Genomic DNA, 57,671 nt, shown 5'->3' with positions numbered 1-57,671 from the left:
TGCTATAGCCTCGTCGATTTCCGGGTCGGCACGCCTAGCCGAGTTTGCTCAAGTGTCATTCCGACAGGGGCGCGTGTGGAGTCAGCGGCCGTGCGCTGCGTCAGCCAGTTGCCCGGTATCGACCCGCACGAACACCGAATCGCCCACCGCCGTCAGCACCTCCTCGGCATATACCTCGCAAATCACCCGCGTCTTACGCCCGACCTCGCCCTCGACCCTGGCGCGCAAGGTCAGGGTGACGCCCATCGGCGTGGGTTTGATGAATTTGATGCCGAGGTTGCCGGTCACGCAGTCGATGCGCGGCAGGCTGCCTGGTTCGCGTTGTTCGTGGCGGTAGTGCCAGGCCATCGCGGTCCAGTTGGAGTGGCAGTCGACCAGCATTGCCAGCAGGCCGCCGTATACCAGGTCTGGCCAGCCGCAGTATTTGTCGTCCGGCAGGTGTTCGGCCATGACGTGCACGCCGTCCTCGTGCCAGTAGCTTTTGACGTGCAGGCCATGGGGGTTGCGGCTGCCGCAGCCGTAGCAGACGCCTTCGGGGGCGGCGAGGTCTTGCAGGGGCGTCTCGGAACGGGTCATGGGTCTGGTCATCCTGAAGTGGTAAGCCCGGTCAGGCGCAGTCGGTTGCGGCCGCCGCGCTTGGATTCGTAGAGCGCGGCGTCGCCTTGCTCGATCAGTGCCGCGAGGCTGGCCGGCGGCTGGTTGAACAGGGTGGCGCCGATGCTCAGTGTCACCGGTTCGGCGGTGGGGAAGGTCTGGGCGGCGTTGCGCTGGAACTGATCGCGCAGGGCGTCGCCCAGTCTGACGATGTGATCACTGGGCGCGTTGCTCAGCAAAATCACGAACTCGTCACCGCCCAAACGGGCGGCCAGCGCCTCATCGGTGGTCTCGGCGCGGATCATTTCGCTCAGGGCCACCAGCAAACGGTCGCCGGCGCTGTGGCCGTACTGATCGTTGACCGATTTGAAGTTGTCGATATCGATCAATAGCAGGGCGCCGGGATGCGCCGCAGACACGCCCCGCAGCAGGCCCGGCGCGCGCATGTCGAGGGCGCGGCGGTTGTAGAGCGCGGTCAGTGGATCGCGGGCGGCCAGTCGGGCGATCTGCTCCTCGCGCCGGTAGCGTTCGGTGCCGGTCATCGACAGTGCAATGAGCATGATCGCCATCGCGCCCTCGACCAGCGAGATCTGGATGATGACGCCACGGAATGCAGCCAGGTCGATCAGCGTGCCGGGGATCACCACGGTCAGGGCCTTGGCCACATAGAAGATGCCGTGACCGAGCAGCACATAGCGCAATTGCACCGCACCGACGCTCAGCGATTTGCCATGCGGGCGCAGCAGCAAACTGGCCTTGAGCGTCGAGGCGGCAACCAGCAGCGAGTTGGCAGCCAGCATGACTTTCGACCACAACGGCCCGTCCGGCAGCAACAGCAAAACCAGCCAGGTGACGAAAATCAGGTACCAGGCGCGTGACAGGCGGATCTGCGTAAAGCGCGCCACTCCCAGCAGAAACAGGAAGTGCGCGGTCACCAGCAAGCCGTTGGCGAACCAGATGCCGATCAGCAAAAAGCCGTTGCTACGCAGCAGAGCCAGGGTGGAACCGACGGTGATGGTGGCGAAACCGGCGCTCCAGAACAGCAGCGAAGGCTCACGAATGCTGCGCCACTCGACCGCCAGATACAGCGCGGCAGCGGCTGCGAGAGCGATCGAGATGGTCAGCATCGTTGGTGGGTCGAGCGGCATTTCCGGGGGAGCCTGTCAGAAGGTCGGTAAGGCCGCCGATTGTAAGCGTTCGGGGCCGTTTTGGCAGGCGCCGCATACGATCGTCACCGACCGGCGTCCACGCTCATTCGTGAGGCGTGAGCCAAGTGTCGACGACCCGCCGATCCAGTTCTTCCCAGTACGCCATGCCCAGCACGCGGGTGGTGTTCAACCCGCGCAAATAGCCACGCAACTGATTGGCGGTATCGCGCTTGAGCTGCGCATCGGTGATGTCCTTGTCCAGCAACACCTTTTCGTACTGCACCAGGTATTCCGCCACCCGCTCGCGAAAGTCGGGCAGAACCGCGTCGCGGATCAGGTCAAAGGTTCTCAAATCGGCTTCCTCACTGTTGTTTTAGTCATTGGGGATGAGTGTGTACCCGTCTTTATCGTGCGCAACTATCGCTAGAAGTAATAGTGACCATCACGAAACGCAAGTTCAGCTTTGCTGGCAATAGGCGGAAAATTGCCCTCATTGAAAACGCAGCTCAAGGAAATTGCGCGATGAAGACACTGACCCGACTGGCGCTGACCGCTCTGCTGATGAGCGGCATGGTAGCCACGGCACCGTCTTACGCCGACGACGCCTGTGCGTGTCATCTTCAGCCAATCGCCGGCAGCAGCGCGACTTTGCAGCATTCACAGACCGTGGGTGTGTTGTACAGCGAAAACACCCGGGAAAACCTGCAATACCTGACGCGCTACCACGATATGGCGCTGCACGGGGCCAAGGATGCACTGGATCCGCGAATTCGCGCAGCCTTTGTCAGCAGCTCCGACCCGGAACTGGCGATCGACTGGTTGCTCAGCTCGTTGCAACGCCAGTTTCTGTCGGTGACCGTTTACGACAACCTCGATGCACTGATTCTGGCGCATCCGGATATCGTGGTGAAACTCGACACCTTCAACCGCTTGCTGACTCAGCAGAACAGCCTGTACGAGGCGCATTTCATCGCGCGTTTCTACGATGCCGACCTGCAGTACATCGGCAAAGCCGAGGGCTCGGTGGAAAAACAGATTTCGTCGGTCTGGGTACACGACAAAGCGGCGCACGAGATTGCCGCGCAGATCGAGCAGCAACGTGACCTGCAACTCAATGCCTTGAAGCAGTTCGATGCCTCGCTCAAGGCGCTGGTGGCTTCCAGCTGAACACTCAAAACCAAAAGGGCAGCGGCGGCGCCGTGACGCTGAATCGCTGCCAAATGAACCGAACCTTTATTTTCAGGATGACCCCGATGCGTGCTTTGTTTGCCCCGACCCTGGCCGTTGCTTCCTTGCTGCTCGCCGGTTGCGCCTCCGCACCGAACGACCCGACGCTGACCTTGCAGACCAACAAGACTCCGGCGCAATACGCCGATTGCGTGGTGCCGAAGCTGCAGGGCAGTGCGCTGAACCCGACCGTTTCGCAGACCCAGCGCAGCTACCGGATCGTGGTGCCAAGCAAGGTGTCGGCAGACAACGTGCTGGAAGCCTATAAGGCCGGCAACGGTGGCAAGGTGTTCATCTACGAGCGCCACTTGCTGGCTTCGAACTTCCTGCCTTCCAGTTTTGAACGCGCCGCCCAGGACTGCATCTGATCCGGTTGCACAACCCGTTTTAACCGAGCTCCTTTGGTTGGCCGCAACCAACCAATACTTTGCCCCGCACCTCATTCGGTTGCGGGGCTTTTTTTGTCTGACGTTTGCTGCTGTGGCGACGCCGACAATCGACCGCTCGCCCGGAGTCGTCGGCTTCTTGCACCGTCATATTGAAACATGGTTGTGTAGTACAACTAAATTTCAGCGGTGATGTGTCATGAGTATCCCTTCAGCCTTGATCGAAGAAATCCGTACAGCGTCGCGCACGATGGTGCGTGAGTTCGGTTTCCTGCGCGCCACCTTGGCGGCGACCGACTATTCCGCCTCCGGCGTGCACGCCTTGCTGGAAATCGAGGCCGGGGACGGCGTCAGCGCTGCGCAACTGGCGCAAATCCTTGGCCTGGAAAAATCCAGTGTCAGCCGCATGGTCGGCAAACTGATCAAGGCCGGGGAGATCGAGGAGCGTGCTGCCGAGCACGCCCGGGTCAAGCATCTGCACCTGACATCGCAGGGCCGGCAGACCGTCGCCGACATTCATGCCTATGGCCAGGCCCAGGTCAGCAAGGCACTGAACACGCTCAATCCGTCGCAACAACAGAGCGTGGCGCAGGGCCTTTCAACCTACGCGCATGCGCTCAAGACCATCCGCCTGGGTGCTGACCGGCCGCTCGCGCCGAATCTGCACATCAGCGCCGGCTATCGCCCCGGCCTGATCGGCCGCGTGGCGCAAATGCATGCGGATTATTATTCGCGACATTCCGGTTTCGGCGCGATCTTTGAAAGCCGCGTCGCCAGTGGAGTGGCGGAGTTTGTCGGGCGCCTCGATCAGCCCTGCAACCAGATCTGGGTGGCGACGCTTGATGAGCGCATCGTTGGCTCGATCGCAATCGACGGCCAGGATCTGGGCAGCAATCAGGCGCATTTGCGCTGGTTCATCCTCGACGACGGCTGCCGCGGCAGTGGCGTCGGCCGGCAACTGCTGAGCGCGGCGGTGGAGTTTTGCGATCAGCGGGGGTTTGACGCGATTCAGCTCTGGACCTTCAAGGGCCTCGACGCCGCGCGCCGACTGTACGAAGCGGCCGGGTTCGAATTGACCATGGAAGAGCCGGGCAGTCAGTGGGGCAGCGTGGTGACGGAGCAGCAGTTCACCCGTGCAGCCGCCTCACGTTGAAGGTTGATTCAGCGTCATCACGCAGGCGCTGAACACGTTTGCCAGCCGGTTGGCGAAAGCCGTGATTTCCAGATCGCTGCGCGCAGTCCCGGAAAAGTCTGGACGAGGGCAAACCGCTACAAACGCATGCCCATTTCGACAGCCCGAGTCTCAAAGCCGAACTCCGCATACATCCGCGCGGCACGGCGATTGAATGGCCAGACGGTCAACCGCAGATCCTGGGCATCCTGTTCGATCGCCCAGTTTTTCACCAGATTCATCAGCCCACGGCCGAGGCCTTGTCCCGAAAACTGTTCGGCGACACACACCGAGCCGATGCGAACGACATTCTGCGGTTGCATCAACGGCCCTGAACTGGCCGACAGGCTGGCCGTGATAAACGCCGCAGGTTGATCGTCGACATGGGCGATGAACACAACGTGACCGGGTTTCTCGAACAGCGCTGACCAGTGGGGCAGGTCGCGGGAAAATTCCGCGGTGGGCGGGGCATAGATGTCGGGGCGGGCAGTGTGATGCACGTCGTTAAGCAATTGCCCCAGCTCACACATGCTCAACGCGTCTGCGCCCGTCGCGGTGCGGTAAGTGATTTGTTCCATGTCGTGCGGTGCTCCTTGATTACGCGCAAGCCGCGAACGGCGCTGTTGATCGTTATTGTTCCAGCCAGTCAGGATAGATCTGCACAAAGTGCTGCTGCAGCCATTCGACAAATACCTGAACTTGCGCAGCCAGGTGCGTGCGGCTGGGGTACAGCAGTGATACCGGGCGCGGGGTGGGCCGATAGGCGCTGAGGATTTCCACCAGGGTGCCGCTGGCCAGGTATTCGGCCACGGTGATGCCTGGCGCCTGAATGATTCCAAAGCCCGCTACGCCGCACTGCACGTAGGCATTCGACTCGGTGACGGTGATGCCGGCGTTGCTGATGAACGCGCGGTCTTTGCCTTTGACCGAGAAGTGCCAGGGCAATGTCCTGTTGTTTTGGCCGGAAAGAAAATTCACCCCGCGATGGGCATTCAGATCGTCGAGTGTCCGCGGTTCGCCGTGTTCCTGCAGATACTCGGGGGCTGCGCACGTGACCATGGTCGCCATGGCGATCGGGCGAGCGATCAAGGTCGAGTCCGGTAACTCGCCAATTCGTAACGCGCAGTCGATACCTTCACCGATCAGGTCGACCGCCCGATCAGTCACGCCCAGCACCATGTCGATCCCGGGGAAGGCGCTGGTGAAGGCTTTCAGGTTTTTGATGAAGTCCAGTTGCGCGAACGCGGTCGGGATATCGACCCGAAGCCGGCCTTCGAGCGTTGCTCCGCTGCGGTCGAACATCGAAGTGGCGGCCGAGATATCCGCGAGAATTTCCTGCACTCGCTCATAGAACAGTTGGCCTTCGGTGGTGAGCGCGACTTTTCTGGTGGTGCGCTGAAACAGACGCACACCCAGGGATGTTTCCAGCTCCTGGATGTAACGGGTGACCTAGGGGCGCCCGATGTCCAGCGATTCGGCGGCTTTGGTGAAGCTGCCGAGCTCGGCAAGCCGAGCGAACAGTCGCATCGATTGCAGCAATTCCATGATCGGGACCTGACGGAATTCAATTGTTGCTTGAGGATAGAATAATCATGTGCCTTTTTGCGTATTTATTGCGCGAGGCCAACAGCGAAAGATGTGCCCAGGCAAACCCTTGGTGGTTTGCAGCCATTGATCCGTTTTTGGAGATTCGCAATGAAAGCCTGGTTACTGAAAGATTTCGGCCTCGACAATCTGCACCTGGAAGAGACAGCGACCCCGCAGCCACAGTCCGGCGAATTGCTGGTAAAGGTCGGCGCCGTGTCCCTCAATTTTCGCGACAAGGCGATTGTTGACGGCATCTACGAGCCGCACATGGTGCCCAAACCGTTGATTCCGGTGAGCGACGCAGCGGGCACCGTGGTCGCGGTGGGTGACGGCGTCAGCCGCTTCAAGGTCGGCGATCGGGTCAACTCGCATCTGTATTCCCGCTGGCTGGATGGCGAGCCGGGGCCGAATGAACCGGACTACTGCTTTGGTTCGCCGTTGCCCGGCGGATTGGCCGAATACATGATCATCCATGAAGACAGCGCCGTTGCCGCGCCGGACAACATGAGCGACGAAGAGGCGGCGACGCTGCCGATTGCTGCGCTCACGGCGTGGTACTCACTGGTCGACTTTGGACAGATCCAGCCCGGCCAGACCGTGCTGGTTCAAGGCACGGGCGGGGTGTCGATTTTTGCCGTGCAGATCGCCACGGCGCTGGGCGCCAAAGTGATCGCCACATCGAGTAGCGAGCACAATCTGCAAGCCGTGAAGGAACTGGGAGCGGTCGCGGGCGTGAACTACAGAACGACACCGAACTGGGCCGATGAAGTGTTGCGGCTGACTGACGGCAAAGGCGTGGATCTGCTGCTCGACGTGGCCGGTGGCAACGGCATCAATCAGTCGGTTGCAGCGACCAAGGCTTCCGGGCGCATTGCACAGATCGGTTTTTTGACCGGGCAGACCGTTGCACTCAATCTGATGCCGCTGATTTTCCGCCAGACCACCATTCGCGGTATCGCCGTGGCACCGCGCTCATCCTTCGACCGGATGAACGTCTTCCTCAACCAGCACAAGATTCGCCCGGTGATCGATCAGGTGTATCCGTTCGAGAAAGCGCGCGAGGCGTACGAGCATCTGGCGAAGGGCGCGTTTGGCAAAGTGGTGATCAAAGTCGCCTGATATAGGCACAGGGCCAAGCAACGGGGCTCAATGCGATTGCGCCAGACCCTGTTGCGCCTTGGCTCTGGCAATCGAAAACGCCTTCGGCAAATTGGCGCCATTCTTCGCGGCCAGGATCTCGGCCATCACGCTGACCGCGATCTCCGCCGGTGTCTTGCTGCCAATGTAGATGCCGATTGGCCCGTGCAGCCGTTCGAGTGATGCCTGGGTCTCACCGAAATGCTCGATCAGACGTTCGCGGCGCAGCTGACTGTTGCGCCGCGAACCGATGGCGCCGATGTAAAACGCCGGGCTGTGCAGGGCCTCGAGCAGTGCCAGATCGTCGAGTCGCGGATCATGACTCAAGGCGACGATACAGGTGCGCAGATCGACCGCGAAGTCGCGCACCACGTCATCCGGCATGCCGATGATGCGCTCCACACCGTTCACCGCCCAGGTGTCGATGTATTCGGCACGTGGGTCGCACACCGCGACCTTGAAGCCGTTGAACAGCGCCATGGTCGCCAGATACTCGGCCAGCGCGCCGGCACCGATCATCAGCAGCCGATACCCCGGCCCGAGGGTATTGAGCATCTGTTGGCCGTCGAAACTGAATTGCTCAGGAGTTGCCGTGGCTTGCAGTGTGACGCGACCGCTATCCAGTGCCAGGCAGCGGCGCACCAGTTGCCCGGCATCCAGTTGCACCAGCAGCTCGTCGAGCACCTGCCATGAGGGATTGAACTCCAGAATCAGCTCAAGCGTGCCGCCACAGGGCAAACCGAAACGATGCGCCTCGTCGGCGCTGACGCCGTAGCGCACCACCTCGGGCGCACTGTCCTTGAGGCCGCTGCCGCCATGCGCGGTGGTGTAGCGATCGATCAGGTCCTCCTCGATGCAGCCGCCGGACACGCTGCCGACCACACGCCCGTCGTTACGCAAGGCCATCATCGAGCCTGTCGGGCGCGGCGAAGAGCCCCATGTGCGCGCCACCGTGGCGAGCAACACTTGCTCGCCGGCGGCGAGCCAGTCCCGCGCGGTGCGCAGGACCAGCAAGTCGATGCTTTCCATCAAAGTTCCTCTAACGCATTTGCAGGATGATCGGGCTGCTGCTGGCCGGATCCGTACGTTCACGCAGCTTGTTGACGGCCTGCGGTTCAATGGCACCGCCCTGATTGCCCCAGGTGCTGCGCATGAAGGTCAGCACTTCGGCGATCTCTTGATCCGACAACTGTTCGCGGAAGGCTGGCATGCGATAGGCGTCCGGTACTCCGGCGGCCACCACCCGTTGCGAACCGTTGAGGGTGATGTTGATCGCCGAGGAACTTTCCTTGGCCAGTGCCGACGTGGCGCCGGCCAGCGGCGGCATCCATTCCGACTGGCCCTTGCCGTCCAAACCGTGGCACGAAGCACAGCGCGTGACGTAGGTATGGGCACCGGGCGCGTCCAGACGTTCCGTCGCCGAAACCGTTTGGTACTGCCATGGCTGGCCGTCGCGCTGAGGATCCCCCGGCAATGACTTGAGATAGCGGGCGATCGCGGTCAGATCGTCATCGCTCATGAACTGCGTCGAGTTGTTGAACGCCTCGGTCATTGAGCCATAAACCACTGCATGTTTGTTACGCCCGGTCTTGAGGAACTGCACGATCTCCGGCTCACTCCAGCGGCCCAGACCGGTGTTGTGATCATCACGCAGGCTTGGCGCGTACCAGCCATCGAGCAAGGCGCCGGCGAGGTACGGCGTGGCGGATTCATCCAGAGCCTTCTCGTTGAACGCCAGACCGCGCGGCGTATGGCAACTGCCGCAGTGCCCGGCGCCTTGCACGAGATAAGCGCCGCGATTCCACACGGCATCCTGCGACGGTTTGGCCACGTAAGGTTCGGTATCGGCAAACACACCGTTCCACAACGCAATCGGCCAGCGCAGGTTCAACGGAAAAGGAATCGCACTCGGGATATTCGCCTGCTTGACCGGTGCCACGCCTTTCATGAAAAACGCGTACAGCGCTCGCACATCGTCGTCACTGAGCTTGGCGTAGGACGGGTAGGGCATCGCCGGGTACAGACGACGGCTTTCAGGTGCCACGCCGTGGCGCACCGCACGGTCAAAGTCCGCCAGGCTGTAGCGACCGATGCCGGTTTCCGGCTCCGGGGTGATGTTGGTCGCGTGGATCGCGCCCAGTGGTGTGGCCATTTCCAGGCCGCCAGCGAACGGCGCACCGCCCGGCACGCTGTGGCACGCCACGCAATCGCTGAGTCGGGCGACGTATTCGCCACGAGCGACCAGCGCCGGGTCGATATCGGCCACGGCGGTGTGGTTGTTTTCAAGGCGCGAGACAGGCTCGCGGGTGACATACCAGGCCAGCAGGCCTGCCGCGACCAGGCACGGCACTGCCAGCCAGCCAGCGGTTCTTGCGAATCGGCTGTTATTCATGGACGCTCCGGCGCTGATCAAGTGAAGGTGTGTCGGCTCATGGGCAGGCTGCGCACCCGTTGCCCGGTCAGCGTTGCCACCGCATTGGCGACGGCGGGCGCGACAGCGGGCAACGGTGGTTCGCCGATGCCGCCCATTTTTTCCCCGCTCTCGACAACACGCACGTGGACCCGGGCCATCCGCGCAGGCGGCAGGATCGGATACAAGTCGTAGTTGCGCGCGCGCGGTTTGCCATCAATCCACACGGCTTCCTCCACCAGGGTCTGCGACAGGCCCAGCGCCACCGCGCCATTGACCTGTGCTTCGACAATCGCCGGATTGACGATGCTACCGGGGTCGATCGCCTGCCAGATGTCGTGCACCTTGACCTGACCGTGCTCGATGGAGACCTCGGCGATCACCGCCGTCTGGGTACCGAACGGCGAAGCCATCGCCACGCCTCGCGCACGTTTGCTGCCGTCCGCCGCGGTGAACGGCCCACGCTTCCAGCCACCCGACAGCTCGCCCACGGCTTGCAGCAGCGTGGTCAGTCGTGGGTTGTCGCGCAGCAGATGCAGGCGCAATTCGAACGGGTCCTTGCCACCCTTGTCGGCCAGTTCGTCAAGGAACGATTCGTAGAAGAAGTCGTTGAGCGAATTGCCCACCGAACGCCAGTAACCGAGCATCGCCGGGCCTTTGGCGTAGATCTGCGCGATGCGCTTGTTGGGGATTGCATAGGACTTGCCCGACAAGCCTTCAAGTGCCGTCGGGTCGAGTTTTTCACCCTGTTTGCCGGCCAGCGCCTCGGTCGGGCCTTCGGTGGCACTGATTGCTTCGATCGCCAGCGGCCAGCCGTCATTATCCAGCGCCGCACGGAAATTCACCGCTGCCACCGGACGCAGCACATCGCGCAGGAACTCTTCTTCGCGGCTCCAGATCAGTTTGACCGGGCGACCAACCGCTTTCGATAACTCGATCGCCTGAGGGTAGGGACTGGCGGCGTCGTAGAGGAAATGCCGACCGAAGAAGCCCCCGAGCAATGGCGAATGCAAGGTGATGCGCGACGGATCCAGCCCGGTGCGTTTGGCGATGTCGGCACGGAACATGTCCGGCGCCTGATTCGGCAGCCAGACTTCCAGCGAACCGTCGGGATTGAATCGGGCCAGCGCCGACGGCGGCTCCAACTGACCGTGGTTCAGGTACTGGTTGTGGTAAGTGGCGTCAATCCGCGTTTTGGCGTTCGCCAGAGCTGCAGCCACGTCGCCCTCATTTTCATCATCCCTGGCCGGGCCTTTGTCTTCAGCCAGGCGCTTGAGCCAGGCATCACTGGAAAAATTTGCGGGCATCGGCCGTACTTTGCTGTCGGCCGTGGGTTCCTGCCAGTCGACCTGAATCGCTTCCACTGCACGTTTGGCGTGCCACCAGCGCTCGGCGACCACCGCCACGGCCCCCGGCAGGCGATGCACGGAATGCACGCCTTTCATTGCCTTGACCTGCTCTTCGTTGCGCAGGTTACCCACGGTCATGCCCAAACGCGGGGCATGTTGAACGGCAGCATGCAGCATGTCGTCGACCTTCAGGTCGATGCTGTACAGCGCCTTGCCCGTGGACTTGTCGTAGGCATCGACGCGCTTCACCGGTTTGCCGATCCAGCGGAACTGGCTCGGATCACGCAGCTGCACCGAGGCCGGATCGGGCACCGGCAGATCCATGGCGTGCTCGGCCAGTTCGCCGTAGGCCACCGAACGCCCGGACTTGGCGTGCACGACTTTGCCGGGTTCGGTGCTCAGTTCACCCACCGGCACCCCAAGTTTCTGCGCACCGGCCTGCAGCAGCATGGCGCGGGCGAGGGCGCCGAGGCGGCGCATCACCGGGTAACTCATGCGCACCGACATGCTGCCGCCGGTGATGCGCATACCGTTTTCCATCACCACATAGGCTTCGCCGGGCGGCGCGGCTTCGACCAGGAATGTCGACGGGTCGGCATCCAGTTCTTCACCGACGATCTGCGCCATCGCGGTGAACGTACCTTGTCCGCCTTCCATGAACGGGCAGAGCAGGCGCACGCGGTTGTCCGGGCGAATTTCCAGAAACGCCGGTACCTGCGTGCCACGCTCGGCAGTCGCGGCCGCCACTGCCGCTTGCACGCGAGTCGTGCCCAGCGGCAGGCCGAAACCGAGCACCAGTGCGCCGACGGCGGTGCCGGTCAGAAAACGTCTGCGCGACACATTGATCGGTTCATGCAGAGCCAGTGCTGATGCTTCCTGGGACGGATCGATACGCACGTTCATCAGGCATCTCCCTTGCCGGCCAGCTCATGCACGGCGGCATGAATGGCGTTGTACGTGCCGCAGCGGCACAGGTTGACCATCGCCGCCTCGATCTGCGCGTCACTTGGCTTGGGGTTTTGCTTGAGCAGCGCCGTGGCCGCCATCACCTGCCCGGACTGGCAGTAGCCACACTGGGCGACCTGCAGATCAACCCAGGTCGAGACCACCCGTTTACCGACATCATCGGCCTCGATCGCCTCAATGGTGGTGACCTCGCGGCCGACCACGCCGGCCACCGGCGTGACGCACGAGCGCACCACGTTGCCGTCCACCAGCACGGAACAGGCGCCGCACTGCGCCAGTCCACAGCCGTATTTGGTGCCGGTCATGCCCAGATCATCGCGGATCACCCACAGCAGGGGCGTATCGGCGTCGGCATCGACCTGATAGGTTTTCTGGTTGATTCGTAGTTCCATGGTTCACCCGCTCGATCATCGGTTGACGTGCATTTTTATAAGCGGTGAAACGCTGCGTGGCGCCTCACCGGTAAAGCGTGTTCTTTGCTCAACTGGCCGCGTTGCCCAGTGCTTCTGCGGCGAAGGGGTCGCCACGCAGCAGCGCGATGTCCCGACTGGGTGCGGTGCCGTACAGGCGTGCGTATTCGCGGCTGAACTGCGAGGGACTTTCATAACCGACCGCAAATGCCGCTCGCGAAACGTCCAGACGCTCCATCAACATCAGCCGGCGCGCCTCGTTCAGTCGCAGCCACTTCTGGTACTGCAGCGGGCTCATGCCGGTGAGTTGGCGGAAGTGATGGTGAAAGGTCGGTGCGCTCATCTGCACCCGCGCCGCCAGTTCATCGATGCGCAGCGCCTCGGTGTAGTTGACCTTGAGCCAGTCGATGGCTTTGGCGATGCGATAACCCTGGCCATCGACGGCCGTGATCTGCCGCAGCCGCGCGCCTTGATCGGTATGGAGCAGCCGATAGTGGATTTCCCGCAGCACCAGCGGCGCCAACACCGGGATCGCCTCAGGCTCGTCGAGCAATGCCAGCAGGCGCTCGAGCGCGCCTTCCAGAGCGGAAGACATGTTGCCAATGCCAGCGCCGGTGTTCGTCGACGGCTGCCGTTTCGCAGGCAAGCCACCTTTGCTGAGGATCTCGGCGAGCATGCCGACATCCAGCTTCAGCACCAGCCCGACACAGGGCTGTTCGGGGCTGGCAAGCATCACTTCGGAATTGGCGGGCAGATCCAGCGAGGTGACCAGAAACCGCGAAGGGTCGTAGCGGTAACCCTCACCGCCGACCCACAAGCGCTTTTCCCCACGGCCCACCAGAATCAGGCTCGGCTCGATCATGCACACCGTCGGTGGCGCCGGCTGATCGCGACGAAACAGCGACAGGCCGGCTATCGACGTGGCGAAGTCGCCCGCTACGCTCACGCGCGAGTCAATGTTCAACGCCAAAGGTGATTGGTGGCGCAGCGGGGTAGGGATCATGTCGGGCAACTCCTGTTGAACGAACTCTAATCCGCTGCACAGGCGATTCCTATACACCACCCTGCATCCTCAGAGGATCAGGCAAGCATTCAAGAGGAATGCACTAGGGCAGAGGTGAATCGACCGGGAGAATGTGTCAAACCATTACAGGAGAGCCGCGATTCGACAACGCGATCCTCGCACCGTGAAAAACAGTGGGTCCGGGCAATCGCCCGGACGCCTATCGCAATACAGGTAATCCCAATGACTTCCCTTTCTACAGAACAACGCGGCTGGAGCGCCGTGCTGGCCATGTCGTTGGCCGCCTTCGCGCTGGTCGCTTCAGAGTTCATGCCGGTCAGTTTGCTGACGCCGATTGCCGCCGAACTGCACATCACCGAGGGCCAGGCCGGGCAGGGGATTTCCGTGTCCGGTGCATTCGCCCTGATGACCAGCCTGTTGATTGCAGCGGTCGCTGCTCGCGTCGAGCGCAAGAAGCTGTTGCTGGGTCTGACCTTGCTGATGATCGTCTCGGGGACGGTGGTCGCATTCGCGCCGGGCTATCCGTCGTTCATGTTCGGGCGGGCCCTGATCGGCATCGCCATTGGCGGTTTCTGGTCGTTGTCGGCGGCAACCGCGATGCGTCTGGTGCCGCCTGACCAAGTGTCCCGGGCACTGGCGATCGTCAACGGCGGAAACGCGCTGGCCACGGTAATCGCCGCTCCGGCGGGGAGTTTCCTCGGCGCATTGATAGGCTGGCGCGGCGCGTTCTTCTGTGTGGTTCCGGTCGCCGCGCTGGCGGCCGTGTGGCTGCTGATCAGTCTGCCGTCCTTCAAGCTTGAGCGTCAGGCCGGTAGCGGTAATGCCCTGCGGTTGATCAAGCAATGGCCGGTCGCCTTGGGGATGGTCGCCGTCAACGTATTTTTCATGGGGCAGTTCATGCTGTTCACTTACCTGCGGCCCTTTCTGGAGGGGGTCACCGGGGTCAGCGTTGCAACCCTGTCCTTGATGCTGCTGGGGCTGGGGCTTGCCGGTTTTATCGGGACCTTTGTGATCGAAAGATTCCTCGGCACTGGCCTGTACCGCACGCTGACAGTTATCCCGCTGATAATGGCGGTCATTGCGCTGGCGCTGGTCAACTTCGGCGCATCGCCGCTGCTGACTGCGGTGCTGCTCGGATTGTGGGGGCTGGTCGCCACGGCGGCCCCCGTGGGCTGGTGGACCTGGCTGGCGCAGACACTCCCGGACGATGCCGAAGCCGGCGGAGGGCTGCTCGTGGCCATCGTGCAACTGGCCATCGCCGGAGGGGCCATCGTCGGTGGCCTGGCGTTTGATCTGAGCGGTTATAAAGCCACCTTCGAACTCAGCGCGGCGGTGTTGGTGATTGCGTCGGTACTCGCCTGGTGCGCCGGTCGCAGTGCGACTGAAGTTCATCTGGTCGAGTCGAACGCGGCCGGCTGACGAGTTCAGCCGGCCGCCGGGGGGCACGTTGTCATTTGAGCGTAACGACGACCTTGCCCTTGGCGCGCCCCTGCTCGACGTACTTCAACGCCTCTGCCGTCGAGGCAAACGAGAAGCTGCGGTCAATCACCGGTCGGATGATTGCCTCCTCGACCAGCGTGGCGATTTTTTGCAGTTGTGCACCATTGGCCCGCATGAAGACGAACGTGTAGTTGACCGCCTGCTTGCGCGCCTTGCGCCGGATACCGAAGCTCAACAGGCGCATGACCTGTTGCAATGGCCAGGACAAGCCTTGTTCTTGGGCGAACTGTGCAGTGGGCGGGCCCGAGATGGAAATGAGCTGGCCGCCGGGCTTCAGGACCTTGAGTGATTTTTGCAAAACGTCCGGGCCAAGGCTGTTCAACACCACGTCGTAGTCGTGCAGGACGCTTTCGAAGTCTTGCTGTTTGTAGTCGATGACCAGATCGGCCCCCAGTGCCTTGACCCATTCGACGTTCGCGGTGCTGGTGGTCGTGGCGACGAAGGCGCCGAGGTGTCTGGCCAACTGGATGGCAATGCTGCCAACCCCACCGGATCCCGCGTGAATCAGTACTTTCTGACCCTTTTTCAGTTGTGCGGTTTCGATCAGTACTTGCCACGCCGTCAACGCGACCAAGGGCAGGGATGCGGCTTGCGCCATGCTGGTATTGGCGGGTTTTCGGGCGACCGCGTTTTCGTCCACGGCGATCAATTCGGCAAACGTTCCGATCCGCGTTTCCGGCGGGCGAGCGTAGACCTCGTCTCCCGGTTTGAACTGCGTCACCTGTGAGCCAACCTCCACCACCACACCCGCCAGATCATTGCCCAGTATCAGCGGTAATGCATAGGGCAGAATCAGCTTGAACTCGCCACTGCTGATCTTCGAATCCAGCACATTGACGCTGCTGGCGTGTACCTCGATCAAGACATCACGGGCACCCACCACAGGGGCAGGCGCTTCGCCAATGCGCCCGCTGTTCTTTCCATAGCGATCAATCAGAAATGCTTTCATCGTAGTGCTGCTCTTGGCGGTTGTAAGGAGGGTGGCTGGCGCGTTGCGGTGTTGCTGCGCCGTGTCGTCAGGCGTCGAGGAATGCCTGGGCCTTGGCGACAAAATCAACGCAGTGCTGGAAAATCCCGCCGTGGCCGGCATCCTCATAAATCACCAGTTGTGCGTTGGGAATACGCTTGGCCAGCGCCATCGAGTTGACGCTGGGCACCATGATGTCGCTGTCGCCGTTAACGATAAGCGTGGGTATGCGCAAGCGTCCGAGGTCTTGCGGCGGTTGTTGGCCCCACGCGGTGATCGCTTTCAACTGGCGCAGAAAAGCGCTCGGTGTCGGGCCTTTGTCGCGATTGTTTTTGCGTGCTTTCAGGCGTTGCAGATACTGCGACGCAGATCGACGGCCATTGGCTGACGAGGTGAAGAACAGGTAGACCTTGGGATCGCGCAAGGTCAGCAAGCCTTTGAGGATCAATGGCCACGTCACCGAACCGACCTTGTCGATACCGCTGCCGCCGGCCGGACCGGTACCGGTCAGAATCAAGCGACGCACCCGATCAGGCGCCTTCAGGGCAATGTCCTGAGCAACGAAGCCGCCGAGCGAGAATCCCAGTACATCAACGGTTTCCAAGCCCAGCGCCCGGATCAACTGAATGGCATCGTCTGCCATTTCACCGACAGTCAGTGGCGCGGTTCCACCAGAGCCGCCAATACCGCGATAGTCAGTGGTAATGACCCGTCGGGTTCGTGCCAAGCCATCAATGATCGCGGGATCGAAGTTGTCCAGCACGGCGCCCCAATGGTTGAACAGCACCAGCGGCACGCCGATCGCGGGGCCGATGTCGCGGTAAGCGAAGCGCACGCTGTTGACCGTGATCGACTGGTTCGCCGCGTTGCTGAATGGCGTCGACGCGCCAGTGTGGTTATTTGCCAGGGTTTGATTCATTTCTGCTCCGGATCGCGGGCCGGATTCGATGCAGTGACTTGCGCCTGCATCGAATCCGCCGCGCGTGTTCGCTACCAGACAATCACTGTGGGTCCAGGTAGCGCTGGGCAACCGCAGACTGACGGATTTGCCCGATCAGGCCCTGACGTGCGCCTTGCAGATCATCCCAGCGTTGCGCTTCGTGCAGCGGCGGGATGGTTATCGGTTCGCGGCGATCGAAACCGACCAGAGCGGCATCCACCAGATCGCCCACTTCCATGATGTCACTCAAGGTGTTGATGTCGATGCCGGAGCGATCCCAGATCTCCGTACGGGTGGCGGCGGGGAGTACGGCTTGCACGTAGACGCCCTGAGGTGACAGTTCCAGGCTCAGTCCCTGGGACAGGAACAGGACGAAGGCCTTGGTCGCACCGTAGACGGTCATGCCGAACTCCGGTGCCAGACCCACCACCGAACCGATGTTGATGATCGCGCCGTCACCGGCCTTGACCAGACGTGGAGCGATGGCGCTGGCCAGGCGCACCAGTGCGGTGGTGTTGAGGGCGACCAGTTGCGCAACGCCGTCGGTGCTTTGGTCGATGAAGTTACCGGAGAGGGCGGCGCCGGCGTTATTGACGAGGATGCCGATACGGGCGTCCTCGCGCAGGCGGTTTTCAACGGTGCTCAGATCAGCGAGTTGGGTCAGGTCCGCCGGGATCACATCGACGGTGACGTCGTGTTCGCTGCGCAAGCGGGCTGCAAGTGCGTCCAGGCGTGCCTGGTCGCGGGCGACCAATACCAGATCGTGGCCGCGTTGCGCGAAGCGCTCGGCGTAGACCGCGCCAATGCCGGTGGAGGCGCCAGTGATCAGAACAGTAGGGCGAGTGCTCATGGGGGATCTCTCTTTCAGGGTGTGAGAAACAGAACGCGCTCAGTTGGCGCTGACGCTTGATTCAGCCAGCGTCGGGTAGTCGATGTAGCCCGCCGCACCGCCGCCATAGAGGGTGGCGGGATCGAACGCGGACAACGGCGCGCCCTGCTTGAGGCGCTCCACCAGATCCGGATTGCCAATGAACGGGCGACCGAAGGCGATCAGGTCGGCCTGGTCATCGGCGAGCTTCGAGGTCGCCAGGTCCAGGTCATAGCCGTTGTTGGCGATGTAGGTGTTTTTGAAGCGCTGGCGCAGTGCGCCGAAGTCGAAGGGCGCCACGTCGCGCGGGCCACCGGTCGCGCCTTCGACCACGTGCAGATAAACCACGCCGAGGGCATCGAGTTGCTCGGCGAAGTAATCGAATTGCGCCTGCGGATCGCTGCTGGAGACGCCGTTGGCCGGCGACACCGGAGACAGGCGCACACCGGTGCGATTGGCGCCGATTTCATCAACGACGGCCGCCGTCACTTCAAGCAACAGACGCGCCCGGTTTTCAATCGAGCCGCCATACGCATCGGTACGCAGATTGGCGCTGTCCCTGAGGAATTGATCGAGCAAATAGCCGTTCGCGCCATGAATTTCCACGCCATCGAACCCGGCGGTAATCGCGTTTGCCGCAGCCTGGCGAAAACCGTTGACGATGCCCGGCAGTTCGCTGGTCTCCAGCGCGCGCGGCGCCGAGACATCTTCAAAGCGATTGTTGACGAAGACTTTGGTGGCGGCGCGTAGCGCAGAAGGGGCCACGGGGGCGGCGCCGTTTTCTTGCAGATCAACGTGCGACACGCGGCCGACATGCCACAGTTGCAGAAAGATTTTTCCGCCCTTGGCATGGACTGCATCGGTCACCTGGCGCCAGCCGTCAATCTGCGCCGGCGTGTAGATTCCCGGGGTGTCCTGATAGCCCTGACCTTGTCGGGAAATCTGCGTGGCTTCACTGATCAGCAAACCTGCGCTGGCCCGTTGGCTGTAATAGGTGGCGGCGAACTCGCTGGGTACGAAGCCTGCGCCTGCACGGTTGCGAGTCAGCGGTGCGAGGACGACGCGGTTCGACAGCGTCAGGTCGCCAAGTGTGTAAGGGGTGAACAGAGTCTGGTTACTCATCTGGTATTTCTTCCGTGCCCGTTGGTGGAGATCGGTGTGCGTGCAATTATGATGATGATCGAAATCTAAACTGTCAACGGTTTTGATTATGACCAGCATCTATGTATGATTGGCACAATCATTCCCAATGAACACGAGGTACTGCACGTGCGAGTGACCAAGGCCCAGGCGCAGGCCAATCGAGAACACATCGTCGAGACCGCTTCCGAGCTGTTCCGTGAGCGTGGCTTTGACGGCGTCGGTGTGGCGGATCTCATGGCGGCTGCCGGTTTCACCCACGGTGGTTTTTACAAGCATTTCGGCTCCAAGGCCGACCTGATGGCTGAAGCCGCGTCCTGCAGTCTTGCCAAGTCGCTGGCAGGTGCCGAAGCGCTCGACGTGCCAGGCTTCATCGATGTCTATGTGACGAGAGAACATCGCGATGGACGTGGCAGCGGTTGCACCATGGCCGCGCTGTGTGGCGACGCGGCGCGTCAATCGGATGAGGTGAAAACGACGTTTGCCGAAGGGATCGAGCGCACCCTGCAGACCCTCGGAGACAAATATCCAACCGGGCCGGACGCCGTGGTGGGCGAGGGGAGAAAGAAAATGATCGACCTGCTGTCGCGGGCTGTCGGCGCGATTGTGCTGTCGCGCGCCTGTCCGGATGATTCCGCGCTGGCTGACGAGATCCTTGAGGTGTGCCGCGCTGAAATGCTGGCTTCGTTGCCGGTTGACGAGGAGACGGTCTGAGGCAGCGCTGGATCGTCGTTTCGCTCAACAGCGGGTTGCGCTTCGTACCAGCGCCTATGAGCAGATGGACCTGAAGCGCAGTCTCAGCGGCAACGCAAAGGTCAGGAGTACCGTTTCAGACGTTCACGCCAGTTGCCACCGTGCGTGCGCTGGCACGCTTCCTCGGAGTCGAAACGCACGTTGCGCTCTGATGGGAGCAGGTCGATATCGGCCTCCCTCAGCGCAGTGGCCGTCAGCTCAAGCAGGCGTGCCTTGGCGTCAGTCAGGGCGAGGTTTTTGTCGGCTTCGGTGTCGAACACCCAAGTGACATTCAGGGTCGCCGCCAACGCGTTCAGGTCAGCGGTGTGGGTCAGCCAGGTGAAGCCCTGGATTTCAGCTTTTGCGGTTTCACACGCGTTGGTGAGCGTGGCAATCAAGCGCCGCTCGATTTGCGCCAGTTCACGTTTTCCAAGGGGCATTGCAGATCCTTTGACGACAGTGGTGGTGTGGTCTCAATGTAATTGCTGAGGTTCACAAATTCTCATATCCAACCCGAATACCCTGTGGGAGCGAGCTTGCTCGCGAAAGCGGTAGGACTGTGATGTCAGTGTTGCCTGACCTGGCGCCTTCGCGAGCAAGCCCGCTCCCACAAAGGTTGCTGTGAACCGGGATGTCCCTGTCCAGCACAGATCCCACAAAGTTTGCTGGTGATTGCGGATGCCCATGTCCAACACAAATCTTTGTGGGTATGTGGCGTCAGTCTAGATCGCTGGCCTGATGTCGCTCCGCAACCTGGCTCGCCTCGTCACCCCAGGTGCGATTGACCCGCTGGCCACGCTTGACTGCCGGGCGCTCGGCGATTTCTTCTGCCCAGCGCTGCACGTGGGTGTATTCGTGGGCCGCTAGAAATTCGGCGGCCGCATACACGTTGTTGCGCACCAGTTGGCCGTACCACGGCCAGACCGCGATGTCGGCGATGGTGTAGCTGTCGCCGGCCAGGTAGCGGCTTTCCTTGAGGCGTCGGTCGAGCACATCGAGCTGACGCTTGGCTTCCATGGTGAAGCGGTTGATCGGGTATTCGAGCTTCTCCGGCGCATACGCGTAGAAGTGCCCGAAACCGCCGCCCAGATAAGGTGCGGCGCCCATCTGCCAGAACAGCCAGTTCAGGGTTTCCGTGCGGCCGGCGGGATCTTTCGGCAGGAAGGCGCCGAATTTCTCTGCCAGATACAGCAGGATCGAACCGGATTCGAATACCCGAATCGGCGGCTGTACGCTGTGGTCGAGCAGCGCCGGAATCTTCGAGTTCGGATTGATCTCGACAAAACCGCTGGAGAATTGATCGCCCTCGTTGATGCGGATCAGCCACGCGTCGTACTCGGCCTCGGTGTGCCCCAGTGCGAGCAATTCTTCCAGCAGGATGGTCACCTTGACGCCATTGGGCGTCGCCAGTGAATACAACTGCAGCGGGTGTTTGCCCACGGGCAGGGTCTTTTCATGCGTCGGCCCGGCAATCGGGCGGTTGATGCTGGCGAAATGGCCGCCGGACGGCGCTTCGTGTTTCCAGACTTTGGGCGGTACGTAGGGCGCTTTACTCATGAAATGGGCCTCATGGTGAACTTGCCGAGAATGACCTGACGGGTATCAGACCAGACAGCATAAACGCTCTAGCTCAAGACTGCGCAACCCCCGGAATGATCAAACACGCCGCCAGACCCATCAACGCGATCCCGATGACCTTGTCGAGGAGCCGCTGTTTTTCCAGCAGGCGCCGGCGTAACCGTTCGGTGGAGAAAAACAGCGCGACCAGGCTGAACCACAGCCAATGAATGACCGACATGAACAGGCCATAGGCGAAGTTCATCGTCAGCGAACTGCCTGGCTCCACCACCTGACTGTACGCCGCCACCACGAACAACATGGTTTTCGGATTCAGTGCATTGGTCAGAAAACCTGAGCAGAACACCTTCCAGGCACGGGGTGCCGAAGCGCTCGCATCGGCAAATGTCAGCACAGATTTATTGGTAAAGGACTTGATGCCCAGATAGACCAGGTAGCCGGCACCCAGCAGTTTCATCATCCAGAACAACATGGGTGACTGAGTGATGATCAGCGCCACCCCGAACACCGTGTAGAACACATGAACCTGCACGCCACAGGCGATGCCCAGCGCAGCCAGCAAACCACTGCGCCGCCCGTAGGCATAACTGTTGCGAGTGACCATGGCAAAGTCCGGGCCGGGGCTGATCACCGCCAGAACAGTGATGGCGATTACCAGAAACAATTCATTCATCCATACGCTCCATCGCGTTATTTGCGCTACTTGAATTCACAGATACAGCGCCTGCAGCATCGCCGCCAACAGCGTGGATGGAATTAACAGGCCCTGAGCGGCGACATGATGGAGAAGTGTCTTTGGCAAAAAAAACGATTTATAGTCGCGAAAATCTGTGAGAAATCATCGCCTATATGAACCTGCCTCCGCTGGCTGCCTTTCGCTTTTTCAACACCGCCGCCCAGACCCAGAGTTTCGTCAAGGCCGCCGAGCTGCTGCACGTCACCCACGGCGCGGTCAGCCGCCAGGTGCGCTTGCTGGAGGAGGCGATCGGGGTCGAGTTGTTCGAGCGGCGTAACCGCGCGATTTTTCTCAATCACGCGGGACGCTTGCTGTTCAACGTCACCGCGCCGATGTTCGAGCAATTGCAGAACACGGTTTATCGCCTGCAGCGTGAAGTCCACGACGATGTGCTGGTGGTGTCCTGCGAGCCAACCATCGCCATGAAGTGGTTGATCCCGCGTTTGCCCGACTTTCACAGCGCGCATCCACAGTTGCAGGTGCAATTGCTGACGGCCGGCGGGCCGATCGACTTCGCTCGTTCAGGCGTGGATCTGGCGATCCGCCGCGATGATTTCCATTGGGACGAGACCGTGCACGGCGTGACCATTTGCGAGGAGTGGATCGGCCCGGTCTGCGTGCCGTCCAGTCGTCCTGACGGCGATCATTTGCGCGGCGCCTGCCTGCTGCACAGCAAGACGCGCCCGCAGGCGTGGGACAACTGGATGCGACAGACCCGGATCAGCGCGGCAGGGGGCAGTCGGGTCGATTACGAGCATTTCTACCTGTGCATTCAGGCCGCGCTGGCCGGGCTGGGCGTCGGTATGGCGTCGTTTCTGATGGTGCAGGACGAACTCAAATCCGGCCAGTTGATCGCGCCGTTCGGCTTCGTTCGCGACGGTTCGAGTTATTGCCTGCTGTCACCGCGACCCTTCGAACAGAGTGCCAATGCCATGCTTTTTCGCGAGTGGATTACCCAGCAGATGAGTGCGTGCAGCCAATGGCTCGGGGGTGATCTGAAGCCTTGAAAGTGCAAGAGCTGCTGTGGATCAACCAGCTTGCACTGGCCAGCGCCTATTCAAGTGCTCCGTCAAATAATCCATGAAGGCTCTAACCTTCGGCGTCATCGCTGCTCGTTCCTGCACGCATGCATAGATGTCCATCGGTTCGACATGCCCGTGGGTTTCACCCGGGAGATCTTCGAACAGTTGCACCAGTTGACCGCTCTCGAGATAGGGCGCAGCGACGAACTCGGCCAGGCGCGTGACACCTGCGCCGTTGACTGCCATTTGCGCCAGCGCGTCGATGTCGTCGCTGATGGCGGTGGCGTTGATCGGGGCGTCGTAGTGCTGGCCGTCTCGGATGAAACCCCAGCGCAGAAAGCGCCCATCCAGTGGATAGCGGAATGCTAGGCAGGCGTGATGCTGCAGGTCTTGCGGTGTTTGCGGTACGCCGGCGCGCGCAAAGTAGGCGGGAGCGGCGCAGAAGACGAAGGGCAGGGACACGATCCGGCGCGCGACGATACCGTCTTCCAGTTGCGGCTTGATCCGCAGGCTCAGGTCGATGCCGTCCTGGATGTGATTGATCTTGCCGTTGGTGGTCGACAGCTCGACCAGCAGGCGCGGATGCAGCGCGGCGAAACTGGCGAGTAACGGCGCCAGGACGTGGCGGCCGAACGCGCTGGTGGAGGCGATGCTCAAACGCCCTTGCAGTTCGCTTTCATCGCCGACGATCGCACTTTGCGCCGACTCCAGATCAGCCGCGATGCGTCGGACCTTTTCGTAATACAGCGCACCATTTTCGGTGAGGGCCATGCTGCGGGTGGTGCGTTGCAGCAGGCGAACGCCGAGGTGCGTTTCCAAGCGATTGAGGGTCTGGCTGACCGCGGCCGCACTGACGCCCAGGGTCTTGGCGGCGCCGACGATGGAGCCTGCTTCGACCACTTTGATAAAACTGGCAATCGCCGCCAACAGATTCATCCGTGTCCCGCCGCGTGGGTTTGATTCGTAAGTTGTGCTTTATAAAGTACCTGTGGCGGGCCGTCTAGTTGAGGGCAGGGGGCTTTGCTAAGGTGCCGGCTCCCTGTCAATGGATGGAAAAGCCATATGAATCAAAGAACCACTACCGATGCCTTGTATCTCGGTCGACGCAAGCTTTCTGCACGGGCGACGCCGTATGTGTTTGCGTTGTACATGGCGACGATCATGGCGTTCCTGATGTCGCTGGTGATCACTGCGGCCAACTCCGGGATTGATAACGACTACCTGAGTAATGCGCTGCACGCCTACAAGCTGGCGATGCCGGTGGCTTTCCTTTGCATCCTCGTGGTGCGGCCGATCGTGATCAAACTGGTGGCGATGACGGTGCATCCGCATCGTTGATGAGCCCCGATCTTTGATCTTCAAAAACAACAGCAAAAGATCGCAGCCTGCGGCAGCTCCTGCAGGGATCGGCTCGGCAACGCCGTCGGGTAAAAACAATCGAAACTTCGCGGGCGACCCGACTGTCCAGACCCATGTACCGCCCGGCGGATATCTCGCCGGGCAGGCTTCATGCATCGGTGACAGGCGAGGAACGAGATGACGACGACAGTGGGAGATTTTCTGGTTGAGCGGCTCAGCCAATGGGGCGTCACGCGGATTTTTGGTTATCCGGGGGACGGCATCAATGGCGTGTTCGGCGCGCTCGCCCGAGCCAATGGCAAGATCGAATTCGTTCAGGCGCGGCACGAAGAAATGGCCGCTTTCATGGCCTCGGCCCACGCCAAGTTCACGGGCGAGTTGGGTGTGTGCATCGCCACTTCGGGACCGGGTGCCTCGCACCTGATCACCGGCTTATACGACGCACGCATGGATCATCAACCGGTGCTGGCGATTGTCGGCCAGCAGGCTCGGACGGCGCTCGGCAGTCATTACCAGCAGGAGCTGGACCTGGTCTCGATGTTCAAGGATGTGGCCGGGGCTTTTGTACAGCAGGCCTCGGCACCGTCGCAAGTGCGGCATTTGCTTGATCGCGCCGTGCGCACGGCGGTTGGCGAGCGGCGGGTGACGGCGATCATCCTGCCCAATGATCTGCAGGATCTTGAGTATGAGCCACCGGCGCGGGCACACGGCACCGCGCATTCCGGCGTCGGTTACACCAAGCCGAAAGTGCTGCCCTACGAGGCCGATCTGCAACGCGCCGCCGACGTTTTGAACAGTGGCGAAAAAGTCGCGATTCTGGTCGGCGCCGGCGCGTTGCAGGCGACGGATGAAGTGATCGCCATCGCGGAAAAACTCGGTGCCGGGGTTGCCAAGGCGTTGCTTGGCAAGGCCGCGCTGCCGGACGATTTGCCGTGGGTCACCGGCAGCATCGGCCTGCTGGGCACCGAACCGAGCTACAAGATGATGAACGAATGCGACACCTTGCTGATGATTGGCTCGGGTTTCCCCTATGCCGAGTTCCTGCCCAAGGAAGGTCAGGCGCGTGGCGTGCAGATTGATCTGCAGCCAGACATGCTCAGCCTGCGTTATCCGATGGAGGTCAATCTGGTCGGCGACTCCGCCGAAACCCTTGCTGCACTGCTGCCGTTGCTCGAACAGAAAACTTCGCACAAATGGCGCAAGAAAATTGAAGGCTGGCGCAGTACCTGGGAGAAGACCCTGGAAAAACGCGCGATGTCCAAAGCCGATCCGATCAATCCGCAGCGGGTGGTGTATGAGCTGTCACCGCGCCTGCCGGATCAGGCGATCATCACCAGCGACTCGGGCTCCTGCGCCAACTGGTACGCCCGTGACCTGAAAATCCGCCGCGGCATGCAATGTTCGTTGTCCGGTGGCCTGGCCTCGATGGGCGCTGCCGTGCCGTACGCGATCGCCGCCAAGTTCGCCCATCCCGAGCGCGCGGTGATTGCGCTGGTGGGTGACGGCGCGATGCAGATGAACAACATGGCCGAGCTGATCACCGTCGCCAAATACTGGCGCCAGTGGAGCAGCCCGAAGTGGATCTGTGCGGTGTTCAACAACGAGGATCTGAATCAGGTCACCTGGGAGCAGCGGGTGATGGAGGGCGATCCGAAGTTCGAAGCCTCGCAAAGCATTCCCGACGTGCCGTATCACCTGTTCGCCATTTCCATCGGCCTGAAAGGAATTTTCGTCGACCGCGAAGAAGACGTCGCCGCCGCCTGGGAGCAGGCACTGGCCTCGGACGTACCGGTGCTGATCGAGTTCAAGACCGACCCCAACGTGCCGCCATTGCCGCCGCACATCAAGCTCGAACAGGCGAAGAAATTTGCCACGACCTTGCTCAAAGGCGACCCGGACGAGGCGGGCGTGATCGTGCAAGCCGCCAAGCAAGTACTGGCCAGCGTCCTCCCCGGCAAAAAATAATCGTGTAGGCGCTTCGTCGCGCTCCAAATCTGTGAGCGCCGCAGAACCCTGTGGGAGCGGGCTTGCTCGCGAAAGCGTTGTGTCAGGCACAGCGTTTGTGGATGTATCGACACCTTCGCTGGCAAGCCAGCTCCCACAGGTATTTCGTCGCGCTCCAAATCTGTGAGCGCCGCAGAACCCTGTGGGAGCGAGCTTGCTCGCGAAAGCGTTGTGTCAGGCACAGCGTTTGTGGATGTATCGACGCCTTCGCTGGCAAGCCAGCTCCCACAGGTATTTCGTCGTGCTCCAAATCTGTGAGCGCCGCAGAACCCTGTGGGAGCGGGCTTGCTCGCGAAAGCGGTGTGTCAGGCACAGCGTTTGTGGATGTATCGATGCCTTCGCTGGCAAGCCAGCTCCCACAGGTATTTCGTCGTGCTCCAAATCTGTGAGCGCCGCAGAACCCTGTGGGAGCGAGCTTGCTCGCGAAAGCGTTGTGTCAGGCACAGCGTTTGTGGATGTATCGACACCTTCGCTGGCAAGCCAGCTCCCACAGGTATTTCGTCGCGCTCCAAATCTGTGAGCGCCGCAGAACCCTGTGGGAGCGGGCTTGCTCGCGAAAGCGGTGTGTCAGGCACAGCGATTGTGGATGTGTCGACGCCTTCGCTGGCAAGCCAGCTCCCACAGGTATTTCGTCGCGCTCCAAATCTGTGAGCGCCGCTGAACCCTGTGGGAGCGAGCTTGCTCGCGAAAGCGTTGTGTCAGGCACAGCGTTTGTGGATGTATCGATGCCTTAGCTGGCAAGCCAGCTCCCACAGGTATTTCGTCGTGCTCCAAATCTGTGAGCGCCGCTGAACCCTGTGGGAGCGGGCTTGCTCGCGAAAGCGTTGTGTCAGGCGCAGCGTTTGTGGATGTATCGACACCTTCGCTGGCAAGCCAGCTCCCACAGGTATTGCGTTGTGCCTGAAATCTGTGAACGAGACCGTGGAGATTTTCATGCGTGAAGCGGCGAAGGGGCTTTTTTGATGTTCATCGGTTGCGCGGGCTGGAGTCTGGGGCGTGAGTATTGGCCGCAGTTTCCGGCCGAGGGCACGCATCTGCAGCGTTATGCCGCGCGGTTCGACTGCGTGGAAATCAACAGCTCGTTCTATCGCCCGCATCGGCGTCAGACCTATGCGCGCTGGGCGGAATCGGTGCCGCCGGGTTTTCGTTTTTCGGTGAAGGTGCCAAAGCAGATTACTCATGAGTTGCGTCTGCAAAACTGTGAGCAAGCGCTGGATGAGTTTCTCGGGCAGTGCGAAGGCCTGGCCGATCGGCTGGGGTGTTTGCTGGTGCAACTGCCACCGTCGCTGGCCTTTGAGCCGGCACGCGCAGAGGCGTTTTTCGTGGCGTTGCGCCAACGCTTCGCCGGTGACGTGGTGCTTGAGCCACGGCATGAGTCGTGGGTGGTGGCGGCGCCGATGTTGCAGGCGTATCGGATTTCCCAGGTCGTGGTCGATCCGTCGCGGATCAGTACCGACGGTTCGGCGCACCGCTGGGCGGGTGTGCGCTATTGGCGACTGCATGGCGCACCACGGATTTATCACAGTGCTTACGAGTTGCCTTATCTGCAGCAGCTTGCGCAGAATATGCAGCTCTGCGCTGCTGAAGGCGCCAGCGTCTGGTGCATCTTCGACAACACCGCCAGTGGCGCCGCGTTGGGCAACGCGATGACACTGGCGGCGCTGATCCGGGCCTGAATCAGGCTGACAAGTGCTCGTACAGAATGGTCGCGCCGACGATCATCAGCACCACGCCACCGACGATTTCCGCACGCTTGCCGACGACCGCACCGAGCACCCGGCCGAGCATCACGCCAATGGTCACCATGGTCATGGTTGCCAGGCCGATGGCCGCTGCCGCCACCCAGATATTCACGTCGACAAACGCCAGGCCGACGCCGACCGCGAGGGCGTCAATGCTGGTGGCGAACGCGGTGACCGCGAGAATCAGGAAAGAGTGCTGACCGGGTTTTTCTTCTTCCTCGTCTTCGTGCTTCAGGCCGTTATAGATCATGTGCAGGCCAAGGATCAGCAGCAGGGTGAAGGCGATCCAGTGGTCCCATTCGGCGACCCAGCGGGTGGCAGCCTGGCCGATCAGCCAGCCGATGATCGGGGTGATGGCCTCGATCACACCGAAGATCAGGCCAGTGCGCAGCGCCTCGGTCAGACGTGGTTTGTGCAGGCTGGAGCCTTTGCCGATGGCTGCGGCGAACGCGTCCGTGGACATGGCCAGAGCGAGAAATATGAGGGAAACAGGATTCACGGGGGCACACTTCCAGTCGGGCTATGAGTCAACGACACAACCACACGCCCGACTTTAGGCATGGATGTGTCGTCGGTCTCACCAACCAAAAAGGTGTTCGTACCACGGCAGGTTGCCGAGAATGTTGATACGAACGCTTCCGAGGGACTCGGAAACAGGCTACTCCCCAACGAGGCTGCGGATCTTATGGGGGCAAACATGAAAATTTTGTCAAAAGCATTGAGGCGATCGATCAACACCAGACTCTGTGGCGAGGGAACTTGTCGAATCGTCGCACCGTCCCGCCGGGTCGCGCAGCGGCCCTTTCTTTGCCGAACAGCAGAAGGCCTGCTGCTCAGTCCAGCGGGAGCAAGCTCCCTCGCCACAATGCTTGTGCAGGGTTCGGGCGATGTTATTGACTCGAGAGCTCATTGATCCGCAACTCCGCACACAACCCGCCCTGCGGCCGGTTGTACAGCTGCAACGTGCTGCCGATCTTGCTGACGATCATCTGCACGATCGCCAGCCCCAGTCCGGCGCCATTGCCGTGGCCGTGGCTGTAGAAACGCTCGAACAGCCGCGCGTATTCCTGCTCGTTGATACCGGGGCCGGCGTCCTCGACGCTGATGTATACCGCGCCGCCCGCCTGCGGTTGCACCTGGACCCGCACCTCGCTGCCCGGCGGGGCGAAGTTCAGGGCGTTGGTCACCAGGTTCTGCAAGGCGATGGCGAGGGCCACCGGGTCGGTGTCGACCGGGCAGTGGTGGTCGCTGTCGAGGATCAGTTCGACGTCTTTTTCCATGGCCAGCGGTGCCAGTTCGGCGAGTTCTTCGCGCACCAGTTCGGTCAGCTCCACACTGCGGGTTTCGGGATTGGCCAGGTGTGGTTCGATGCGCGCCATGGTCAACAATTGACTGGCGATACGCGTCGCCCGATCCACCGCGCTGAGCAGATATTCCAGCGCCTCTTCGCGTTGTTGCGGGTTCGCCGCCAGTTGCGCGTTTTGCGCGTGGATCCGCAGGATCGCCAGCGGCGTGCGCAACTCGTGCGCGGCGTCGGCAATGAAGCGCCGCTCACGCGCCAGCAGATTGTCGATCTGCTGCAACAGGCGATTGAGCGCGGTCTGCATTGGTTCCAGATCGTGGGGCAGGGGGCTGAGGTGCAGCGGTTTCAGGGTTTCGGTGTCACGGCCGCGAATGCTCTGCGCCATGGCGCGCAACGGTTGCAGGCCCCAGCCGATGGTCAGCCAGATCAACGCAGCCAGTAGCGGTACGCCAATCAGGCTCGGCCAGACGGTGTGGCCGACGATGCGCTCGATCAGATCCTGGCGGATGTCGTCGCGCTCGCCGACCCAGATCAGCAGCCCTTGTTGCGAATCCTTGAGCAGGAACGCACACCAGTCGTGGCCGTTCTCCATCAGGTCATGGGAGCCGAGGGTGGTGGGCGGTGCGGCAAGCTCCGGCGCTTCGGCCGAGCGCACCAGCAATTGGCCGTCGCTGCGCCACACTTGAAAGGTCAGACGGGTTTCATAAGGGTGCGCGGCCTCGCCGTCGCCGACCCGGCTCATGGCTTCATCGAAGGCCTGATAGAGCCGGCTCCAGTCGTTGTCGCCGGGCGCGCGCTGGGCCAGCACGCCTTGCAACAGGCGCGCGCTTTGTGCCAGTTGGGCATCATAGACCTCTTCGATTTCATGGTGACTGTCGCGCAGCACCAGCCAACTGATCAGCAGGTCGCCGATCAATACCAGAATCAGCACCGGCACCAGAATCCGCGCGCGTATGGAAATCATGGTTTGAGCTCCACCACATAGCCGACACCGCGCACGGTGCGGATCAAATCGCTCGAGAGTTTTTTGCGCAGGTTGTGGATCAGCACTTCGAGGGTGTTGCTCTCGACCCGATCCCGCCAGCCATACAGCGCTCGCGATAGGCGTTCGCGGGTGACGACCTTGCCGGGGCGGGCCATCAGTTGATGCAGCAGTTGATATTCCATCGGCGTCACCACCACGTCGGTGCCGTGCCAGGTGACCTGCTGCGTGACCGGATCCAGACACACTCCCGCATGCTCGAGCACCGGTTGCGCCCGGCCCTGGCTGCGGCGCAGCAACGCGCGAATCCGCGCTTTCAGTTCATCGACATCGAACGGTTTGATCAGGTAGTCGTCGGCGCCGGCATCCAGTCCGGCAATGCGTTCGGCAGTGCCGTCGCGGGCGGTGAGGATCAGCACCGGCAAGTCCTGTTGTTCACCGCGCAAGCGTTGCAGCAGCGCGAGGCCGTCGAGCCGTGGCAGGCCGAGGTCGAGCAGCAGCAAGTCGAAGCTTTCACTGCGCAGGGCGTGCAGGGCGCTGGCCCCGTCCTGCAACCAGTCGAGGGTGTAGCCTTCGCTGCCGAGGGCAACGCGAATGCCTTGACCGAGGGCGCGATCATCTTCGACCAGCAATAGGCGCATAACGGATTCTCTTGAGGAAACACGGCGGTTGACCGGCGGCATCATGCCGCTGTGCAGCCAGCTGTGGCAGCTGACCCGACGGGAAAGATGTAACGACTCGTTGCCAACTAAGCTTCGACTAAGGTTGCTTTTGCACAGTGAGGCCTTCCTCATCGAGCGAGAGTGTTTCCATGCGCAAACTTCTGCTGTTGTCCCTCATCGTTGCCAGTCCGTTGGCCGTCGCCGGCCCGCAATGCACCACCGCCGAACGCTCGCAATGGCAAGACCAGAAAGCCTTTCAGGAGCAGCTCAAGGCTCAGGGCTACGAGATCAGCAAGTTCAAGGTCACCGACGGCAACTGCTACGAGATCTACGGTTTCGACAAGGACAAGCGCAAGGTCGAGATCTACCACGACCCGGTCAGCGGCAAAGCGGTGAAAACCGAGATCAAGGGCTGATGCCGAGCACGTCCGTGCGTCTGTGGGACCCCGTGGTGCGGCTGTTTCATCTGTCCATCGCGGGCGTCTTTGTCGCCAATTACTTCTTCAATGAAGCCGGAGACGACTGGCATGTCTGGCTCGGCTATTACGCCATGGGCTGGCTGCTGGTGCGGCTGGTGTGGGGCTTTGTCGGGCCGCGCAGTGCGCGTTGGGCGGATTTCTGGCCGACGCCGACGCGGCTGATCGCCCATGCGCGCTCGTTGATTGCCGGTCGGCCCGAGCATCGTCTTGGGCATTCGCCGATGGGTGCGCTGGTGATGCTGTTGATGTTGCTGGCGATGTTCATCGCCGGTTTGAGCGGCTGGGCCATGGAAGAGGTCGATGCCTTGTGGGGCGCCGATTGGCCGTTGCAGGTGCACGAAACCGCTACCGACATCTTGCTGGTGCTGGTCTGCCTGCATATCGCCGCCGCGCTGTTCGAAAGTTTTCTGCTGCGCGACAACTTGCCGTTGTCGATGCTCACCGGACGCCGACGGCGCTTGCCGGACGATCCGCCGCGCTGACAGGGATGTTTTGTCGATTGCCCTCCATCCTGTTTTTGCCGTGAGTCCACTATGCGTGCGCTTCCCGATCGCTTGAAATTTGTCCTCGGCGGACTGGCCGTGAGCCTGGTTTTCTTTGGTGCCTGGCGCAGTCATCCGGCTCATGTGCTGGCGCCATTTGCCGAGGCCACGCCGCCGGTCGATGCTTCGCTGCAGGCACCGGAGCCGCTGTACAGCAGTCGCTTCGTCTCCTCGCAACTGAATGATTTCGTGCACTCGTCGTCGGTGACCGCGCTGCCGGGCGGCGACCTGATGGCGGTGTGGTTTGCCGGTTCCCGCGAAGGCGCCGCCGACGTGCAGATCCGTACTGCACGCTATGACGCCGACAGCGCGGAGTGGGGCGCCGAGCAGGTGTTGGCCACCCGCGAATCGACCCGCGACGGCACCCGCCGCTACATCCGCAAACTGGGCAATCCGGTGATCGCCCTCGCGCCGGATCAACGGTTGTGGATGTTTTATGTCTCGGTATCCGTGGGCGGCTGGGCCACCAGTGCGATCAACGTGATGGTCTCGGATGATTTCGGGCGCAACTGGTCGGCGCCGCGACAGCTGATCACTTCACCGTTCTTCAATATCAGCACGCTGGTGCGCGCTGCGCCGGTGTTCCATGCCGACGGCTCGATCGGCCTGCCGGTGTATCACGAGTTCATGGGCAAATTCGCCGAGTACCTGTACCTGAGCGCGGACGGCGCGGTGATCGATAAATTCCGTATCAGCCGTGGCAAGCATTCGTTGCAGCCGACCATTGTGCCGCTGGACGGAAAACGTGCCGTGGCCATGCTGCGTTATGCCGGCGACACGCATCATCGAGTGCTGGCCAGCCGCACCGAGGACGCCGGGCAGACGTGGAGCGAGCCGTATCCGCTGGAGCCGGCCAACCCCAATTCATCGCTGGCGGCAGTCGGCACCGGCGACAACGGTCTGCTGGTGGCGCTCAATGATCTGCAGGACGGGCGCTTCAAGCTCAGCCTGTACGGCACTGATGCCAATCTGAACCACTGGCGCAATGTGATCGAGCTCGATCAGTCACCCGATCCGCTCGGTCAGCCGTTCGCCCCCGAAGCCTACAAGGCGATCATCGGCGAAGGCTTTCGCGCTTCCAGTGGTGCCCGGCGCTTGCCGCTGGAGCAACGCTTTCTGAGCAATCTGGATTACCGGGTGTGCAAGCCGCAGGGCTGTGATTTCGAGTACGAGTATCCGTACTTCAGTCGCGGCAGCGATGGCCTCTATCACCTGGTGTATTCGTGGAATAACACCTTCATCAAACATGTCAGCTTCAATGAAGCGTGGCTCGAGGAGCGCCTGTGATGCTGTTGCTCTGGCAAGCCCATTTGACATTCATCCTGCTGGGTTTTGTCCTGCTCGGCTCGTTGCAATGCACGCGACGCTGGCGCCCGTGGCTGTTGCCGCTGCTGGCGCTGGTCAGCTTCGTGCCAATCAACGAACTGCCTTTGGCGGCGTACGTGCGTAGCTTCACCGATGATCTGGCGATCACCACGCTGGTGTTGCTCGGCTGGGCCAGTCTGGTCCGACTGGGCGTGGTCGAGCGGCAGACATTGCCGGCACGGGTGCAGGTGCTGGTGCTGTTTACCGTGCTGGCCGCGCTGCTGTACCCGGCGACGATGGGCCTGACGTATTTCGATCCGTACCGTTGGGGCTTCAACCCACGGCCGATGATCGTCTGTATCGGCCTGCTGGCACTGGCGCTGTTGTGGCTGCGCAATACGCTGGCAGTGTCGATGCTTGCGCTGGGCACGCTGGCGTTCGCCTTGCGTCTCAAGGCCTCGGAAAACTATTGGGATTACCTGATCGATCCGCTGCTGCTGGGTTACTGCCTGATCGCCGCTGCAGCGCTGTGCATCCGTGAGGTCAGGCGTCTGCTGCGAGCCGCACCGACGGGCACGACATCTTTTGTTTGAACCAACGACACTGAGGTCAATGATGGGCTGGTTGCAATCGCGACGCCTGCGCTACGGCGTGGGTGCGGCAGGTTTGGCGTTCTTGTTGTTTGCCGTGCTCAGGCTGGTATTTGTGCTGGGGTTTTCCGGGATCGCGCCGAGCGAGTTCATCGGTAATCCGGCGCTGCGCGAAACCCTCGGTATCGGTTTGCGCTTCGACCTGCGCCTCGCCGTGTTGCTGATCCTGCCATTGGCGCTGCTGGCCTGGGTGCCGCGCTGGAACCTCACGCGGTTGCCGTGGTTGCGCTGGGTCGCGCGGATTTACTGGCTGCTGGCGCTCGGCGTTATCGGCCTTCTGTACATCATCGATTTCGGTCATTACGCCTACCTCGGCGTGCGGATCAACGCCACGGTGCTGCGTTATCTGGAGGATGCGCAGATTTCGCAGCAGATGGTCTGGGAAACCTACCCGGTGCTGTGGATTGCCCTCGGCTGGCTGGCGGTGCTGGGCGTCTGGTTCTACGGACTTTTGCAGCTGGAACGGCTGACGCTGGCCCGTGAACCCGAGGTTATCCGGCGTCCGTCGCTGGCATTCGGCACCGGGCTGGGCGTGGTTGCGGTCCTGCTGGCGTTGCTCGGTCGGGTCGACAATCTCAACCTGGAAAACCCGGTGCCGCTGCGCTGGAGCGATGCGTTCTTTTCCGGTAACGCGCAGATCGCCGCGGTCGGTCTGAACCCGGTGCTGTTCCTGTACGACACGCTGAAAACCGGGCAGGCGCAATTCGATGAGGCGCAGGTGCGCGAGCACTATCCGCTGATTGCCCGTTATCTGGGCGTGGATCGACCGGATCCGCAATCGCTCAACTTCGAGCGTCAGCAAGGCGTGCAGCCGTATCGGCTGCCGGGCACGCCGAACGTGATGTTCGTCATGCTCGAATCGCTGGGCACCAGCGCCGTTGGCGCCTACGGCAATCCGTTGAACCCGACGCCAAACCTCGATCAATTGGCGGCCCAAAGCTGGTTCTTCAAACACTTCTATGTGCCAGTCACCGGCACTGCGAAAACCGTGTGGGCGAGCATCACCGGCGTTCCCGACGTGACGCGCCGCGAGACAGCCACCCGTCATCCGCTGATCACCCGTCAGCACACGCTGATCAACGCGTTCACCGATTACCAGAAGCTCTACATGATCGGCGGCAACGCCGGCTGGGCCAATATCAATGCGCTGATCCAACAGAGCATCGACGGCGTGCGCCTGTATCAGGAAAGTGACTGGCGTTCGCCGCTGGTGGACGTGTGGGGCATTTCCGATCTGGATCTGTTCAAGGAGAGCGACCGCATCCTGCGCGACTTGCCGAAGGACCGACCGTTCTTCGCCTACGTGCAAACCTCGGGCAACCATCGGCCATTCACCATCCCCAAGGACAACGACGGTTTCGAGGTCAGCAACCTGTCGCTGGAGCAGGTGCAGGCCGCCGGTTCGCGCAGCGTCGAGCAGTACAACGCGGTGCGCCTGCTGGATTTCAATATCGGCAAATTGATGGAATTGGCCAAGGCTGGCGGCTATTACGACAACACGATTTTTGTGTTCTTCGGCGACCACAACACGCGTATCAGCCAGATCCCGCACATGCCGCCGGCGTTCGAGCAACTGGGCCTGGAAAGCAATCATGTGCCGATGCTGATTCACGCCCCGGGCATGCTTGCGCCGAAGGTCATCGAGGAGGCGGTGGGGCTGACGGATCTGCTGCCGACGGTGGCCGGGATGGCCGGCGTGCCGTTCCGCAATGGCGCAATGGGCCGCGATTTCCAGCAACCGGCGCCGGAAGGTGAGCGCGTAGTGCCGCTGGTGCTGCGCGAGGGGACGTTCCCGTTGATTGGCGGGGTGACCAAGAATTTCCTCCTGCAAATGCAGCATGACGGCAGCTCGCCGACCCTGCATGACCTGGCGTCGAAGACCCCGCTGGATAACGTCGCCGGGCAAAACCCCGAGGAATTCCAGCGCCTGGTGGAACTGACGCGGGGCCTGCACGAGAGCGCGCGGCTGATGCTGTATCGCAATGTGCGCTGACCGGGTGAATACTCGGTCAGCGCGACGTTTTAGCGGTTCAGAAAGCCCAGCAGGTCTTCGTTCAGCGCCTGGGCGTGGGTCATGGCAAAACCGTGGGGCGCACCGGCATAGACTTTCAGTTCGGCGCCCTTGATCAGCGCCGCCGCCTGTTTGCCGGTGGTTTCGAACGGCACGATCTGATCGCCGTCGCCGTGGATCACCAAGGTTGGTACGTCGATCTTCGCCATGTCCGGACGGAAGTCGGTTTCGGAGAACGCGGTAACGCAATCCACGGTGCCTTTCAGCGAGGCGAGCAGGGCGACGTTCAGGGTTTGCGTGAGCACGCCGTCGGAGACTTTCTGGCCCTGATTGGTGCCGTAGAACGGCGCGGCGAAATCAGCGATGAATTGCGCGCGATCCTTGAGCAGACCGGCCTTGATCCCGTCGAACACCGAGGTGTCGACGCCCTGCGGGTAGTCGGCCTTCTTGCCGAACAGCGGCGTCACCGCACCGAGCAGTACCAGCCCGGCAACGCGCTCGCTGCCGTGGCGGGCGATGTAACGGCTGACGTCGCCGCCACCCATGGAGAAGCCCACCAGCGTGACATCGCGCAGGTCGAGGTGGTTGATCAGTTGCGCGATGTCATCGGCAAAGGTGTCGTAGTCGTAGCCGGTCCACGGTTGATCGGAGCGCCCGAAACCACGGCGGTCGAAGGCAATCGTGCGGTAGCCGCGACTGCTCAGGTATTCCATCTGGTATTCCCACATGTCGGCATCCAGCGGCCAGCCATGGCTGAACAACACGGGTTTGCCGCTGCCCCAGTCCTTGAAATAGATCTGTGTGCCGTCATCGGTAGTGAATGTGCTCATGGGAACTCCTTGCTGTGGGCGATCGTTCGGAAGGCCGGATGCCGCAATGGCCGCCCATCACTATCGGCGCAAATCGCGGCTGTCACTTGTACGCAAGTGCTCAATTGCCATGGCGGGTGGCGTGGTTCTTTTCCAGCGTCACAGTTGTAAGATGCAACCACACGCTGGATTTGATGGAGAAACACCCTGTGAAGCGCAAAAGCCTGCACGGCAACGCCTGCCCGGTCGCCCGTACGCTGGACCTGATCGGCGATTGGTGGTCGCTGCTGATCATCCGCGATGCGCTGGAGGGCATCCGCCGCTTCAGCGATTTTCAGAAGAATCTGGACATCGCCAAGAACATGCTCAGCGCCCGGCTCAAGGCCTTGGTGGAGCAGGGGATCTTGCAAACGGTGCCGGCCGCCGATGGCGGTGCCTATAAGGAATACGTGCTGACCGAACGCGGCAAGGCCTTGCAGACGGTGATCGTTGCGCTGTCGCAGTGGGGCGGGGAGCACCTGTATGCGCCGGGTGAGCCGGGTTCGGTGATGGTTGATGCAAAGGATCGTCAGCCAATTCGCAAACTGCAATTGATGTCGGCTGATGGCCGCTTGCTTGCACCGCATGAGGTGGCGACGGAGACAGACGTTGAACACTGACAGGCGAGCGCAACATAGGTTTGACGTCAAAATGATGGCCATCTAATATCGCGGCGTTGTTTTGATGTCATTCCCCGTCCTGCTTGTTCAATAGAGATTTCCGCGTGAATAAACGTGTGCTCGTGATGTTGACCCTGCTGCTCGCGCTGCCAGGCTGCCATTCCAATGTGCGTAACTCTTCCCCCAGCCTGCTGAAAGACGGCATCCAGTTGCATCAGGACCAAGTGGTGGTGGACGCCCAGCACGCCAAGGTCATCATGAAATCATCTGGGGGCACCTATCCGGTGGAGTTTTCCATTCGCCGCGCCGATGATCCCGACCGCCGCATGGAAGTGCTCGGCACCGTTGTGGATTCCGGTCGTGGCAAGGTGTTCGGCTGGATCGCCAAACTCAACGAAGTGGCCAACAGCGCCACGGTCAAACGCTTTCCGCAACTGGAAGCACAGGCCGATGCCGGCAAGCCGTTTGAGGTGTCAGGGTATTCGAGCAGCCGGGTGACCGCCGGCATTTATACCTGTGGGCCGCTGAAAAACACCTTCACTCCGCAGCAGGGCAAGGTGTACCAGGTGGAATTCCAGTTCTCCGGTGATCTCTGCGAGCAACACGTCTACGACGTTACCCAACCCCCGCAGCGCATTCCTGTAGCAGGTTGATCTTGCATACGCGATGCATCGAATTCAGTTGAAGAAAGGAAATACCAAGTGAAACGCAATCTCTGCCTGGCACTCATCGTCCTGGCTGCAACACTGGGTGGCTGTGCCGCCAACAAACCGGGCAACGATCCATCCCTGATCGGTTCATGGAAAGGTGTGCGGTCGGAAAACGGCAAGTGCCAGTTCCTGTCCTGGAAAAACAACTTCAAGCCTGACGGCACCTTCAACATTACTTTCTTCCGGGATGCCCAGCAGACCCAGCCGATCCAGACCGAACACGGCATCTGGAAGGCGGCCAACGGCAAGAACGAGTTGCGCACCGCCGGCGTGCCCCTGCCCGATATCTATACCTACAAACTGATCGATGCCGACACGGTGCATTACGTCAATGTGGCGAAGGACCCTTCGGGCGATTGCCAGGAAGACTACGAGTTCACCGAGCACCGTATTCGCGGTTGAGTCAGTTTGCGCAAGAAAGGGGTGCATCCATTCTGGCCAATGGATGCGCCCCTTTTTTCATGGCTTAGCGGCTCCTGCTTCCATTGTTAATTCCTTGATACAAACCCGACAAAAGGTTGAAACGATTGTTTGACGTCAAAATGATGGCCATCTAATATCGCGCCACTATTTTGATGTCATTCCGTATCGAGGGATCGAACATGTACCCACCCGCCCTCGCGGCGAGGTTGTGCGCAGCTTTGCTGTGCCTGTCTCCACTTCAGATTGCCTTCGCTGCACCCACTCCCGGTGAAACCGACCTGATCCGCGATCGCCAGAATCGCCTGCTTGAAGAGCAGCAGCGGCGTCTGGAAGAACTCAAGGACTTGCCCGGCAAAGATGCCAAGCCTGCGCAACCGGCAGCGCCCACCGACACCCGCTGTTTCCCGATCAAGGACATCGAGCTCAAGGGCGCCGACAGTCTGTCCGACAGCGACAAAACCCGCTTGCTCAAGCCCTACATCGACCAGTGCCTCGGGGTGCCGCAACTCAACGAGTTGCTCAAGGTCATCACCGACCATTACATCGAGAAAGGCTTGGTCACCAGCCGCGCCTACCTGCCGCAGCAGGATCTGTCTGGCGGGCATCTGAAAGTGCTGGTGGTCGAAGGCAAGCTCGAAGGCATGAAAGGCGCCGAGAACAGCAAGCTTTCGGAGCGTGAACTGGCGATGGCGTTTCCCGGCAAGTCCGGCGATCTGGTCAACCTGCGCGAGATCGAGCAGATGGTCGATCAGCTCAATCGCCTGCCGTCCAATCAGGCCAAGATGGAGCTGGCGCCGGGCAAGAACGTCGGCGGCAGTGAGGTGCTGGTCACCAATACGCCGCAGAAGCCATGGCGGGCCGGACTGTCGCGCAGCAACGACGGCCAGCGCAGCACCGGCGAACAGCAGTGGGGCACCACCTTCGATTGGGACAGCCCGCTGGGCCTGGCCGATCAGTTGAGCCTGCGCGGCGGTCACGATGCAATGACCGATCACCAGCACACCTCCAGCAACGCCATGCTCAATTACAACCTGCCGTGGGGCTGGTGGAACTTCAGCTACACCTACAGCCAGAGTGACTACCGCTCGCAGATCGCCGCCAACGGCTACAACTTCAAGCAGACCGGCGACAGCGAAAACCATCAGCTGCGCGCCGAGCGGGTGATCCATCGTGACTCGGTGAGCAAGACCTCGCTCAGCGCCGGGCTGTCCTACCTGCGCACCAACAACTTCATCGAAGACAGCAAGCTCAAGCTGAGCAGCAACCGCATCAGCGAAGCGCAGTTCGGCTTCAACCACGGTCGCCGCATCGGCAGCGCCTTCATCAACTTCGACGCCGGCATGCAGGAAGGCATCGGCGCCTTCGACGCGCAGGGCAGCCACGATCCAGGCCCCGGCGAACCGGACGCACGCTACCGCAAATACACCGCGACCCTGAGCTACCTGCAACCGTTCAAGGTCTGGGGCGAATCCTTCAGCTTCAGCAGCCTGATGACCGGCCAGCGCAGCGAGGACGTGCTGTTCAGTTCACAACGCACCAGCCTCGGCGGGCTGTCGTCGATCCGTGGCTACAAGGATCAGTCGCTGTCCGGCGACAGCGGCGGCTACTGGCGCAACGATCTGCGCTGGAGCCGACCGGTCACGGCCGAATGGCTGCGCCCGGTGTTCGCTGAATACGGCACCAGCCTCGGTTACGACCAGGGCGTGATTCGCGGCGACCGTTACAACGGTGATCAGCACGGACGCATGTCGAGCAACTCGCTGGAACTGTTCGCCCGTGGCGAGCACGTGGCCGCCAGCGTGACCTTTGCGCACTCCCTCGAACGCCCGGACGTGCTGACCGAGCGTGAAGCGCCGATCTATTTCCGCCTCGACTTTTTCATCTAATTCAAATTCTTCGAGACCATCGACATGGATGTTCGTCAGTTCGCCTTCCTTGCAGGCCAGCCTTCTGCGGCCGTAAAAAACCGTGAGTCGTTTCTGGGCATGCCCAAGCGCGGGCTGGCGTTCCTGCTGGCGAACGTCATGTTCTGGCAACCGATGTGGGCGCAGGCCGACGGCATTGTCGTGGCCAACCCGAACACCGCGCTGGATCGTGCCGGTAACGGTGTGCCGATCATCAACATCGCCACGCCCAACGGCAGCGGGCTGTCGCATAACCAGTTCCACGATTACAACGTCGGCGCGCAGGGTGTCATCCTCAACAACGGCTCGAGCCAGACGTCGAACACACAATTGGGCGGCCACATCATCGGCAACCCGAACCTGAAAAACAGCGGCTCGGCGCAAGCGATTCTCAACGAAGTCATCAGCGGCAACCCAAGCCAGTTGCGCGGTTACACCGAAGTGGCGGGGCAGTCGGCGCGAGTGATCGTGGCCAATCCGTATGGCATCACCTGTAATGGTTGCGGTTTCATCAATGCGCCAAGGGTCACGTTGACCACCGGCAAACCGGTGCTGGATGGCGCGGGGCGGCTGGATCGTTTTCAGGTTGATCAGGGTTCTGTGGCCATTGAAGGCGCCGGCCTTAACGCGACCAACGTCGACCGCTTCGAAATCATCACCCGTAGCGCGAAGATCAATGCCGAAATCCAGGCGCAGAACCTGACCATCGTTGCCGGGCGCAACGACGTCAACGCACAGACCCTGAATGCCACGGCCCGTGCCGATGACGGCAGCACCAAACCGCAACTGGCAATCGACTCCTCGGCACTCGGCGGCATGTATGCCGGGGCGATCAAACTGGTTGGCACCGAGGCCGGGGTCGGGGTGAAGCTCGACGGTAAACTGATCGCCAGCGGTGGCGATATTCAGCTTGATGCTAATGGTCAATTGAGCCTGGCCGATACCTCGGCGACCGGTGCGGTCAACGTCAAGTCGGCCAGCCTCGATGCGCGCGGTCCGGTGTATGCCGGCACGGCATTGAACGTGCAAACCCAAGGCAATCTGACCAACCGCCAGACCCTGGCTGCCCGCGACAGTATCAACCTCAGTGCCGGTGGTCAGCTGACCAACGCCGGAGTCATCGAGGCCGGGGTCAATGCCGACGGCGGACGTAACGCCAACGGTGATCTGAGCCTGAGTGCGCAGAACCTCAACAACAGCGGCAAGAGTCTGGTGGCGAGCCGCAGTCTCACGGTCGCCACCGCTCAAACCCTGAACAACCAGGGCGGTACGTTGAGCGCTCAAACCACGACGGTCAGCGCTAACACACTAGACAACCGCAATGCCGGCCGTGTGCTCGGTACCGCGACAGTGAACGTCAGCGCCAATCAGCTATTCAACACGCGAGGACTGATCCACAGCGCAGGCAACCTGAACGGCAATCTTGGCCAGTTGGACAATAGCAACGGTGAGGTTTCCAGCAGTGGCGTCACCCGTCTCAACGCGGCGGCAGTGAATAATCGTAGCGGTCAGATCCTTGGCGATCTGGGGTTGAATATCGACCTCAGCGGCGCGCTGGACAACCGTGATGGCGTGCTCGGCTCCGGCCAGTTGGTGAGTCTGCAGGCGGCCAGCCTGGATAACCGCGATGGCGGTGTGCTCGTCAGCGACGGTAGCCTGACCGTGCGTCTGCGCGGCGCACTCGACAACCGCAACAAAGGCGACATCACCGCCAAGGGCGCCATCGATGCGCAAGCCGGCAGCCTCGACAACCGCGACGGCAAAGTCATCGGCAAAACCACACTGGCACTGCGCAGCGATACGGCAGACAACCGCACAGGCGTGATCCAGGCTGATCAGCAACTGACGCTCAACGTCGATCGCCTGGACAACCGCGACAAAGGCCAGATCACCGGCAAGTCCGGTATCGCTTACGCCGGTACACGTCTGGACAACAGCGGCGGACTCATCAGTGCGGTCGGTCCGGTCAGCCTCAACGCGGGCGAAGTGCAAAACGCCGCAGGTCGGATCTCCAGCCAAGGTGATCTGACTGCGGCCATCGGGTTGCTGCAACAGCAGGGTGGTGCGCTGGTCGCTCAGGGCAATCTGAGCCTGACCGGCAAGACGCTCGACAACCGCAATGGCGGTCTGGTCGGCACCACAAAAGCGCTGACCCTGACTGTCGACGACATCGACAACCGCAACGGCGAAATCTCCAGCAGTCTGCTGCTCAACATCAAGGGCCAGCGCCTGGACAACAGCGACGGCGGCAAGCTGCTGGCCGGCACCGATCTGAGCCTCGCCGTGGCGAAACTGATCAACCTGAATCAAGGCCTGATCAACGCCAAGGGCGCAACCACGCTGACCGGCAGCAGCCTGGATAACAGCGGCGGTCGCTTCAACAGTCTCAACGGTCTGGTGATTACCCTCGACGATGCCTTGATCAACGCGCAGGGCACTATCAGCAGCGAGGGCACGCTGACGGCCAATCTTGGCCGGTTCGACAACAGCGCCGGTAGCCTGAGCACAGCCAGCGTATTGTCGGTAACCAGTCGTGGCGCGGTGCTCAATCGGGCGGGTTCGATCAACACCGACAGCTCCTTGACCCTGACCAGCGCCAGCCTCGATAACAGCCAGAAAGGTTTGATCAGCGCCAAAGGCGCCAGTCATGTCGATACCGGTGACTTCGATAACAGCCTGAGCGGCAAACTCACCAGTGAAGCGTCTCTGACGCTCAAGGCCGCTCAGGTCAACAACGCCACTGGCCGGATTGCTAGCCAGCAAGCGTTGAACGTATCGGTCACCGGGCTGGATCAGCAGGGTGGCGAGCTGTTCAGCAAATCCGACCTGACCCTTGATTTGAACCACGGCCAATTGAACAACCAGAACGGTCTGATCAACGCGCCCGGCACGCTGCTGCTGAAAAACCTCAATGGCGTGAACAACCAGAGCGGCGAGATCTCCAGCCAGCAAGCATTCACCCTCGCCGCCAATGAGCTGGACAACAGCAACGGCAAGCTGATCAGCCAGCAAGGGCTGACGCTGCGCATTGCTCAAGCCCTGAATAACCTCAAAGGTGTTATTTCTGCGGCGGCACTCGACAGCCATTCTGTCAGCCTCGAGAACCAGGATGGCTTGATCAGCAGTCGTGGCCCCCTGGTGCTGACCACCGACAAGACCTTGAACAACCAGTCCGGCACACTCATCGCCGACGGTGAACTGACGCTGACCGCTGATACGCTGATCAACCAGCAGGGCAGCATTGCCGGCAAGTCCGATGCCAGTGTTCAGGTCAAAAACCTGAACAACCAGAACGGTAAACTGATCGCCACCGGTATGCTCAAACTGAGCGCCGAGACCCTCGACAACCGCCAGGGTGGCTTGCTCGGTTCGACCAAGGCGATGACCCTGACGGTCGCTGAGCTGGACAACCGTGGCGGCGAAATCTCCACCAACAGCGATCTGCTGCTGACCGGTAAAAAACTCGATAACAGCGATGGCGGCAAGGTCTTCACCAGCCAGGCACTGACGCTCACGGTCGATCAGTTGTTAAACCGCAACAAAGGCCTGATCGACACGGGCACGCTGCTGAAGCTGCAAGGTCGTACGCTGGACAACAGCAGCGGTGAATTGCTCAGCCAGCAGGACATGCTGCTGAACCTCAGCGGCGACTTCACCAACCACCTCGGCAAAGTCAGCAGCGAAGGCGCGCTGACCGTCAATACTGCGCAACTGAGCAATACCGGTGGCAGCCTGTCCAGCGCGGCGGATCTGACCCTCGACGGCAGCGGCAACATCGATAACCAGGCTGGCAGGATCGTCACCGATGGCGCCCTCGTGCTGAAAAGTACCGGCCTGGATAACCGGCAGAAGGGCACGCTCAGCGGCAAAGGCGCGGTCACGGTCACGACCGGTGACTTCGATAACAGCAGCGGTTCGCTGAGCAGCGCCGACACGCTCGATCTCGTCGCCGGCCAGGTGACCAACAGCGATGCCGGCAGCATCGGCAGCCAGGGCGTACTCACCGCGTCGGTGACCGGCTTCGATCAACAGGGCGGCAAGCTGCTCAGCAACACGCGCCTTAGCCTGGACCTGAACCACGGCCAGTTGAACAACATCAACGGCGTGATCAGCGCGCCCGGCACTCTGCTGCTAAAGCAACTCAACGGCGTCAACAACCAGGGCGGCACGATCTCCAGCACTGAAGCGTTCACCCTGACCGCGCAAAGCCTGGACAACAGCAACGGCAAACTCCTGAGCAATCAGGGCCTGACCCTGCGCATTGCCAACGCGCTGGATAACGTCAAGGGCCTGATCGGCGCGGCGTCGATTGATGGGCGGGCAGGCAGCCTGAACAACAGCGGTGGCAGCCTGGTCAGCCGTGGCGATCTTGAACTTACGGTCGATGGCCTGTTGCGCAACGCTGCCAGCGGCCTGATCAGTGCCGCGCAGGCGCTGAACATCGGCAGCGCCGATCTGAACAACCAGAGCGGCACGCTGCTGGGTGTCAGCGCGGTCACGCTCAATGCGATGGCGCTGAACAACCGCGACAAGGGTTTGATCAACAGCAAGGGCAACCTGACGCTGACCGCGATCGGTCTGGATTCCAGCAATGGCGGTGAAGTCTCCGCCGCGGGTGACATCGATCTGACCCTGACTTCGTTGACCCAGAACGGCGGCCGCCTGTTGGGCGACCAAGCCATCACGCTGGACCTGGCCAATGGCGACCTCGACAACCAGAGCGGCCTGCTCACCGCCAAAGGCCCGCTGACCCTCAAGCGTCTGCGCGATCTGAACAACCAGCGCGGTGAGATCTCCAGCAACCTGAGTTTTGACGTCATCGCTCGTGCCGTGAATAACAACGCCGGCAAGTTGATCAGCGGCGAAAAACTCTTGCTGCGTGGCACCTCGATCACCAACCAGAAAGGCTTGCTGTCCGGCTGGCAAGGGTTGAGCGTCAGCGGCAACAGCCTCGACAACCGCGACAGCGGCACACTCTCGAGCAAGCTCGGCGATGTCGCGGTCGATCTCAAAGACGCTTTGCTCAACAGTGGCGCCGGTGCGCTGGTCGCCGAAGGCAGCCTGACCGTCAAGGCCGGCAGCCTCGATAACAGCAACAAAGGCATTTTGAGCAGCGGAGCAGGGCAGCTCCTCACGCTGAACGGGGCGCTGACCAACGTCGGCGGCGCGATCAATGCGCAGCAGGCGATCACCGCCACGGTTTCGCGACTGGACAACAGTGGTGGCCAGATCGCCAGCAACGACGCGATCACCCTCAACCTCAGCGGCGACCTCAACAACAACGGTGGCCGACTGGCTGGCGCGGGCCCCGTGCTGATCAAGGGCGTGACTGATCTGAGCAACCAGAACGGCCAACTCGCCAGCCAGAAGAATCTGAACCTGTCGACCGGCACGCTGGACAACAGCAACAAGGGCACCATCGCCGCCAATGATCTGCTACAGATCACCGCCAGCGGCGCAGTGCGCAACAACGCTGACGGTTTGATCTACAGCCAGAACTCCGCGCTGCAACTGAAGGCGGCGAGCCTGAACAACGGCAAGGGTGCGCTGCAAAGCGAAAACGGCCTGACCCTGGATGTCAGCGGCGACCTCGACAACCAGAGCGGCAAGGTCATCGCACAAAACGGTGATGTGAGCATCAACGCCGCCAATATCGATAACCGTGGCGGGACTCTGTCCAGCATCAAGGGCGCGCTCGAAGCGCGCACGGTAGGTGTGCTGCGCAATGGCTACGACCTCAACAACAACCGTCAGGGCGGCATCATTCAGGCACAGGGTCTGAAGCTGTCGGCACTGGCCGGGCTGGACAACAACGGCGGACGCATCTCCGCGCAAGCGACAGACGCGAACATCACCACGGCCGGATTCGATAACCGCAACGGTGTGCTTTATGCCAAAGGTCTGGTGAGCGTCAGCGGCACCAATCTGGACAACGGCGCCGGGCAGATTGCCGGTGAGCGCATCGACTTCGGCCTCAGCGGCGCGCTGAGCAACGTTGCGGGCGTCATTGAAAGCAACACGCAACTCGCCGTCAGGGCGGCCAGCGTCAACAACCAGAATGGTCGTCTGCGTTCGCTGGGCAACTGGGGCAAGACCGATTTGCAGATCGGCGGCCAGCTCGACAACCGTAACGGCGTGCTGGAAACCGCCAACACCGACATGACTGTCAACGTCGGAAGCTTCCTCAATGACGGCGGGCAACTCAATCACGTCGGCCGCGGCAAGTTCGAAATTTCCACGGTCAATGTGATCGGTGCGGGTGGCAGCATCACCACCGGTGGGTTGCTGGAACTCAATGCTGATACCTGGAACAACAGCAGTGTCATCCAGGCTGGACGTTTGAACGTCAATGTTCGGCAGTTTAGCCAGACCGCCAGTGGACAGTTGCTCGCATCTGAGTCGCTGCAGGCGCGCGGTGGTAATTGGATAAATAATGGTTTGATCGCCAGTGATGGCGTCATCGATATGCAACTGGGCGGTAGTTATAGCGGCAATGGACGCCTGTCGAGCGTCGGCGGAATTAATCTCACAGCAGCACAATTGACGCTCGATTCTGTTTCCAGTATCGCCAGTGGTGGCGATATGCAGATCAAGATTGGCGGCTTGCTCAACAACGCCGGACGTCTGACATCCAACGCAGATCTTACCGTTGAAGCCGGCAGCCTCAACAATACAGGCACCTTGGGCGGCGCTCAGTCGGTAACGATCAAGACGCCGAACCTGGTGAATGATCGTGGCCTGATTTTCAGTGGTGAGAACACCAACCTTGAGGTCGCTAACCTCACTAATAGCTACGGTGACTTCTACAGTTTGGGCGACCTGACTATCAAGGGTTACGGAGGTGTAGAGCGGGCCAATATTCTGGAAAACATTTCCGGGACTATGGAAAGCGTTGGCAATATGTCGATCAACGCCGCGACACTGAACAACCGTGGAGAAAAGTTTGAAGTATCGCGAAAGTTGGTCTCCGGGTTCATTGCAACCAAGTGTAATGACTGCAGCGGTGATACCTATTACGTCGACTTTGGCCTGAAAGAAATTTACGAAGGGGGCGTGTCCGATCAGTCTCCCGGCGCGAAATTGACGTCCGGTGGGAACTTTACTTTCAACGGTGGAGACTTCCTCAACAGTCGCAGTGAAGTGGTGGCTGCTCGTGACATCACCGTCAATGCTGCCAACTTCAGCAACGTCGGTGCTTCCGCCGGCACTATCGAGCGCACGCGGATCTACAAGATGCCGGGCATTACTGACGGCACGTATTCACGCTTCATGCGTGGGGATGTCTGGGAGTACAACCAGCGCAATGATAATGGACCGCTGACGTTCCACTACATGGATGATGCCGGGCAGTTCCGTACTGGCAAGCATGCGAAGGAAACGTTTTTCCGCAAGGGGAGCGAAGAGGTACGCGATATTCTGGTCGATGCGGAAACCGGCCAGAAACTCATGAAGTACGGTGCCTATCAGCATCCGGCCACGGGTCAGAAATCAGAATACGACCCGAACAATTTGCTTTCGATTCCAGCCGCTCTTGCCAATTTGACGCCGGAAAGTGACATCGAAATTTCCCGCGATGGCGGGGCTGTGCAGAGCGCTGTGGTGCAGGCGGGGGGCAAGGTGAATATCACCGCGTCCCAGAACCTGACCAACAGCGTTATCCATCAAGACTACGGCTTCAGTGCAGGAGTCGACCGTCGCCAAAACACACAAGGCGGTGGTACAGGTAAACCGTTGCTGGTGCACCTTAACAGCCAACTGCCGCCGGACCTCGCCCAACAGCAGGTCAACCCGCTGTCCCTGCCAGGCTTTTCCCTGCCAACCGGGGCAAACGGTCTGTTCCGCCTGAGCGGCCAGGGCGCCGCTGATACTGCGCCAGTCGCCGCGACCGGCCCGGCGCCAACCTGGACCGTAGGTGGGCAAACCGTCACTACCGAGGCACACGTAGTAGCCGGAAGCAGTGGTGGCCCGCGCAACCTTTTCGTTGACGCCCCGCCTGCAGTCTCCGACAGCACACGCGCAGTGGATACGTTCCACCGCACCCCGAGCATCGTGCAGGCCGTCGCCAGCACGGTCGACGTCAACGTGCCGGTGAAACCCGCCGGTCCGGGCATGAAAGACCGCGGCAACGACGCCAGGGAGTCAATCGACACTCGTCCGGTGACCCGCGTCACCGGTCTGCCGGACACCATGGCGCCGTCCAACGCGCACAAATACCTGATCGAAACCAACCCGGTGCTGACCGACCTCAAGTCGTTCATGAGCTCCGACTACCTGCTGGAAAAACTCGGCTACGACCCTGACCAGAGCGCCAAGCGCCTCGGCGACGGCCTCTACGAACAACGCCTGATCCAGCAAGCCGTGACCGCCCGCACCGGCCAGGCGTTCATCGACGGCCAGACCTCCAACGAGGGCATGTTCAAGTACCTGATGAACAACGCCATCGCCAGCAAGGACGCCCTCAACCTGTCGGTAGGCGTCGGCCTCACCTCGCAACAAGTCGCCGCGCTGACCCACGATATCGTCTGGCTCGAAGAGCACGAAGTGAACGGCGAAAAAGTTCTGGTGCCGGTGGTTTATCTGGCGCAGGCCAATGGTCGTCTGGGTCCTACCGGGGCGCTGATTGCCGGTAATGATGTGACGCTGATTGCCGGTGAAAACCTGGATAACGTCGGGACGTTGAAGGCGACGAATAATCTGTCGGCGACGGCGGGTAAGGATCTGGTCAACAGTGGAGTGATTGAGGCGGGCAATCGACTTGATCTGTTGGCGACCAACAATATCGTCAACAAGTCCGGCGGGATCATCACCGGGCGCGATGTGAACCTGACGACTCGCACCGGGGATGTGATCAACGAACGCACCATCACCTCGTCCGACAACAGCACCCGCTTCGGCACCCAGCATCATGACTACGCCGACAACGCCGCACGGATCGAGGCGGCCAATGACCTGACCGTCAAAGCGGCCAAGGACATCAACATCACCGGCGGCGTGATGAAAAGCGGCGAGGACATGGTCCTGAATGCGGGGCGCGACATTAACGTGTCGTCGGTGCAAGTTACCAACAGTGTGTTCCATGACGATCGGCACAACAGCAGCGACATCACCCAATTGGGCGCTGACATTGATGCCGGGCGTGACTTCAAGGCTGATGCGAGTCGTGATCTTACAGTCATCGCCAGTCAGATCGACGCCAAGCGTGACCTTGCGATGTCAGCTACGGAAAACCTGACTGTTAGTTCGGCTGCTGATGAAGAACATTCTTTATCCAAGAATAAGAAAGTTACCCGTCAGGAAGATCACGTTAGCCAGGTCATGTCCGGTATTACCGCAGGCGGTGATGTGGCGTTGGCTGCGGGCCAGAATCTTGCGGTGATCTCCAGCCGTATCACCTCAGGGGATGAGGCTTATCTGGTGGCCGGGGACCGTATCGATATCCTTGCCGCGCAGGACACGGATTACTCGTTGTATGACATGAAGAAAAAGGGCAGCTTCGGCAGCAAAAAAACCAAGCGCGACGAAGTCACTAGCGTCACTCATGTCGGCACTGAAATCACCACAGGTGGAGACCTGATTTTGGTCAGCGGTGGTGATCAGCGCTATCAAGTGGCGAAGCTTGATAGCGGTAACAACCTGATGGTGCAAAGCGGTGGTTCCGTGACCTTTGAAGGGGTAAAGGACCTCAAGCAGGAAAGTCACGAAAAAAGCAGTAGTAGTCTGTCCTGGAACTCTATGAAGGGTAAGGGGCACACCGACGAAACCTTGCGACAAAGTGAATTGACCGCGGAAGGGAATCTGGTGATCAGAGCGGTCGATGGCCTGAAGATTGATATCAGGCAAATCGACCAGAAAACGGTGAGTCAGACCATTGAGACAATGGTGCAGGCTAATCCGCAGTTAGCTTGGTTGAAGGACGCCGAGCAACGCGGAGATGTGGATTGGCGCAAGGTGCAGGAGGCTCATGAGAGCTTCAAGTACAGCCACTCTGGACTTGGTCAGGGTGCGATGTTGGCGATCATCATCATCGTGACCGCATTGACTGCGGGTGCAGCAAGTGCCGCTGTAGGTACGGCGGCTGGAGCGACGGCAGGGTCGGGAACCGCCATGGCGGCTGCAGGAACTTCGCTTGCAGGCACGGCGACTGCCGCCGGTTGGGCGAATATTGCTGCAACTGCTGTGTTGACGTCTGCTGCCAGTGGCGCAGTGATCAGTACGATCAATAATGGAGGGAATCTGGGAGCAGTTATCAAGGATGTCACTTCAACCGACAGTCTGAAAAATTATGTAGCGGCTGGGGTTAGTGGTGGCATTGCGGGTCAGGCTATTGGTGTTCGATTGGCGGTTAATTCGGCACTGAAAACTGTTGTCAACGGTGGGAAGTTCAAAGACAACTTGAGTCAGGCGGTAATCGGCCTGGCGGCAGATGCCTTGAGCGGTGCCATTTACGAAAAAGTCGGTGATAGCCTTCTTGGCAGTGGTTTACCAACCAAAGTCGCCGTGCATGCGATTGTCGGTGGATTGATCGGTGAAGCTGCCGGTGGAGACTTTGCAACCTCCGCATTGGCTGCCGGCGCGAACAAGGCACTCATTGACTTAGCCGGGGAGAAAATATTCCCGGGTGCTGCGCACGATCAAGTACTGGCCATGACCTCTCAACTGCTGGGCATGACGGTAGCTGCCGCAGCGGGAGGAAGCGATAAAGATCAACAAGTTGCAGGATGGGTGGCACAGCAGGCTACAGCTAATAACTACTTGACCCATGCGCAGAAAGAGGCCATTTCCAAGCAATTGGTAGAGGCGTGCGGGAAGGATGTGCAATGTCAGGAAAATGAGCTGAACAAGTGGAAGCCTATAGCCGATAGCCAGAATGGTTTCAATGAGGCTGAGCAGGCTCAATTTGACCAGGCCAGCAAGACCCTGGGAGAGAAATTGCTGCTGAATTGTCAGTCGGATTTCTGTAAGGCTTTCACTTTAGTCAGCGTAAAAATGGCGAACCTGAGCTGTGGCACTATCTCGTGTTTGCGAGAAACAGCCGGAGAAACTCAAAAGTCGCAATACCTGCTGCAAGGGCAATGGGGTAAACTTTTTCTTGATGCGTTAGGAGACGGTGGTGCCATCGCGGGTGCGATTCTCCCAGTCCTTACGGCCTCCAAGGCAGTGGGAGGTGCAGGAGCAATTGTTGATGGCGCAGGTGGTACCGCTTCAACTGCCGCCAAAACTATCCCGTATGAGCCAGTCGGAACGATGGTGATGCAGGGCAATGCACCTGTATGTGGGCCAGCGTGTGCAGCCATGGTCATCAGTGATAACACGGGAAAAACTATTAGCCTTGAAAGTGTAATTGGTAATTTTGCAAATGGAATCAGACCATCTGGCGTCAATACGGTAGAACTGTCAGATGTGATATCCGGTTCCGGCATAAAAAATACCATTGATCTGTCCATGATGCCGGAACAACTAAATCAGGCGCTGAAAGAAGGCTTGAGTGTTATTGTGCAAGTTCCTGCGGGGCAGCAAAGGCATTTTCTTATAGTTGACGGTGTCAAGTCTGTTGGAGGAGTAAATTATTATATGACGCGGGATTCGTTTGCTGGTCCGCGAGGTGTCATGCAGGGAATGCTGGATGGCGTAATGTCAGGCGGTGTTAATGCGATTGTTATAGGAAAATAGTCATGAATACTGGCGACGTTGTTGAGTTGGAAGGGTGGCTTGTGGTTATTGGTTTTAGGCTCTTTCTCGTGCCTGAGGAGTATTCTGAAAATTACGAGGAAGGTGATAGGGTTGAAATATCCAGGCCAGAAATAATGTTTTCCATAATGGATAAAATTCTTCCTTTGGGTGGCGGAAAAAGTTCTATTTTTCATCGGGCGAGGATTGCCGGTGTTTTAGAGGATGTCTTGCCGGCAAAGGTTAAGGCAACCTCTATATTTGTTGAAGAGAGAGGGGGGAGCTTTATTTGTATAGATCTTGAGGATGACAGTCTTGAGAAGAATAAGACTCGGTATGATGAGTTTCTTAGGACGAATCAAGGCATAAAGTCCGATGATTGGCTTGATTATTTGTAGGGGACAAATGGGATAGACCACGTTTAATATAATTGGCTGAAACAATCCGTAAAATTTTGCCGTCATTTGAGTCTTGCAGCGCGCTAAGCTTTCAGTTCGACCAATTGAAAGGACTCATTGATGCCGCGTAGACCCCGAGTTTTGATACCAGGCGTACCACAGCACTTGATTCAACGAGGAAATAATAGATCTGTTTGTTTTTTTTACGAAGGAAGACTACCTTTTTTACCTGGAGCTTTTGGTCGAACAGGGTTTAAAAAGTAATTGTGATATTCATGCGTAGTGCCTAATGACTAATCATATTCATTTGTTAGTCAGTCCTCATCATGCCAACAGCGCAAGGCTGCTGATGAAAGGTGTTGGTCAGAGATGAGTCCAATATATAAATCGTACGTATGGTCGCAGCGGAAGTTTGTGGAAAAGCCGGTATCGTTCCTGCCTTGTAGAGAGTGAACGATATTTGTTGTGCTGTTATCGATGCATTGAAATGAATCCTGTTAGAGCGAAAATGGTAATTCATCCGGTGGGTAAATGGGGACAGACCACGTTTGGAAAGCACTCCTAAAATGTGGTCTGTCCCCGTTAACCCCAGCAGATAAAGTCCTACGAGAAATTAGGTGTCAAGGTGATAAATACTTTGGATCAGCTCTTTTTGTATGGTGCAAGCAGAGGAGGGTTATAACCATGTCGTTATCGGCAATGATCATTTCATCAGAAGAGTTGAACACAGAAGACTTCAAAGAAATCATCTTGGCGCACGGTGGGTTCGTGAGTTCCGGCAAGCCCTTTCGGGGCGGCGTTAGCGAGGGCAATTCGGAAATCTGGCTGGCATTGCATTCAAAAGATGTTCTTGAAGAATTTTACGATGCCGAAGATCTGCAAGGGTGGCAGGATGTCTTGGGGGGGAGCCGCAGGTAATGATTGAGCTTAACCTCGATCATACCGAGCATGCGAAGTTAATTTACTTGAAGGTTTTTTTGAGTTTTGCGGAAGCTTGGCCTTGTGTTTTAAATGACGTGGACGATTCTATTCTTTCCCACAGTTCAGTTTGTGAGAAATACAAGAACCTTCTGGGCGGGTTATAAGAGGAGTGTCGCGATACAGATAGCACGTCGCCGCGGGTTCTGGTGACGTGGGTTATTGAGCCGTTCAATTACCCGTTGATGGCTCGTGAATCTTCGTGGGCTCAATTGTCAGTGTTGGGCCGTTGTAACGCTGGAGCGGAGTGTCAAAAATTGGCCAAAATGCCATTGTTGTTTATGTTGTTTGAGAGTGTCAGATTTTTTGTGTGCGGGCCGGTAATGGCCTGCCGTCAGGCAGGCCTTCATTTCACCAGTTCGGCCTGATGAATCGGTCTCCATATAAAACCGCAAACTGATTCATGGCGCTTTTCCAGTCATGGGCGGCGCTGCCCCAGTTGGCGGTGATGTTTTTCAGCGCCAGCCAGATCAGTTTTGTCGCCGCCTCATCGGTTGGAAAGTGGCCTCTTGTCTTGATGATCTTGCGTAACTGCGAATTGATGCTTTCGATCGCGTTGGTGGTGTAGATCACTTTGCGTATCGCGGGTGGGAACACGAAAAATGGGATAACCCGCTCCCAGGCGCGTCTCCAAGCCGCCGCTATCGTCGGATACTGCTTGCCCCACGGCCCCGCTTCGAAGGCGTCCAGAGCCTGTTCGGCGACATCGGCATTGAGAGCTTGATAAATCGGCTTAAGGGCCTTGGCCAGTTCACGGCGCTTGTCCCACGCCGCGTAATCAAGGCTGTTGCGGATCAAATGGACGATGCATGTCTGCAGCGTTGTCTCTGGAAACACCGCACTCAAAGCCTCCGGCATACCTTTGAGCCCGTCAGTTACCGCGATCAGCACGTCTTCGACGCCCCGGGTTTTGAGGTCATTGAAGACCTTCATCCAGAACTTGGCACCTTCAGTGTTCTCGATCCAGATCCCCAAAATATCTCGGGTCCCATCCGGCAGCACGCCCAGAGCCAAGTAGATGGCCTTATTGCGAACCACGCCTTCGTCACGGATCTTGACCCGCAGAGCATCGAAGAAAATGACCGGATACATGGGCTCAAGCGGGCGTTGCTGCCAGGTACTGACTTCCTCCAGAACCGCATCGGTGACGGAGCTGATGAAGTCATGAGAGACATCTGTGCCGTACTGTTCCGAGAGGAAAGCACGAATCTCGCGAACGCTCATGCCACGGGCATACATGGCGATGATTTTGTCGTCGAAACCCGTGAAACGGCGCTCGTGCTTGGGGATCAGGATCGGGGCGAAACTGCCGTCGCAGTCTCTGGGAATATCCAGACGCAACGGGCCGTCTTCGGTCAGCACGGTCTTGCTGCTTCTGCCATTACGCTGATTACTCGAATCCTCAGGGCGCTCCGCGCCCTGAGGATAACCAAGGTGGTGCCCCATCTCGGCGCCAAGGGCTCGCTCGATCAGCGCTTTCTTAAACGCCATCGCGGCATCCTGAATAGCGTCGGCACTCATCGGGCCGCTGACGAACTGGTCGATCAGCTCTTGGGGAATGGAAGGAAGGTCACGCTGGGCCTCTCGGGCCGGTTTCTTTTTGGGCGGCATACATGCACCTCTGCGACATGTTATGCCCGAACACAAAATTTATGACACTCCCTGTTGTTTATGTTGTTTCTCATACTTTCAGGCTGCAACACCCACGTCAGAGACTCTTCCCCCAGTCTTTTAAAGGAGGGTGTCCAACTTCAGCAAAAAACGGTAACGCCAGATGCACAACACGCCAAAGTCATCATGAACTCGACAGGCTACACATACCCTGTCGAGTTCTCGGTTCGCCGGGCTTCAGATCGCGATCAACGAATGGAAGTGCTGGGTACTGTGGTGGATTCCGGGCGAGGCAAGGTGTTCGGCTGGATCGCCAAGCTTAACGAAGCGGCCAATAGCGCCACGTTCAAGCACTTCCCTCAGCTGGAAACTCAAGCCAATGCTGACGAACCCTTTGAGGTATCGGGGCGTTCCAACGGCATGGGCACCGGCAATACATACAGCTGCGGGCCGCTGATCAGTACCTTTACGCCGGAACGAAGCAAGGTCTACCTGGTGGAGTTTCAGTTTGTCGGGCAGGGTTGCGAGCAGCATGTTTACGATGTTAGCCGGCCGGATCAAAGTGTTCTCATCGGAGCCCCACCCGTTTGAAATTAACCATTGATTTCCCTGACAACCTGATCACTGATGATTTGCTCAAAAAGCGACGGATTCCGTGCCTTTGCAAAGTTTCAACGCAATTCGAAATCTCCTTCTCGGATACAGTTCCTGAATCGTCCGGGGATCGTATCTGGCTGGAATTGTGAGGAGCTGGAACGACATGCGGTCGCCGGGGCGGGTGGTCAATACACCCACTATGCCAATAGTCTGATTACCTTAAGCATAATTGGCGAAGACCTTTACCAGATTATTGATCTTGAAATGTTCTGCCGAAGCTTTGGTTGGTGCGCCGTTTTCCGAGATGGACAATATGCGCCTGCCGGAAATTTTTGGGACGATGAGTCCACGTAAAACTAAAACGCCCCGAACTCTATCGGGGCGTTTTCATTTACCGGGCTGAACCGGCTAAGTGTTTATCGAAACGCCGGCACCACGTCCCTGATAAACAACTCCAACGACTTCTTCTTCTCCGCATGCGGCAAGCTGTTATCACACCAGAAACTGAACTCATCCACCCCCAGTTCCTGGTAATACTTGATCCGCGGAATAATCTCTTCCGGCGTACCAATCATCGCCGTCTTGTGCAGGCTCTCCAGCTCAAACTCTGGACGCCCGGCGAACTTCTCTTCCGGGCTCGGGGCGAGGAAGCCGTTGACCGGTACTTCCTTATTGCCGAACCACGCATCGAAGGTGCGGTAGAAACGCGAGATCGCCTTGGCGCCAACTTTCCAGCCTTCTGGGTCGTCAGCCGAGTGCACGTGGGTGTGGCGCAGTACCATCAATTGCGGGCGCGGGACGTCGGGGTTGTTGTCCAGTGCGGCCTGGAATTTGTTTTTCAGGTCGACGACTTCTTCGTCGCCTTTCATCAACGGCGTGACCATCACGTTGCAGCCGTTGGCCACGGCGAAGTTGTGTGAATCCGGGTCGCGGGCGGCGATCCACATTGGTGGGTTGGGCTTTTGGATCGGTTTTGGCACGCTGGTGGACGTGGGGAATTTCCAGATGTCGCCGTCGTGGGCGTAGTCGCCTTGCCACAGGGCGCGGACCACCGGGACCATTTCGCGCAGGGCCTGACCGCCGCTGGAGGCGGGCATTCCGCCGGCCATGCGATCGAATTCGACCTGATAGGCGCCACGCGCCAGGCCGACTTCCATGCGTCCGTTGCTGATGACGTCGAGCAGCGCGCATTCACCGGCCACCCGCAGCGGGTGCCAGAACGGCGCGATGATCGTGCCGGCGCCGAGGTGGATGGTGGTGGTTTTGGCGGCGAGGTAGGCCAGCAGTGGCATCGGGCTCGGCGAGATGGTGTATTCCATCGCGTGATGTTCGCCGATCCACACGGTGCTGAAACCGCCGGCCTCGGCCATCAGGGTCAGTTCGGTCAGGTCTTCGAACAGTTGGCGGTGGCTGACGCTTTCGTCCCAGCGTTCCATGTGGATGAACAGGGAAAATTTCATGACGCTTCCTCGGATCTTTTGTTGTTGAGGCTACAAAACTGTGTAGGAGGGGGCTTGCTCCCGAAGGCGCTGGATCAATCGACATCTCTGGTGGCTGACACATCGCCTTCGGGAGCAAGCCCCCTCCCACAGTGGATTTGTGTGGGGGTGAAATTTTGCTCAAGCCAGAACGGGCAGGGCGCCCATCTTGCCGTGGCAATACACCAGCGGCCCGGTGTGCTGCTCCGGGACGATCAGATTCTTCACCGCGCCGACCATGATCGCGTGGTCGCCGCCTTCATATTCGCGCCACAACTCACACTCGATGATAGCCGTCGCATTGGCCAGGATCGGGTTGCCCAGCTCGCTCAACGTCCACTCGATGCCCTGCGCCTTGTCCTTGCCTTTACGGGCGAAGGCATAGGCTTCGCTTTGCTGGCCGCCGGACAGGACGTGGATCGCGAAGCGCTTGTTCTTGATCAGCACAGGGTAGGAGTCGGAACTGTAGTTGGGGCAGAACAGCACCAGGGCCGGGTCCATCGACA

47 protein-coding genes, 1 pseudogene and 1 riboswitch (1 of these 49 cut by a window edge) are annotated in these 57,671 nt (G+C 60.0%); of the genes and pseudogenes, 23 read left to right on the top strand and 25 right to left on the bottom strand.

Features of this window, described 5'->3' with window-relative positions:
• Nucleotides 1-81: 81 nt before the first annotated feature.
• The 3 genes from E3Z29_RS19320 to E3Z29_RS19310 form a co-directional block, all read right to left on the bottom strand.
• A complete protein-coding gene (locus tag E3Z29_RS19320) occupies nt 82-576 on the bottom strand; it encodes a PaaI family thioesterase (protein ID WP_134786657.1) in 495 nt (164 codons plus the stop codon).
• Nucleotides 577-584: 8 nt separating this feature from the next.
• Nucleotides 585-1,742, bottom strand: coding sequence for a GGDEF domain-containing protein (locus tag E3Z29_RS19315; protein ID WP_134786656.1), 1,158 nt, complete (start codon nt 1,740-1,742; stop codon nt 585-587).
• Nucleotides 1,743-1,845: 103 nt separating this feature from the next.
• Nucleotides 1,846-2,094: a hypothetical protein gene (locus E3Z29_RS19310; protein WP_134786655.1), complete on the bottom strand. Its 249-nt coding sequence runs from the start codon at nt 2,092-2,094 to the stop codon at nt 1,846-1,848.
• A gap of 170 nt (nt 2,095-2,264) precedes the next feature.
• On the opposite strand from E3Z29_RS19310, the gene E3Z29_RS19305 reads away from it, so the two are divergent.
• From E3Z29_RS19305 to E3Z29_RS19295, 3 genes are all read left to right on the top strand, one after another.
• Entirely contained in the window at nt 2,265-2,909 is a 645-nt protein-coding gene (locus E3Z29_RS19305; protein WP_097090339.1) for an ATPase, read from the top strand.
• Nucleotides 2,910-2,995: 86 nt separating this feature from the next.
• Nucleotides 2,996-3,337 (top strand): hypothetical protein, encoded by a 342-nt coding sequence (locus E3Z29_RS19300; protein WP_095136448.1) that lies wholly within the window; start codon nt 2,996-2,998, stop codon nt 3,335-3,337.
• 217 nt (nt 3,338-3,554) lie between these two features.
• Nucleotides 3,555-4,508, top strand: coding sequence for a helix-turn-helix domain-containing GNAT family N-acetyltransferase (locus E3Z29_RS19295; RefSeq protein WP_134786654.1), 954 nt, complete (start codon nt 3,555-3,557; stop codon nt 4,506-4,508).
• A 116-nt stretch (nt 4,509-4,624) separates the two neighbouring features.
• Here the strand turns inward: E3Z29_RS19295 and E3Z29_RS19285 are convergent, their stop codons facing one another.
• Nucleotides 4,625-5,104 (bottom strand): GNAT family N-acetyltransferase, encoded by a 480-nt coding sequence (locus E3Z29_RS19285; protein WP_134786653.1) that lies wholly within the window; start codon nt 5,102-5,104, stop codon nt 4,625-4,627.
• Between the two features lie 52 nt (nt 5,105-5,156).
• Nucleotides 5,157-6,053 (bottom strand): annotated as a pseudogene (locus E3Z29_RS19280) (LysR substrate-binding domain-containing protein).
• A gap of 168 nt (nt 6,054-6,221) precedes the next feature.
• On the opposite strand from E3Z29_RS19280, the gene E3Z29_RS19275 reads away from it, so the two are divergent.
• Entirely contained in the window at nt 6,222-7,232 is a 1,011-nt protein-coding gene (locus E3Z29_RS19275) for an NAD(P)-dependent alcohol dehydrogenase (RefSeq protein WP_097090345.1), read from the top strand.
• Between the two features lie 27 nt (nt 7,233-7,259).
• On the opposite strand, the gene E3Z29_RS19270 is transcribed toward E3Z29_RS19275, so the two are convergent.
• The 5 genes from E3Z29_RS19270 to E3Z29_RS19250 form a co-directional block, all read right to left on the bottom strand.
• The gene (locus E3Z29_RS19270; protein ID WP_134786652.1) at nt 7,260-8,279 is read right to left on the bottom strand and encodes an XdhC family protein; all 1,020 of its coding nucleotides are present in this window, start codon (nt 8,277-8,279) and stop codon (nt 7,260-7,262) included.
• 10 nt (nt 8,280-8,289) lie between these two features.
• Complete coding sequence (locus E3Z29_RS19265; RefSeq protein ID WP_134786651.1) at nt 8,290-9,642, bottom strand: cytochrome c; 1,353 nt, start codon at nt 9,640-9,642, stop codon at nt 8,290-8,292.
• Between the two features lie 17 nt (nt 9,643-9,659).
• Nucleotides 9,660-11,912: a xanthine dehydrogenase family protein molybdopterin-binding subunit gene (locus tag E3Z29_RS19260; RefSeq protein WP_134786650.1), complete on the bottom strand. Its 2,253-nt coding sequence runs from the start codon at nt 11,910-11,912 to the stop codon at nt 9,660-9,662.
• Nucleotides 11,912-12,367, bottom strand: coding sequence for a (2Fe-2S)-binding protein (locus tag E3Z29_RS19255; RefSeq protein ID WP_027613020.1), 456 nt, complete (start codon nt 12,365-12,367; stop codon nt 11,912-11,914). Before E3Z29_RS19255 ends, E3Z29_RS19260 begins: the two co-directional genes overlap by 1 nt.
• 88 nt (nt 12,368-12,455) lie before the next feature.
• A complete protein-coding gene (locus E3Z29_RS19250) occupies nt 12,456-13,388 on the bottom strand; it encodes an AraC family transcriptional regulator (protein WP_134786649.1) in 933 nt (310 codons plus the stop codon).
• Nucleotides 13,389-13,631: 243 nt separating this feature from the next.
• Here E3Z29_RS19250 and E3Z29_RS19245 point away from each other — a divergent pair, with 243 nt between their 5' ends.
• Complete coding sequence (locus E3Z29_RS19245) at nt 13,632-14,828, top strand: MFS transporter (protein ID WP_134786648.1); 1,197 nt, start codon at nt 13,632-13,634, stop codon at nt 14,826-14,828.
• A gap of 31 nt (nt 14,829-14,859) precedes the next feature.
• Here E3Z29_RS19245 and E3Z29_RS19240 read toward each other — a convergent pair whose 3' ends face one another.
• From E3Z29_RS19240 to E3Z29_RS19225, 4 genes are all read right to left on the bottom strand, one after another.
• Nucleotides 14,860-15,858, bottom strand: a complete 999-nt coding sequence (locus E3Z29_RS19240; protein ID WP_134786647.1) for an NADP-dependent oxidoreductase — start codon at nt 15,856-15,858, stop codon at nt 14,860-14,862.
• Between the two features lie 67 nt (nt 15,859-15,925).
• Nucleotides 15,926-16,795: an alpha/beta fold hydrolase gene (locus E3Z29_RS19235; RefSeq protein ID WP_134786646.1), complete on the bottom strand. Its 870-nt coding sequence runs from the start codon at nt 16,793-16,795 to the stop codon at nt 15,926-15,928.
• Between the two features lie 82 nt (nt 16,796-16,877).
• On the bottom strand, nt 16,878-17,666 hold the full coding sequence (locus E3Z29_RS19230; protein ID WP_134786645.1) for an SDR family oxidoreductase: 789 nt from the start codon (nt 17,664-17,666) through the stop codon (nt 16,878-16,880).
• A gap of 39 nt (nt 17,667-17,705) precedes the next feature.
• A complete protein-coding gene (locus tag E3Z29_RS19225) occupies nt 17,706-18,806 on the bottom strand; it encodes an alkene reductase (RefSeq protein WP_134786644.1) in 1,101 nt (366 codons plus the stop codon).
• Between the two features lie 105 nt (nt 18,807-18,911).
• On the opposite strand from E3Z29_RS19225, the gene E3Z29_RS19220 reads away from it, so the two are divergent.
• Nucleotides 18,912-19,538 (top strand): TetR/AcrR family transcriptional regulator, encoded by a 627-nt coding sequence (locus tag E3Z29_RS19220; protein ID WP_134786643.1) that lies wholly within the window; start codon nt 18,912-18,914, stop codon nt 19,536-19,538.
• Between the two features lie 101 nt (nt 19,539-19,639).
• Here E3Z29_RS19220 and E3Z29_RS19215 read toward each other — a convergent pair whose 3' ends face one another.
• The 3 genes from E3Z29_RS19215 to E3Z29_RS19205 form a co-directional block, all read right to left on the bottom strand.
• On the bottom strand, nt 19,640-19,996 hold the full coding sequence (locus E3Z29_RS19215) for a hypothetical protein (protein ID WP_134786642.1): 357 nt from the start codon (nt 19,994-19,996) through the stop codon (nt 19,640-19,642).
• Nucleotides 19,997-20,273: 277 nt separating this feature from the next.
• Complete coding sequence (gene yghU / locus E3Z29_RS19210; RefSeq protein WP_134786641.1) at nt 20,274-21,113, bottom strand: glutathione-dependent disulfide-bond oxidoreductase; 840 nt, start codon at nt 21,111-21,113, stop codon at nt 20,274-20,276.
• A gap of 73 nt (nt 21,114-21,186) precedes the next feature.
• Nucleotides 21,187-21,807 carry a LysE family translocator gene (locus E3Z29_RS19205; RefSeq protein WP_134786640.1) on the bottom strand — a complete coding sequence of 207 codons (621 nt, stop codon included), beginning with the start codon at nt 21,805-21,807 and terminating at the stop codon, nt 21,187-21,189.
• Between the two features lie 176 nt (nt 21,808-21,983).
• Here E3Z29_RS19205 and E3Z29_RS19200 point away from each other — a divergent pair, with 176 nt between their 5' ends.
• Nucleotides 21,984-22,877 (top strand): LysR substrate-binding domain-containing protein, encoded by an 894-nt coding sequence (locus E3Z29_RS19200; RefSeq protein WP_134786639.1) that lies wholly within the window; start codon nt 21,984-21,986, stop codon nt 22,875-22,877.
• 21 nt (nt 22,878-22,898) lie between these two features.
• Here the strand turns inward: E3Z29_RS19200 and E3Z29_RS19195 are convergent, their stop codons facing one another.
• A complete protein-coding gene (locus E3Z29_RS19195) occupies nt 22,899-23,828 on the bottom strand; it encodes a LysR family transcriptional regulator (protein WP_134786638.1) in 930 nt (309 codons plus the stop codon).
• A gap of 126 nt (nt 23,829-23,954) precedes the next feature.
• On the opposite strand from E3Z29_RS19195, the gene E3Z29_RS19190 reads away from it, so the two are divergent.
• The 3 genes from E3Z29_RS19190 (at nt 23,955) to E3Z29_RS19180 (ending at nt 27,931) form a co-directional block, all read left to right on the top strand.
• Entirely contained in the window at nt 23,955-24,230 is a 276-nt protein-coding gene (locus E3Z29_RS19190) for a DUF2798 domain-containing protein (RefSeq protein WP_134786637.1), read from the top strand.
• Between the two features lie 198 nt (nt 24,231-24,428).
• A complete protein-coding gene (locus tag E3Z29_RS19185) occupies nt 24,429-26,216 on the top strand; it encodes a thiamine pyrophosphate-requiring protein (RefSeq protein WP_134786636.1) in 1,788 nt (595 codons plus the stop codon).
• 1,001 nt (nt 26,217-27,217) lie between these two features.
• Nucleotides 27,218-27,931: a DUF72 domain-containing protein gene (locus tag E3Z29_RS19180; protein ID WP_134786635.1), complete on the top strand. Its 714-nt coding sequence runs from the start codon at nt 27,218-27,220 to the stop codon at nt 27,929-27,931.
• 1 nt (nt 27,932) lies between these two features.
• On the opposite strand, the gene mntP is transcribed toward E3Z29_RS19180, so the two are convergent.
• The 3 genes from mntP to E3Z29_RS19165 all read right to left on the bottom strand — a co-directional run bounded on the left by mntP (nt 27,933) and on the right by E3Z29_RS19165 (nt 30,923).
• Nucleotides 27,933-28,496, bottom strand: a complete 564-nt coding sequence (gene mntP / locus E3Z29_RS19175) for a manganese efflux pump MntP (protein ID WP_134786634.1) — start codon at nt 28,494-28,496, stop codon at nt 27,933-27,935.
• A 6-nt stretch (nt 28,497-28,502) separates the two neighbouring features.
• A riboswitch (yybP-ykoY riboswitch) is annotated at nt 28,503-28,676 on the bottom strand.
• A 211-nt stretch (nt 28,677-28,887) separates the two neighbouring features.
• The gene (locus E3Z29_RS19170; RefSeq protein WP_134786633.1) at nt 28,888-30,264 is read right to left on the bottom strand and encodes an ATP-binding protein; all 1,377 of its coding nucleotides are present in this window, start codon (nt 30,262-30,264) and stop codon (nt 28,888-28,890) included.
• Nucleotides 30,261-30,923 carry a response regulator gene (locus E3Z29_RS19165; RefSeq protein WP_134786632.1) on the bottom strand — a complete coding sequence of 221 codons (663 nt, stop codon included), beginning with the start codon at nt 30,921-30,923 and terminating at the stop codon, nt 30,261-30,263. Before E3Z29_RS19165 ends, E3Z29_RS19170 begins: the two co-directional genes overlap by 4 nt.
• A gap of 170 nt (nt 30,924-31,093) precedes the next feature.
• Here E3Z29_RS19165 and E3Z29_RS19160 point away from each other — a divergent pair, with 170 nt between their 5' ends.
• Genes E3Z29_RS19160 through E3Z29_RS19140 form a run of 5 tightly spaced genes read left to right on the top strand, consistent with a single transcriptional unit; the run spans nt 31,094 to nt 35,913 of the window.
• A complete protein-coding gene (locus E3Z29_RS19160; protein ID WP_007960465.1) occupies nt 31,094-31,360 on the top strand; it encodes a PepSY domain-containing protein in 267 nt (88 codons plus the stop codon).
• Complete coding sequence (locus E3Z29_RS19155; protein WP_098964317.1) at nt 31,360-31,905, top strand: cytochrome b/b6 domain-containing protein; 546 nt, start codon at nt 31,360-31,362, stop codon at nt 31,903-31,905. The genes E3Z29_RS19160 and E3Z29_RS19155 overlap by 1 nt, the downstream gene beginning before the upstream one ends.
• A gap of 51 nt (nt 31,906-31,956) precedes the next feature.
• Entirely contained in the window at nt 31,957-33,252 is a 1,296-nt protein-coding gene (locus tag E3Z29_RS19150; protein WP_134786631.1) for an exo-alpha-sialidase, read from the top strand.
• Complete coding sequence (locus E3Z29_RS19145) at nt 33,252-33,863, top strand: hypothetical protein (RefSeq protein WP_134786630.1); 612 nt, start codon at nt 33,252-33,254, stop codon at nt 33,861-33,863. Before E3Z29_RS19150 ends, E3Z29_RS19145 begins: the two co-directional genes overlap by 1 nt.
• 22 nt (nt 33,864-33,885) lie before the next feature.
• Entirely contained in the window at nt 33,886-35,913 is a 2,028-nt protein-coding gene (locus E3Z29_RS19140; RefSeq protein ID WP_134786629.1) for an LTA synthase family protein, read from the top strand.
• A gap of 29 nt (nt 35,914-35,942) precedes the next feature.
• On the opposite strand, the gene E3Z29_RS19135 is transcribed toward E3Z29_RS19140, so the two are convergent.
• Nucleotides 35,943-36,761: an alpha/beta fold hydrolase gene (locus E3Z29_RS19135; protein WP_098964313.1), complete on the bottom strand. Its 819-nt coding sequence runs from the start codon at nt 36,759-36,761 to the stop codon at nt 35,943-35,945.
• 188 nt (nt 36,762-36,949) lie between these two features.
• Between E3Z29_RS19135 and E3Z29_RS19130 the strand changes: the two genes are divergently transcribed.
• The 7 genes from E3Z29_RS19130 (at nt 36,950) to E3Z29_RS19100 (ending at nt 53,419) form a co-directional block, all read left to right on the top strand.
• Nucleotides 36,950-37,399, top strand: a complete 450-nt coding sequence (locus E3Z29_RS19130) for a helix-turn-helix domain-containing protein (RefSeq protein ID WP_134786628.1) — start codon at nt 36,950-36,952, stop codon at nt 37,397-37,399.
• Nucleotides 37,400-37,524: 125 nt separating this feature from the next.
• A complete protein-coding gene (locus tag E3Z29_RS19125; RefSeq protein WP_262415694.1) occupies nt 37,525-38,052 on the top strand; it encodes a hypothetical protein in 528 nt (175 codons plus the stop codon).
• A gap of 48 nt (nt 38,053-38,100) precedes the next feature.
• The gene (locus E3Z29_RS19120) at nt 38,101-38,511 is read left to right on the top strand and encodes a hypothetical protein (protein ID WP_134786626.1); all 411 of its coding nucleotides are present in this window, start codon (nt 38,101-38,103) and stop codon (nt 38,509-38,511) included.
• A 200-nt stretch (nt 38,512-38,711) separates the two neighbouring features.
• A complete protein-coding gene (locus E3Z29_RS19115; protein WP_134786625.1) occupies nt 38,712-40,418 on the top strand; it encodes a ShlB/FhaC/HecB family hemolysin secretion/activation protein in 1,707 nt (568 codons plus the stop codon).
• 24 nt (nt 40,419-40,442) lie between these two features.
• Entirely contained in the window at nt 40,443-52,106 is an 11,664-nt protein-coding gene (locus E3Z29_RS19110) for a filamentous hemagglutinin N-terminal domain-containing protein (RefSeq protein WP_134786624.1), read from the top strand.
• Nucleotides 52,107-52,108: 2 nt separating this feature from the next.
• The gene (locus E3Z29_RS19105; protein ID WP_134786623.1) at nt 52,109-52,501 is read left to right on the top strand and encodes a hypothetical protein; all 393 of its coding nucleotides are present in this window, start codon (nt 52,109-52,111) and stop codon (nt 52,499-52,501) included.
• Nucleotides 52,502-53,185: 684 nt separating this feature from the next.
• The gene (locus E3Z29_RS19100; protein WP_134786622.1) at nt 53,186-53,419 is read left to right on the top strand and encodes a hypothetical protein; all 234 of its coding nucleotides are present in this window, start codon (nt 53,186-53,188) and stop codon (nt 53,417-53,419) included.
• A gap of 411 nt (nt 53,420-53,830) precedes the next feature.
• Here the strand turns inward: E3Z29_RS19100 and E3Z29_RS19095 are convergent, their stop codons facing one another.
• On the bottom strand, nt 53,831-55,090 hold the full coding sequence (locus E3Z29_RS19095; RefSeq protein WP_134786621.1) for an IS256 family transposase: 1,260 nt from the start codon (nt 55,088-55,090) through the stop codon (nt 53,831-53,833).
• A 60-nt stretch (nt 55,091-55,150) separates the two neighbouring features.
• On the opposite strand from E3Z29_RS19095, the gene E3Z29_RS19090 reads away from it, so the two are divergent.
• Nucleotides 55,151-55,681, top strand: coding sequence for a hypothetical protein (locus E3Z29_RS19090; protein WP_134787599.1), 531 nt, complete (start codon nt 55,151-55,153; stop codon nt 55,679-55,681).
• A gap of 422 nt (nt 55,682-56,103) precedes the next feature.
• Here E3Z29_RS19090 and E3Z29_RS19080 read toward each other — a convergent pair whose 3' ends face one another.
• Both E3Z29_RS19080 and E3Z29_RS19075 read right to left on the bottom strand, forming a co-directional pair.
• Nucleotides 56,104-57,147 carry an LLM class flavin-dependent oxidoreductase gene (locus tag E3Z29_RS19080; protein ID WP_134786620.1) on the bottom strand — a complete coding sequence of 348 codons (1,044 nt, stop codon included), beginning with the start codon at nt 57,145-57,147 and terminating at the stop codon, nt 56,104-56,106.
• 159 nt (nt 57,148-57,306) lie between these two features.
• On the bottom strand, nt 57,307-57,671 hold the 3' portion of the coding sequence (locus tag E3Z29_RS19075) for a flavin reductase family protein (protein ID WP_003225754.1). 121 nt of this gene lie beyond the right edge of the window; 365 of the gene's 486 nt are visible here — the last part of the coding sequence; its start codon lies beyond the right edge, outside the window — the gene reads right to left on this strand; it ends in the stop codon at nt 57,307-57,309.

The organism is Pseudomonas sp. S150 (assembly GCF_004526365.1).
GTDB lineage: Bacteria > Pseudomonadota > Gammaproteobacteria > Pseudomonadales > Pseudomonadaceae > Aquipseudomonas > Aquipseudomonas putida_A.
This window is presented reverse-complemented; position numbering and strand designations above follow the sequence as displayed.

Excerpts from the sequence above, each read along its gene's own strand:
- E3Z29_RS19320 (WP_134786657.1), bottom strand. The coding sequence starts at position 576 with ATGACCCGTTCCGAGACGCCCCTGCAAGACCTCGCCGCCCCCGAAGGC.
- E3Z29_RS19315 (WP_134786656.1), bottom strand. The coding sequence starts at position 1,742 with ATGCCGCTCGACCCACCAACGATGCTGACCATCTCGATCGCTCTCGCA.
- E3Z29_RS19305 (WP_097090339.1), top strand. The coding sequence starts at position 2,265 with ATGAAGACACTGACCCGACTGGCGCTGACCGCTCTGCTGATGAGCGGC.
- E3Z29_RS19300 (WP_095136448.1), top strand. The coding sequence starts at position 2,996 with ATGCGTGCTTTGTTTGCCCCGACCCTGGCCGTTGCTTCCTTGCTGCTC.
- E3Z29_RS19295 (WP_134786654.1), top strand. The coding sequence starts at position 3,555 with ATGAGTATCCCTTCAGCCTTGATCGAAGAAATCCGTACAGCGTCGCGC.
- E3Z29_RS19285 (WP_134786653.1), bottom strand. The coding sequence starts at position 5,104 with ATGGAACAAATCACTTACCGCACCGCGACGGGCGCAGACGCGTTGAGC.
- E3Z29_RS19275 (WP_097090345.1), top strand. The coding sequence starts at position 6,222 with ATGAAAGCCTGGTTACTGAAAGATTTCGGCCTCGACAATCTGCACCTG.
- E3Z29_RS19270 (WP_134786652.1), bottom strand. The coding sequence starts at position 8,279 with ATGGAAAGCATCGACTTGCTGGTCCTGCGCACCGCGCGGGACTGGCTC.
- E3Z29_RS19265 (WP_134786651.1), bottom strand. The coding sequence starts at position 9,642 with ATGAATAACAGCCGATTCGCAAGAACCGCTGGCTGGCTGGCAGTGCCG.
- E3Z29_RS19260 (WP_134786650.1), bottom strand. The coding sequence starts at position 11,912 with ATGAACGTGCGTATCGATCCGTCCCAGGAAGCATCAGCACTGGCTCTG.
- E3Z29_RS19255 (WP_027613020.1), bottom strand. The coding sequence starts at position 12,367 with ATGGAACTACGAATCAACCAGAAAACCTATCAGGTCGATGCCGACGCC.
- E3Z29_RS19250 (WP_134786649.1), bottom strand. The coding sequence starts at position 13,388 with ATGATCCCTACCCCGCTGCGCCACCAATCACCTTTGGCGTTGAACATT.
- E3Z29_RS19245 (WP_134786648.1), top strand. The coding sequence starts at position 13,632 with ATGACTTCCCTTTCTACAGAACAACGCGGCTGGAGCGCCGTGCTGGCC.
- E3Z29_RS19240 (WP_134786647.1), bottom strand. The coding sequence starts at position 15,858 with ATGAAAGCATTTCTGATTGATCGCTATGGAAAGAACAGCGGGCGCATT.
- E3Z29_RS19235 (WP_134786646.1), bottom strand. The coding sequence starts at position 16,795 with ATGAATCAAACCCTGGCAAATAACCACACTGGCGCGTCGACGCCATTC.
- E3Z29_RS19230 (WP_134786645.1), bottom strand. The coding sequence starts at position 17,666 with ATGAGCACTCGCCCTACTGTTCTGATCACTGGCGCCTCCACCGGCATT.
- E3Z29_RS19225 (WP_134786644.1), bottom strand. The coding sequence starts at position 18,806 with ATGAGTAACCAGACTCTGTTCACCCCTTACACACTTGGCGACCTGACG.
- E3Z29_RS19220 (WP_134786643.1), top strand. The coding sequence starts at position 18,912 with ATGATTGGCACAATCATTCCCAATGAACACGAGGTACTGCACGTGCGA.
- E3Z29_RS19215 (WP_134786642.1), bottom strand. The coding sequence starts at position 19,996 with ATGCCCCTTGGAAAACGTGAACTGGCGCAAATCGAGCGGCGCTTGATT.
- yghU (WP_134786641.1), bottom strand. The coding sequence starts at position 21,113 with ATGAGTAAAGCGCCCTACGTACCGCCCAAAGTCTGGAAACACGAAGCG.
- E3Z29_RS19205 (WP_134786640.1), bottom strand. The coding sequence starts at position 21,807 with ATGAATGAATTGTTTCTGGTAATCGCCATCACTGTTCTGGCGGTGATC.
- E3Z29_RS19200 (WP_134786639.1), top strand. The coding sequence starts at position 21,984 with ATGAACCTGCCTCCGCTGGCTGCCTTTCGCTTTTTCAACACCGCCGCC.
- E3Z29_RS19195 (WP_134786638.1), bottom strand. The coding sequence starts at position 23,828 with ATGAATCTGTTGGCGGCGATTGCCAGTTTTATCAAAGTGGTCGAAGCA.
- E3Z29_RS19190 (WP_134786637.1), top strand. The coding sequence starts at position 23,955 with ATGAATCAAAGAACCACTACCGATGCCTTGTATCTCGGTCGACGCAAG.
- E3Z29_RS19185 (WP_134786636.1), top strand. The coding sequence starts at position 24,429 with ATGACGACGACAGTGGGAGATTTTCTGGTTGAGCGGCTCAGCCAATGG.
- E3Z29_RS19180 (WP_134786635.1), top strand. The coding sequence starts at position 27,218 with ATGTTCATCGGTTGCGCGGGCTGGAGTCTGGGGCGTGAGTATTGGCCG.
- E3Z29_RS19170 (WP_134786633.1), bottom strand. The coding sequence starts at position 30,264 with ATGATTTCCATACGCGCGCGGATTCTGGTGCCGGTGCTGATTCTGGTA.
- E3Z29_RS19165 (WP_134786632.1), bottom strand. The coding sequence starts at position 30,923 with ATGCGCCTATTGCTGGTCGAAGATGATCGCGCCCTCGGTCAAGGCATT.
- E3Z29_RS19160 (WP_007960465.1), top strand. The coding sequence starts at position 31,094 with ATGCGCAAACTTCTGCTGTTGTCCCTCATCGTTGCCAGTCCGTTGGCC.
- E3Z29_RS19155 (WP_098964317.1), top strand. The coding sequence starts at position 31,360 with ATGCCGAGCACGTCCGTGCGTCTGTGGGACCCCGTGGTGCGGCTGTTT.
- E3Z29_RS19150 (WP_134786631.1), top strand. The coding sequence starts at position 31,957 with ATGCGTGCGCTTCCCGATCGCTTGAAATTTGTCCTCGGCGGACTGGCC.
- E3Z29_RS19145 (WP_134786630.1), top strand. The coding sequence starts at position 33,252 with ATGCTGTTGCTCTGGCAAGCCCATTTGACATTCATCCTGCTGGGTTTT.
- E3Z29_RS19140 (WP_134786629.1), top strand. The coding sequence starts at position 33,886 with ATGGGCTGGTTGCAATCGCGACGCCTGCGCTACGGCGTGGGTGCGGCA.
- E3Z29_RS19135 (WP_098964313.1), bottom strand. The coding sequence starts at position 36,761 with ATGAGCACATTCACTACCGATGACGGCACACAGATCTATTTCAAGGAC.
- E3Z29_RS19125 (WP_262415694.1), top strand. The coding sequence starts at position 37,525 with ATGTTGACCCTGCTGCTCGCGCTGCCAGGCTGCCATTCCAATGTGCGT.
- E3Z29_RS19115 (WP_134786625.1), top strand. The coding sequence starts at position 38,712 with ATGTACCCACCCGCCCTCGCGGCGAGGTTGTGCGCAGCTTTGCTGTGC.
- E3Z29_RS19110 (WP_134786624.1), top strand. The coding sequence starts at position 40,443 with ATGGATGTTCGTCAGTTCGCCTTCCTTGCAGGCCAGCCTTCTGCGGCC.
- E3Z29_RS19105 (WP_134786623.1), top strand. The coding sequence starts at position 52,109 with ATGAATACTGGCGACGTTGTTGAGTTGGAAGGGTGGCTTGTGGTTATT.
- E3Z29_RS19100 (WP_134786622.1), top strand. The coding sequence starts at position 53,186 with ATGTCGTTATCGGCAATGATCATTTCATCAGAAGAGTTGAACACAGAA.
- E3Z29_RS19095 (WP_134786621.1), bottom strand. The coding sequence starts at position 55,090 with ATGCCGCCCAAAAAGAAACCGGCCCGAGAGGCCCAGCGTGACCTTCCT.
- E3Z29_RS19090 (WP_134787599.1), top strand. The coding sequence starts at position 55,151 with ATGTTGTTTCTCATACTTTCAGGCTGCAACACCCACGTCAGAGACTCT.
- E3Z29_RS19080 (WP_134786620.1), bottom strand. The coding sequence starts at position 57,147 with ATGAAATTTTCCCTGTTCATCCACATGGAACGCTGGGACGAAAGCGTC.